We start from the raw sequence: 44,287 nt of genomic DNA, 5'->3' as shown, positions 1-44,287 counted from the left end.
ACGCCTGAGACGCCTGAGACGCCTGAGACGCCTGAGACGCCTGAGACGCCTGAGACGCCTGAGACGCCTGAGACGCCTGAGACGCCTGAGACGAGGATACCGGGCCGGGTTCGAGGTGCTGGGCGCTCACCGGCAATGCCGTGGCTGAGCGCACGATCGCACTTTTACTGCGGTAGCCCAGATTTCCCAGGAGCTATACCGCTTTTACTTCGGTAGCCGAGATTTCCCAGGACGAACGAGTCTCCGTGGAGCACCAGCTCGCCGACGGGGCCAAGTTTGCCCAAGCAACAGAGGTGGCCAAGGGGGATCCGAGCGGCCGAGCCGGTCCGGCGGTCATGTGGCGGTGCAGCGGCCGAGAACCAGGCCAAGGTCAGCGAGCGAGGCCCGCGAGAATGGTCACCAGGCCTGTCATCGACGAAAGTCTCCACGCCGAGGTCACCGGGCAAAAGTCCGCTAGGAAGGTCACCGGGCCAAGCCCGTCGAGTGGCCGCCCTCGATCTGCTTCAGGCAGATCTGCTGCAAGCGGATCTGCTGTAAGCAGATCCACCGTGGGCAGATCTGCTGCAAGCAGATCTACCCCAGCAACAAAAGCCGACCGGAATCCCACCGAACCCCACCAGGCCGGGAACAGGCCACGTGCCGGGCAGGCCACCGAACCTCACCAGGCAGGGAACAGGCCACGTGCCGGGCAGGCCACCGAACCCCACCAGGCAGGGAACAGGCCACGTGCCGGGCAGGCCGGTGAACCAGACCGGCCTGCCCGGCACGCCCCACCCCCTGTCCCCCAAGCCCAAACCCAAACCCCCGCCCAAACCCCGAGTCCAGCCCCAAACCCAAGCCCGGCTTCACCCACCTTCAAGAGGCGAGAAATCGATTACCAACCCGAACGTAAAACTGCCGATCCCGGGTGTCAAGCCGGACCCCGGCCTGGACAACACACCCGCTCCAGTGCAGACTGGGCCGAAATCGCCTACGCATCGTGTTGACTGATGTGCGATACGTGTCGATCTTTGGTGAATTCCCCCACAAATCGGTGAGAAAACGCACGAACCCGCACACACGCGCTAGTCTGGGCGCATGTCGATCGCGCTGGAGAACGTCCTCGCCAGAGCCGGCCTCAAGGCCGATGCTCACGAGTTCCTCAGTCTCGTGGAGGACGCGGCCCGCCGGTTGTCGCCGCCCAATCCGGATCCTTCGCATTACTTCTCGGCCGACCAGCGGGCCGCGCTCGCCGACGTGGGGCTCGACCTGAGTCCGCGCGACGAGGCCGAGCCGGACTTTCGCGCGCGGACCGTCGCGGCGCACGCCGTGCTTGCGGATTCCGCGTTGTCGGTCGGGCAGGCCGCCGAAATGCTCAACGTCGACGACAGCCGGATCCGGCATCGGCTGAAGGAAGGACGCCTCACCGGATGGAAGGACCAGGGCTGGCGGCTGCCCGCGTGGCAGTTCAACGGCTCCGGTGTGCTGCCCGGTCTCGAGGTCGTGCTGCGTGCGGTGCCCGAGGATCAGCCCGCGCTCGTCGTCGCCGCTTTCATGAACACCCCGCAGTCCGACCTGGTGATCAGCGACCGGCCCGCCACGCCGCGGCAGTGGCTGCTCGCCGGGGGTGACCCCGAGCAGGTCGCGCGGCTCGTCGCCACCCTCGGCGAGCCGTTCTGACCCGCTGACCCTCCCCGCCGACCGCAGGTCCGCCACCCTGCCCGTCCGGCGTGCCCCCTCCCCGACACAGGACGGACGACCTTCCCCGCATGGCCCGGCTCCCCTTGCCCCCGGCGCGGTCCGCACTGGTCAAAGGGCTGGACCGCACCCACGACGTGGTGCCGGTGCCGCCCGAGACCCGGCTGGTCCGCATCTTCACCGCACACGGCAACCACCCGCAGCAGTGGAACACGTTCCGCTACACCGGCCCGCTCCCGCACGGCCGCTTCGACCAGCAGCCGCCCGGCCGGGGCGGGCGTCCGGTCACCGATCCGGCGAACGGCGTGCTGTACTTCGGCCTCACCGTGCGCACGAGTGTCGCCGAGGTGTTCCAGACGACGTCCACAGTGGACCGCAGCACCCGCGGGCCGCGGCTCGTCGTGGTCCGTCCCACGCGCGTGCTGCGGCTGCTCGACCTCACCGGGCTGTGGCCCACCCGCGTCGGTGCCTCACAGGAGATCTCCAGCGGTCCCAAGAAAATCACCCAGGCCTGGGCGCGCGCGATCCGCGGCGCGATGCCCGACCTCGATGGGCTCTGGTACCGCTCGTCGATGGACGCCGGCGAGCCCGCCGTGTGCCTCTGGGACCCACCCGCGGGCGCGGCGCTGCCGATCGCCCCGGACGTCCTGCTTCCGCTGGACCATCCGGGGCTCGACGTGCCGCTCGGCCGCGTGTGCGAGGAGCTGAACTACACCCTGCTCAGCTGAGGTACCGCGACCACCACTCCAGCACCGCCTCGAACCGCTGCACCCGGTGCCGCGGCCGCCCCGAGCGCGTCAGCTCGTGCCCCTCGCCCGGGAACAGCAGGAACTCCGTGTCCACCCCGGCGTGCCGCAGCGCCACGAACATCCGCTGCGCCTGCTCCAGCGGGCACCGCCAGTCCTCCTCGGAATGCGCCACAGCGAACGGGATCTGCACCTGAGCGGCATACGTCAGCGGGCTGCGCAGACGTTGCTCGGCCGGGTCGGCGCCGACGTAAGCCTCCGCGAAGTAGTACCCGATGTCCGAGCTGCCCGCGAAGGAGTCCCACGCGTTCACCGCGCGCTCGCTCCACGCCGCGCGGAACCGGCCGGGATGCTTCGCGGCGACCCAGCTCGTCATGAATCCGCCGTACGACCCGCCCATGATGCCCGTGCGCGACGAGTCGAGGTCGGGCCGTTCCAGCGCTTTGTCCAGCAGCGCAAGGACATCGTCGACATCGACCGTACCCAGTGCGCCGACGACCGCGCGGCCGTGCGCCTGCCCGTACCCGGCCGACCCGCGCGGATTGCCGAGCACCACCGCGAACCCGGCCGACGCGTACACCTGCGCCTCGTCGAACACCGACCACGCCTGCTGGGTGAACGGCCCGCCGTGCACCACGCGCAGCACGGGATGCGGCCCGGCGCCCTCGGGGAGCACGAGCCAGCCGTGCACCGGGTAGCCGTCCGGTGCCGTCGTGGTGAGTTCGACGACCTCACAAAGACCCTTGTCCCGCAACGGTTTCGAGTAGTCCGTGAGCACTCGCGGACCATCGGGCCCGAGGACCACCAGCTCTCCCGCGGTCTCCGGACCCGCCACCACCGCGACCACCGTGTCGCCGTCCGCCGCAAACCCGAGAACCGCGACCTGCCCGCCGTGCAGGACCCGCAGGTCGTCGAGCGCCAAGTCCTTCGCGTCGGCCGGAACCGCGCGCAGCTCCACCGCACCCCGGTTCCGCACCGCGACCAGCACCTCGTCCCCCAGCGGCACCGCCGGACCAGCGCCGCTTTCGAGGTCGACCGTCTCGACGTCCGTCAGCCGCCGCGGCTCTCCGCCCGGCACCGCCGCATAAAGCCCGACGTTGCACGCGACCACCACACCGTCCACATGGGACGAGCCGAGGAAGTACAACGTGCCGTCCGCGCCGTACACCGGATACTCGACATACCCCGGACCGGTGACCAGCACCTCCGGCGTGCCACCCGCAGCCGGGAACGCGACAAGGTCGTCCTCCAGCGTCTCGACCCGATCGAAGTCCCGCGGCACGACGACGACCACGCGCGACCCGTCCGGCGTCCACACCGGCTGGCCGACGCTGTAGTCACCGGGCGAAACCGCTTGCGGCTCACCGGGTTCCAGCGCGTCCAGCACATACAGCCGACGGGGCCGGTCGCGCAGGAAGCCGACGTTGTCGATCCGGTAGTCCAAGCGCGTGATCCGCCGCGGCGCCTCGGCGGCAGGCTCCGGCGTGCGGTCCTCGGAGTCCGACGTGCCATAGCGGCCCGGCTCGGGATCCCGTGCGGTAAAAGCGATCCGGCGCGAATCCGGCGCCCACACCGGCGCGTCCGCCCCGAGCGGCAGCGACGTGACCTGCCGTGCCTCGCCGCCGTCCGACGGCATCACGTGCACCTGCGGGCTGCCGTCGGCACCCTTGCCCGCACCGGCCCGCAGGAACGCGACCCAGCGGCCGTCCGGCGAGATCGCGGGAGCGGAATCCCGCGGGCCGTGCGTCCAGGCCGTGTCGCCACCGGACAGCGGTACCCGGCGGAGGGTGCCACTGTTCCGGTCGGATTCCAGATCGGGACTGCTCACCGCGGTGAGCAGCAGGTCACCACGCAGTGCCGGGCGGCCGGGGACGGCGATGGCTTCGATGTCGGCAGGACGCATGCCGACGACGGTACTCGATCCTTAGCAAGACGAACGACCCTATTTCGCCTCGACCGCCTGCCGCTCGTCGCGCTTCGCCTTCATCAGGCTCGCCACCGTGGTGACGGTGAGCACGACGACGATGACGCCGAGGGACATCCAGTTGTTGATGTCGAGCCAGTCCGGCGCGAGGTGGTACTCGTGCAGTGCGTGGACCACGAGCTTCGCGCCGATGAAGGCGAGGATCACCGCGAGGCCGTAGCTCAGGTACACGAGCTTCGTGACGAGCCCGCCGAGCAGGAAGTACAGCTGCCGCAAGCCCATCAGCGCGAACGCGTTGGCGGTGAAGACCAGGAACGCCTCCTGCGTGATGCCGAAGATCGCCGGGATCGAGTCCACCGCGAAGAGCAGGTCGGCCGAGCCGATGGCGATGATCACCAGCAGCATCGGCGTGATCATCCGCTTGCCGCCTTGCTTCACCACGTACTTGTGGCCGTGGTACTCGTCGGTGACCGGGAACAGCTTGCGCACCCAGCGGGTGAGCGCGTTCTCGTGGTACTCCTCTTCCTCGCCCTTGCTCCGCAGCATGCTGATCGCGGTCCAGATCAGCACCGCGCCGAAGAGGAAGAACACCCACACGAACTGCGCGATCAGCGCCGCGCCGACCGCGATGAACACGCTGCGCATCGCCAGCGCGAGCAGGATGCCGACCAGCAGCACGCGGTGCTGGTGGATGGCAGGCACCTTGAACGACGCCATGATGATCATGAAGATGAACAGGTTGTCGACACTCAGGGAGTACTCGGTGATGTACCCGGTGAAGAACTCGACGCCAGGGTCGTGCCCGGCGAAGAACCACACGCCGGCCCCGAACAGGACGGCGCACGCGATGTAGAAGATCACCCACCGGGCGGCCTCACCGGTGGTCACCTCGTGCGGCTTGCGGTCGACGATCACCAGGTCGAGTGCGATCAGGGCGAGCAGGCCGCCGACTGTCGCGATCCACAGCCACAGGGGCACAGTCATTTGCAGGAACCTCCGGATAGTGCGCAGCAGCAACTAACCGGAGGTCTCTTCCGCCGGCGAAGAACCGGCCGGCGGTGCCGGGGACCCGCAGGTCACCGTGCTGACGACACCGCCGCGAAGGAATACTCCCCTCACAGCGTGTCCAGTCTGCCGGTTACGGGCTGCAAACGCCAGCGGAGGTTGCCCGCGTCACCGGACCGGCCGTGTTACCTCGGTCACGCTGCGCACCGGATGGGTGAAGAAGATGTCTGATCCGTGTGAAATCGGCTCACCGTTCTCAGCAAAGTAGCCATAACGTCGGTTCGTGCCCCGAATCCCGCTTCCCCGCACCCGCGGCTCCCGGCTGATCGCGCTCGCCGCGGTCGTCGCCGTCGCGGCTGCCGCAGTCGCCGTCTGGGCGACCCGCGACACCGGACCCGCACCGGTCCGGACCCAGGACGCCGTCGTCACGATGCCCGGCGACGTCCGCATCGACACCACCACTTACTACCCCGAGCGCACGCCCGCGCCCGCGGTGCTGCTCGCGCACGGCTTCGGCGGCGACAAGTCCGGTGTGGACCCGCAGGCCCGCGAGCTCGCCGGGCGCGGATTCGTGGTGCTCACCTGGTCTGCCCGCGGATTCGGGCGCAGCACCGGCAAGATCGGCCTGAACGATCCGGACGGCGAGGTCGCCGACGCGAGCCGGCTGATCGACCGGCTGGTGGCGAGCCACGACGTCGCGAACGGTCCCGGCGGCGCGCCGGAAATCGCGGTGACCGGGGCTTCGTACGGCGGTGCGCTGTCGCTGCTGCTCGCCGGAACGGACCATCGGGTACGCGCGCTCGCGCCGGTGATCACGTACAACGACCTCGCACAGGGCCTCGTGCCGAACACCGCGTCGGCCACGACCGCGGAGGCGAAAACCCCGGCCGCGGGCGCATTCGCCGCGGACGGCGTCTTCAAGAAGAGCTGGGCGGGCATCTTCTTCTCCGCGGGTTCGGGTGCACCGGCGGCCAGCGGCTCCTCGGCCGAGGCACCCGAAGCCGGGCAGCCGACCAGCGACACCGGCGGCACCGCGGGCAACGGCGGAGCCGCGCCGCAAGCCGTTGCCCCGCAAGCCCGGGCACAGCTGCCGTCGGCCGATCCGTGCGGCCGGTTCACCGCCGAAGTGTGCCGGGCGTACACGGAACTCGCGACCACCGGCAAGGCGAGCCCCGAGACTGTCGCGCTGTTGCACCGCATCTCCCCCGCTTCGGTCACCGGCAAGATCACCGCGCCGACGCTGCTCGTGCAGGGCGAGAGCGACACGCTGTTCGGGCTCGACCAGTCCGACGCCACCGCACGGCAGATCACCGCGGCGGGCGGGCCGGTCCGCACGATCTGGTACACCGGCGGCCACGACGGCGGCGTCCCCGGGCCGCAACTGCGCGCGAAAATCGGCGACTTCCTGTGGTCTTCGCTCACCGGGCAAGGCGATCCCGGCCACAGCTTCAGTTACGACGTCCAGGGCACGTTGCGGGCCAACGGCACCCCGTCCGTGCGCACCGTGGAGACGACCGCGTACCCCGGGCTCGCCGGCGCCGGAACCGAGCGCAAGCAGGTGCCGCTCACCGGTCCGGCCCAGCCCGCGGTGCGGCCCGCCGGGGCGAATCCCGCGGCGGTGAGCGGGATTCCGGGGCTCAATGCGCTCGCGGCCGGTTCGTCGCGGCTGGCTCCGCTGTTCAGCATGGACCCGCCCGGGCAGGCCGCGCAGTTCGGCACCGCGCCGTTCGACAGCCAGGTGTTGCTGGCCGGTTCGAGCACGGTACGGCTGCAGGTCGCGGCCGATCCGTCGCAGCCGGTGTCCGAGGCGGTGCTGTTCGCGAAGCTGTACGACGTCGGCCAGGACGGCACCCGCGTGCTGCCCGCGAATGCGGTCGCGCCGTTCCGGGTCACCGGGCTGCCCGCCGACGGCACCCCGGTGGACGTCACGGTGACGCTGCCGGGCGTCGTCCGGCCGATCGACTCCGGGCATTCGCTGCGGCTGGTCGTCGGTACCACCGATCAGGCGTATTCCGTTCCGGCACAGCCCGCCGTGTTCCGCGTCGGCCTCGCGCCCGGCACCTCGCTCGCGATCCCGGTGGTACCCGGCAATTCGGTCGGCGCGCCGCTGCCCATCGGCAAGATCATCGGCATCGGCGCGACGATCCTGGTGGGTATCGCCGTGGCCGTCGTCGCCGCGATCCGGCGGCGCCGGGCGCACGATGTCGACCCGGACCTGGCCGGGACCCCGCTGGTGATCAAGGACCTGCGCAAGCAGTACGCAGGCGGGTTCACCGCGGTCCGGGACCTGTCGTTCCGCGTCGAACCGGGTCAAGTGCTCGGCCTGCTCGGCCCGAACGGCGCGGGCAAGACGACCACCCTGCGCATGCTGATGGGCCTGATCACGCCGACCGCGGGCGAGATCCGCGTGTTCGGCCACCGGATCGCGCCGGGTGCGCCGGTGCTGTCGCGGATCGGGTCGTTCGTGGAGGGGTCCGGCTTCCTGCCGCATCTGTCCGGCAAGGCGAACCTGGAGCTGTACTGGGCCGCGACCGGACGGCCCGCGGAGAAGGCGCACTTCACCGAGGCGCTGGAGATCGCCGGGCTCGGCGACGCGGTGCACCGGCGGGTGAAGACGTACAGCCAGGGCATGCGGCAGCGGCTCGCGATCGCGCAGGCGATGCTCGGCCTGCCGGAGCTCATGGTGCTCGACGAACCGACCAACGGGCTCGACCCGCCCCAGATCCACCAGATGCGCGAGGTCCTGCAGCGCTACGCCGGCACCGGGCGCACCGTCGTCGTGTCGAGCCACTTGCTGGCCGAGGTCGAGCAGACGTGTTCGCACGTGGTCGTGATGCACCGCGGGACGCTCGTGGCCTCGGGCGAGGTCGGCGAGCTGGCCGCGGCGAGCGGCGAGGCCACCTTCCGGGTCGGCGACCCGCAGGCGGCCGCCGCGGCGCTCAAGGCGGCCGGCGGGGTCTCGGACATCGAGACCGACGGCGACCTCGTGCACGCGAACCTCGACGGGTTGCCGCGCGCCGAGGCGGTGGCGGTGCTCGTGCGGGCGGGCGTCGCCGTGGAACAGGCCGGGCCGCGGCGCCGGCTCGAAGACGCATTCCTGCAGCTGGTGGGAGACGATTCATGAGCGGCACCAACGATTCCGGCGGGGTGCACACCGACCCGGCCGCGTTGCAGGAACTGAGCGAGCTGGCCACCGCCGAGCCCGCCGAGGTGGGCCCGGACGGTGCGGTGGCCGGTTACCGCGCCGACCGCACGCTGCGGCTGGGCGTGGAGCTGAGGCGGCAGCTGCGGCGCCGCCGGACCCAGCTCGTGCTGGGGTTCGTGGCGCTGCTGCCGTTCATCCTGGTGGTGGCGTTCGAGATCGGGCAGGCCAACCCGAACCGCCGTTCGGGTGGCTTCGTGGACCTTGCGACGGCGAGCGCGCCGAACTTCGTCGTGCTCGCGTTCTTCGTGTCCGGCACGTTCCTGCTGCCGATGATCGTCGCGTTGTTCTTCGGCGACACCATCGCGAGCGAATCGTCGTGGTCGAGCCTGAAGTACCTGCTGGCGATCCCGGTGCCGCGGCACCGGCTGCTGCGGCAGAAGGCCATGGTGTCCGGGCTGCTGTCGATCGCGGCGCTCGTGCTGCTGCCGGTGGTGTCGCTGCTGGTCGGCGTGATCTGGTACGGCGCGGGCGACGCGATCAGTCCCACCGGCGACGCGGTGAGCTTCGGCGACAGCCTGCTCGCGCTGCTGATGTCCACTGTGTACATCGTGGTGCAGCTGGCCTGGGTGGCCGGGCTGGCGCTGCTGCTCAGCGTGTCGACCGATGCCCCGCTGGGCGCCGTCGGCGGCACCGTACTGGTGGCGATCCTGTCGCAGATCCTCGACCAGATCACCGCGCTGGAGGGCCTGCGCAACTACCTGCCCACGCACTACTCGTTCGCCTGGCTCGACCTGATCTCCACGGACATCGACTGGACGAACCTGGCGAGCGGCGTGCTGTCGTCGGTGCTGTACACCACGGTGTTCCTGCTGCTGGCCGGGCGCCGGTTCGCGCGGAAGGACATCACCAGCTGAAGCCGCGGTCGGGTACGGTCGGCGCGTGACGATCCACCTCGAACTCGACGCCGGCATCGCGCTGGTGACCCTCGACCACGGCCGCGGCAACACCCTCGACACCGCCACCTGCCGGGAGCTGGTGCTCAAGCTCGAAGAGGCCGACGCGGCGGGCGCACGCGCCGTCGTGCTCACCGGATCCGGCAACATGTTCTCCGCCGGAGTCGACCTGCTGAGCATCGACGAGGGCGGCGCGCGCTACCTCGGAGACTTCCTGCCCGCCCTGTCCGACGCGTTCCTGGCCGTCTTCGGCTACCCGCGCCCGGTGGTGGCCGCGGTCAACGGCCACGCGATCGCGGGCGGCATGGTGCTCGCCGCGGCCTGCGACCACCGCATCGCCGCCGAAGGTCCGGGCCGCATCGGCGTGACCGAACTGCTCGTCGGCGTGCCGTTCCCGTTGTCCGCGCTGGAAATCCTGCGTTGCACGTACGGCACCACGCCGCTGCCCGCGCTCATCTACAGCGGCGCCACGCTCACCATGGCCGACGCGCAGCCCCGCGGGATCGTCGACGAGGTCGTGCCCGCCGACGAGCTGGCCACCCGTGCCCGCGAGCTCGCCACCCGGCTCGGTGAACTTCCGGCCGACGCGTTCGCGCACACCAAGGCCCAGCTGCGTCAGCCCTACCACGAGCGGATCGCGGAGAACCGCATGTCCGACGACGTGCAGGTCGAGCGCATGTGGCGTTCCGAAGCAGCGCTGGCGGCGGTGAAGGCGTACGTGGAGAAGGTGCTGAAGCGCTGACCTTTTGCGCCATGATCTCTGCCCGAACATCTGTTGCCCGCACCCCCGGGTTCTGTGACTCTCCTCCCGAGGGTCCGGGAACCGGGGGTGCGTTGATGCGCAGGTTGTTCGCGGTGTGCACAGCGGTGCTGCTCACGCTGACCGGCTTGGCGGTACCGGCTTCTGCGCAGGCCGACATCAAGGAAGCGCTCCAACGCATCCCCGGGCTCACGGTGGTCTCGGAGGACCCCGCGCCGGACGGGTACCGGTTCTTCCAGCTCACCTTCACCCAGCCGGCCGACCACCGGCGCCCCGGGGCCGGGTCGTTCCAGCAGCGGTTCACCCTGCTGCACCGCACTTTCACCGCGCCGACCGTCGCCTACACCAGCGGGTACGACGTCGCCACCCGGCCCGGCCGGTCCGAGCCGACGCGGATCGTCGACGGCAACCAGCTGTCGATGGAGTACCGCTACTTCACGCCTTCGCGTCCTTCGCCCGCCGATTGGGCGAAGCAACTGACGATCTGGCAGGCGGCCGCCGACGAGCACCGTGCCGTGCAGGCGTTCAAGGCGATCTACCCGGGTAAGTGGCTCGCGACTGGCGAGAGCAAGGGCGGCATGACGGCGACGTACTACCGCCGGTTCTTCCCGGACGACGTCGACGCGACGATCCCGTACGTCGCGCCCAACGACGTACTCGACCAGGTCGACGCGTACAACCACTTCCTGGACAACGTGGGCGACGATCCGGCCTGCCGCGCGGCGCTGCGGGACCTGCAGCGAGACGCGTTGAAGCGGCGCGGTGAGCTCGGGGACCTCGCCGCCGCGCAGGCGAAGGAACAAGGTCTCACGTTCACGACGGTCGGCTCGGCGGACAAGTCCTTCGAGGTCGCAGTGATCGACGCGTACTTCGCCTTCTGGCAGTACCAGTCCCCGAACCGCTGCGAGTCGGTGCCGAAGCCGGGTGCGCCCGCCGCCGAGGTGTTCGAGTGGTTCGAACAGGTGGAGAGCTTCAACGAGTACGCCGACCAGCGGGTCGGCCGGTACACGCCGTACTACTACCAGGCCGCGGTCCAGCTCGGCTCGCCCGAGGCGTACGACGGGCATCTGCGGGACCTGCTCCGCTACCCCGGCGCCGACCGGCCCGAGTCGTTCGTGCCGCGGTCGATCCGCCTGCCGCGGTTCGACTTCCTGGCCATGCCGGACATCGACCGCTGGGTGAAATCCCGCGGGACGCGGCTGCTCTTCGTGTACGGCGCGAACGACCCGTGGAGCGCCGAGCCGTTCGAACTGGGCGCGGGCAGCCGGGATTCGTACCGGTACTTCCAGCCCGGCGGCAACCACATGGCGGACATCGGCGGCTTGCCGGAAGCCGATTCCGCCGCCGCCACCACGACGATCCGCCGCTGGGCCGGGCTGCCGCCTGCTCCGTCGGCTGCCCGGGCGCGGATGGCCCCGGCCGGGTTCCCGGACTTCGACTCCACCCGGACCCGGAACGGCCGACTCTAACCCCTGTCCTTGACGGTCGTCAGATCCACGATATACATTCGCGCGCCAGCTTCCGCACGGCGCAGGGAGAACTTTCCGTGGACGAGGCCGTCACCACCACGTCCGGTCCGGTCGCCGGGCGGCGCCGCGACGGGGTCCGGGAGTTCCTCGGCATCCCGTACGCCGCGGACCCGGTCGGGCCGCTGCGGTTCGCTCTGCCGCGCCCGCCGGAGCCGTGGGACACGCCGCTCCCCGCCGGGAGTCCCGGCCCGGCCGCTCCGCAGGCGCCGTCGCGGCTGGAATCGGTGATGGGCCGGCCGGGCGGGACGGTCGCCGAACGCGGCTGCCTCACCGTCAACGTGTGGGCGCCGGAAGACGGCACGGACCTGCCGGTGCTGTTCTGGATCCACGGCGGCGCGACGGTGAGCGGGTCCGGCGGCTGGGAGTGGTACCGCGGGGCGCGGCTGGCGGCGGAGAACGGGATCGTCGTCGTGACGATGAACTACCGGCTCGGCGCGCTGGGATTCCTGTACCCGGCGGAGCTCACCGACCGGCTCGGACCCGGCAACCTCGGCCTGCACGACGTCGCGCTCGCGCTGGAGTGGACCGCGGCGAACGTGGCCGCATTCGGCGGGGCTCCGGACGCGATCACCGTCGGCGGGCAGTCCGCCGGGGCGCAGCTCGCCGGTCTGCTGGCGGCGACCGAGCGCACCCGGCCGCTGGTCCGCCGGGTGCTCTTGCAGAGCTCGGCTCCCGAAACACAGATGCCGACCGCCGATGAGGCAACCGAGGCCGCTCGCCAGTACTTCGCTGCGCTGGGCGCCGACCCGGCCGACGCGGACGCGGTACGGGCGCTCGAGGCGACCGAGTTCGTCGACGCGTATCGCCGGATGCCTCCGTCCGGTGGATTGCTGATGCCGCTGGGTATCACGCGCACCTCCGAGGTGCCGTGGCCTGATTTGCGGACGGCGTTTGCCGAGGCGGTGTCTCCGGAGGTCGACCTGCTGATCGGCGTGACCAGCGACGAGGCGCACGCTTTTCGGTACCCGCGCCGGGCCGATGCAGCGCCCTGGACGCGGGCCGCCGATGACCTCACCGAGACACTGTTCCGTGCGCCGGCGCAGCGCCTGGCCGAGGACCGCGCGGCGATCGGGCATCCGGCGTACGGGTACGAATTCGCTTGGCGTGCTGGGGAAATCGGGGCCGCGCACGGGATCGACCTGCCGTTCCTGTTCGGCACCTTCGACGCGTGGGCCGACGCCCCGATGCTCGGCGACGCCGACCGGGCCGGGCTCCGTCCGCTCGCCGCGGCGTTCGGTGGCGCGGTGGCCGAGTTCGTGCGCAGCGGCCGTCCCTCGCATCCTGCCCTGCCACTGTGGCCGGCCGGAGGTTCCGTGCTGCGGGTGGACACGACGTCGGCCGTCCAGGACGGGTGGGCATGGAAACCGTCTATCTGAACGGGAAAGTCGTCACGGTCGACGGCCGGTTCACCATCGCCCAGGCCTTCGCGGTGCGCGACGGGGTGTTCACGGCGGTCGGGAGCAGCGCCGAGCTTTCCGGGCGGCCGGGTCCGGTCGTGGATCTCGGCGGGCAGACGGTGCTCCCGGGTTTCATCGACGCGCACGCCCATTCGGTGCTGCGCGGGATCCTCGACGCGGCGGAACCGTCGCTGGCCGGTGCGACGTCGGTGGCCGAGGTGGCCGCCCGGATCGGCGCGGCCGCGGCGAAGGCCGAGCCGGGCGCGTGGATCGTCCCGTCGCCGTTGGGTGAGCCACCGGATTTCTTCGGCCTGCCCGGGAAATGGGCCGAGGGACGTTGGCCCACGCGATCCGACCTGGACGCCGTCGCGCCCGAAAACCCGGTACACATCCCGACTTCGGTGTACTGGCCGCATCCCGCGGTGCTGAACAGCCGCGCCTTGGAGCTGCTCGAGCTCACGGACGAACCCGGGTTGCGGATCGTCCGCGACGCTTCCGGTGAACCGACCGGCCTCGTGCACGGGCTCACGCCGTATCGCGCGGAAAGCCCCGCGGTCCGCCGGATGATGGCGCTGCAGCCGCAGTTGCCGGTGCCTGCTCGGCGTGCCGCGATCGCCCGCGCGCTCGACGAAAACCTCGCGCTGGGTGTCACCAGCATTTACGAGGGACACGCCAACGCCTTCACCGCCGACCTGCAGGCCCTGCACGCCACGGGTCGGCTGGCGTGCCGGGTAGTCGCCACGCACGAGATGCCGGTCGCCCATCCGGACCCGGACGCGTGGCTCTCGTCGCTGCCCACCACCTCCGGCGACGACCTGCTGGAAATGGCGGGCGTGACGGTGTCCGTCGACGGCCCGACCCACTTCGGCCGGGCCCTGATGCACGAGCCGTACCTGGACCCGCTGGACGAACCGGGAAATGGCGTGGCGGCACTGTCCACAACGGACTTGACGGCGATTGCGCGGCTCTGCGTACAGCACGGAATCCGGCTCAACGTATTGGCCAGCGGCGACCGGGCAGCCGAGATCGCCGTGACGGCGCTGATGGCGGTGCACCGGGAGACGCCGTTGACCGGGCGGAACTGGGTGGCGCAGCACTTCCACCATGCGACGCGCGAGCAGATCGCATGCCTCGCGGAGATGGGTATGGTGGCGCAAACCTGCGCCGGAGTCGACTACGGCCGCGGCGAAGCGGCGTACGTGAACCGGCTGCCGGGAAAGCTGTGGGAGCAGGTCGCACCGATGCGCTGGTGGCTGGACGCGGGTGTGCCGGTCGCCACCGCAAGCGACGCAACCCACCACGATCCGCTCTTCCAGCTCTGGGCAGCCCTGACCCGCGTCGACGGCCGGACGGGCCGCAGCCGGCAAACCCCGGCGAAGACGATCACTTGTAAGGAGGCCGTGCGCGCGTTGACCATGGGTGGTGCCGCCGTATTGGGCCGGAGTGCGCGAGTGGGCTCGATCGAGCCGGGCAAGCTGGCGGATTTCGTGCTGCTGGACCGGGATGTCCTCACCTGCCCGGTGAAAGACCTGCCCACGGCGCGGGTTGCGGAGACTTTTCTGGGAGGGGAGCTGGTTTTTCGCCGGTGACCCTGCGGGCGGTGCGGAGGTCGGCTTGGCCATTGCGGTCCGGCGGTCATTTCAGGCATGGCGCCCGGTCACCTCGCACCAAGCCCAGCCGAGCACGGCTCCCCCTCCCCTGGGCTCGGCCGCCCGGGGGCCGGGACGGCCGCTTCGCCCCCGCACCGCCACTCCCCAAGCACAGCCGGTTGCAGCCCGACCGCAACCGCAGGCCAGCACTACGCCTCGCCCCGCATCACCACTCCCCAAGCTCAGCCGGTTGCAGCCCGACCTCAGCCACAGGCCAGCACTACCTCGCCCCGCACCGACTCCCCAAGCACAGCCAATTGCAGCCCGACCGCAACCAAAGGCCAGCACTACGCCTCGCCCCGCACCGCCACTCCCCAAGCACAGCCAATTGCAGCCCGACCGCAACCAAAGGCCAGCACTACGCCTCGCCCCGCACCGCCACTCCCCAAGCACAGCCAGTTGCAGCCCGACCTCAGCCGCGGAGCGGGCCGCCGCCTCGTCTTGTTCCGCCGCTCGTCAGCGGCCAGACCGGCCCAGCGTCGGCGGTGTCAGTTCTCCCCCAGTTTCACCAGCTCCAGGTCGGTGTGCGGGAAGTCGTCGCCGATGCACAGGAGGGGCTCGCCGACGATCGTTGCGGCTGCGTAAGTGAGGCAGTCGCCGAAGGTCAGTGCTGCTCGGTGCCTGCTCTTGCCGTAGCGCAGGAATGCGGATTGGGCGGTCCGCCAATGGGCTTCGCCGAAGGTGAGGACGTCGAATTGGCGCCGTTGCAGGAAGGAGGCCAGCAGGGCCGGGCCCCGCTCGCCTTCCTTGTTCACTAGCACGATCGAGGTCTCCACCAACGTCGGCGCACTGATCCGGCACGACTCCGCGCTGCCGATTGCGCGCGCGATCGGCAGCGCCAGCGGTCCTCCCATCAGTGTTGCGATGATGGCGGAGCTGTCGATGATCACCCGCCACCCGGCCCGTAGCCGAGGATGTCTTCACGCTCCGTCTTGCTGATCGGGCGGCCGCGGTTCTCCGGGGAGACCTGCGGCCAGATCTCGTCCTGCACGAAGCGCACGAAGTCGTCCGCGTTCCGCTCGGCGCGCTGTTGCGCGACAAGCTTGTCCCGCATGCTGCGCAGAGCCGTCCGGACCGCACCGGTTTTCGTGGTTCCGGTGAGTTCGGCTATTTCCGCGGCCAGGCGTTCGGACTCCGGGTCCTTGATGTTCATCGCCATGGTGTAATTCCACCCTAGATGGTGTAACTACTTGATCCCGGCTGCGTCCATTCCGCGGAGTTCCTTCTTCAGGTCCGCGACCTCGTCGCGGAGGCGGGCGGCCAGTTCGAACTGCAGGTCGCGGGCGGCTTGCATCATCTGGTCGGTCATCTGCTGGATCAGGTCGGCCAGTTCGGCGCGCGGCATGGCCGACACGTTCTTGTCGGTGAGCATGCCCGAGCTGCGGACGCGGTCGCCCTGTTCCGGTTTCTTGCCGCGCGAAACGTTGCGGCCCGAGCCTCCGACGGCGACCGACTCCTGGGAGTCTTCCGCTTCCGAGTACACGCGGTCGAGGATGTCGGCGATCTTCTTGCGCAGCGGCTGCGGGTCGAGGCCGCGTTCCTCGTTGTACGCCACCTGCTTGGCGCGGCGGCGGTCCGTTTCCTCGATCGCGAACCGCATCGAGTCGGTGATCTTGTCCGCGTACATGTGGACCTCGCCGGACACGTTGCGCGCCGCGCGGCCGATCGTCTGGATCAGCGACGTGCCGCTGCGCAGGAAGCCTTCCTTGTCCGCGTCGAGGATCGCCACCAGGGACACCTCGGGCAGGTCGAGACCCTCCCGCAGCAGGTTGATGCCCACCAGCACGTCGAAATCGCCCGCCCGCAGCTGCCGCAGCAGCTCGACCCGGCGCAGCGTGTCGACCTCCGAGTGCAGGTACCGGACCCGGATGCCCAGCTCCAGCAGGTAGTCGGTGAGGTCCTCGGACATCTTCTTGGTGAGCGTGGTGACCAGGACGCGCTCGTCCTTCTCCGCCCGCTCGCGGATCTCGTGCACCAGGTCGTCGATCTGCCCTTCGGTGGGCTTCACGACCACCTTCGGGTCGACCAGCCCGGTCGGCCGGATGACCTGCTCGACGAACTCGCCGCCGGTCTGCCCCATCTCGTACGGACCCGGCGTGGCCGACAGGTACACCGTCTGCCCAATCCGGTCGGAGAACTCCTCCCAGGTGAGCGGCCGGTTGTCGACCGCGCTCGGCAGCCGGAACCCGTAGTCGACCAGGTTGCGCTTGCGGCTCATGTCGCCCTCGTACATGCCGCCGATCTGCGGCACCGTCTGGTGCGACTCGTCGATGACCAGCAGGAAGTCGTCGGGGAAGTAGTCGATCAGCGTGGCCGGCGCGGTTCCCGGGCCGCGGCCGTCGATGTGCCGCGAGTAGTTCTCGATGCCGGAGCAGAACCCGACCTGGCGCATCATCTCGACGTCGTAGGCCGTGCGCATCCGCAGCCGCTGCGCTTCCAGCAGCTTGCCCTGCTTCTCCAGGTCGGCCAGCCGCTCCTCGAGCTCGGCCTCGATCCCGCGGATCGCCTTCTCCATCCGCTCCGGACCCGCGACGTAGTGCGTGGCCGGGAAGATCCGCACCTCGTCGACCTCGCGCACGATGTCCCCAGTAAGCGGATGCAGGTAGTACAGCTTGTCGACCTCGTCGCCGAAGAGCTCGACCCGGATGGCCAGCTCCTCGTACGCCGGGATGATCTCCACCGTGTCGCCGCGCACCCGGAACGTGCCGCGCGCGAACGCGATGTCGTTGCGCGTGTACTGCACGTCGACCAATGCCCGCAGCAGCACGTCGCGCTCCACCGTGCCGCCGACGGTGAGCTTGGTGGACCGGTCGAGGTACGACTGCGGCGTGCCGAGTCCGTAGATGCACGACACCGACGCGACCACGATGACGTCCCGGCGCGACAGCAGGTTCATCGTGGCGGAGTGGCGCAGCCGCTCGACGTCGTCGTTGATCGACGAGTCCTTCTCGATGTACGTGTCCGTCTGCGCGATGTACGCCTCGGGCTGGTAGTAGTCGTAGTAGCTGACGAAGTATTCGACCGCGTTGTGCGGGAACAGCTCGCGCAGCTCGTTGGCCAGCTGGGCGGCCAGCGTCTTGTTGGGCGCCATCACCAGCGTGGGCCGCTGGACGCGCTCGATCAGCCACGCGGTGGTGGCCGACTTGCCGGTGCCGGTGGCACCGAGCAGCACGACGTCCTTCTCGCCCGCCGTGATCCGGCGTTCGAGGTCGTCGATGGCCGCCGGCTGGTCACCGGCGGGCTGGTACTCGCTGACCACTTCGAACCGGCCGCCGGTGCGGGGTACATCGGAGACCGGCCGGAAGTCGGACTGGGCGAGGACGGGGTGTTCGGTTGCGAAAGCCACGGGAACCAGGGTAGGCGCCACCACCGACAATTTCCGCGACACCCCGCTGACCTGCATGAACCCACCCGGCGGAAGCGGGACGGCCCGCCACCACGGCAGGATGGGCGGATGAGCGACCTGCACCCCCCGAAGGTGGAGTACTTCGACCCGGCCGCCCGCGTCAACGTCGACAACAAAGGCATCCGCCGCGAGGTGGAGGAGTTCCGCGAGGAGCCGTTCGGCCTGTACCTGGCGCGTCCGGCACCCGGGCGGGCACAGTTCCACTACCTCGAGTCGTGGCTGCTCCCCGGCCTCGGCCTGCGGATCACCGACTTCTGGTTCAGCCCCGGCCACGAACGCGACCAGGACTTCTACCTCGACGTCGTCCGCGTACGCCGCGAAGGCGAAAAGTGGGTCGCCACCGATCTCTACCTCGACCTGGTCCTGAAGGACAAGGTCTCGGTCCGCGTGATCGACACCGACGAACTGCTGGCGGCCGTCGCCGAAGGCCTGCTCCCGCAAGCCGAGGCCGAGTACGCGCTCGAGGTCGCCTACACCACCGTCGAAGGGCTCGCCGCGCACGGTTACGACCTCGCCGCCTGGTTGTCCACAAAGGACGTGACCGCGACCTGGCGCCGGCATCCCTGACCCGGACCGGGGGATTTCCCCGCCCCGGATCCGGCGGCTGGCCGCATTACCCCCGGCGCCGGTCCCGGCCACGATCGGCAGCATGGAGAAAATCGGCAACCGGGTGACCCTCGACCTCGTGTGCTCGCTCTACCGGCAGCACGCCGAAGCGTTGCGGGCGGCGAAGGACGCGCAGCGCGCGCATCGCCGGAGCCATCCCGCGATGAAGACCCAGCTCGACGACCTCGAAGCCGAGATCACCTACCTGCTCCTGCGGCAGCAGCGCCCGGCGAAGGTCGTCGAGATCGGGTCGCTGCACGGCTGGTCCACGAGCTGGCTCCTGCGTGCGCTCGCCGACAACGGCACCGGCCACCTGGTCACCGCGGACCTCGTCGGGCACGCCGCGGCGACCGTGCCGTCCTCGCTGGCGAAGGGCCGCTGGGAGTTCCGCCAGGGCGACGCCCGCACGCTCACCGGCGATTGGCTGTCCGATGTGGACTATCTCTTCGTCGACGCCGACCACGGCGCCCGGTTCGCGCGCTGGTACCTCGCCGACGTCTTCCCGGGGCTGGACGCGGCGGTGAGCGTGCACGACGTGTTCCACCGCACCACCCCGCTGCCGTTCACCGAGGGCAAGGAAGTGTTGCGGTGGCTGGACACAACGCACACCCCGTACTTCACGGCCGCGCGCGCCCGCGCCCCGCACGCGTCCGCTCGGCTCGGGGAGCTCCGCCGCGAACTCGGCCTGTCCGAAGCCGTGCACACCGGACGCGCCAACCCGATGATCTACTTCCGCATCAACCGATCGGTGGATGCGGAAGCTCCGGCCGGTGGAGCGGATCCCGACCCGTTCCGTTGATCTTTCCGCGCGGCCGAACCGCGATTCTCGAACGCAGCAAGCACTGCGATTCCGAGAGGGGACAGCGGGGATGCCGGTCATCGAGGTACGCCACCTCCGCAAGCACTACCGCGGGAAACAGGCGGTCGACGACGTCTCGTTCACCGTCGAGCAGGGCGAGATCTTCGGGATCCTCGGCCCCAACGGCGCAGGCAAGACCACCACGGTCGAATGCATCGAGGGCCTGCGGGTGCCCGACGGCGGCACGGTTTCGGTGCTCGGGCTCGACCCGCAGCGCGACGTCCGTGAGCTGCGTCAGCGCCTCGGCGTGCAGCTGCAGGAAAGCCGCCTGCCCGAACGGCTGCGGGTCGGCGAGGTGCTCGGCCTGTTCGCCGCGATGTACCGCACCCCCGCCGATCCGGAGCGGCTCCTGGACCTGCTCGGGCTCACCGAGCAGCGGGACACCGCGTACCGCAGGCTGTCCGGCGGGCAGCAGCAGCGGGTGTCGATTGCGCTCGCGCTGATCGGCAGTCCCGAGGTGGTCGTGCTGGACGAGCTCACCACCGGCCTCGACCCGCAGGCCCGGCGTGACACGTGGGATCTCGTCGAAGCCGTGCGTGCGGAAGGCGTGACGGTCGTGCTGGTCACGCACTTCATGGAAGAGGCGGAACGGCTGTGCGACCGGATCGCCGTGATCGGCTCCGGGCGCGTCGTCGCGATCGACACGCCGGCCGGGGCTGGTCGGGCGGGCCGGCGGCGAGCACCGCATCCGGTTCCGGCCGTCGGCGCCGGTCGACCCGGCCTCGCTCAAGGACCTGCCCGACGTGCTCGAGGTCGAACGGCACGGCACGCACCTGGTGGTGACCGGGGGCCGCGGGGCGCTGCAGGCGGTGACGTCGTTCCTGGCCCGCGCTGACGTGGTGGCGGGCGACCTGCGGGTCGAACAGACCAGTCTCGACGACGCGTTCGTCGCGCTCACCGGCCGGAAACCGGACTGACGGGGGAACCATGCTGACCAAACTGACTGCCGCCGAGGCGAAAATGTTCCTGCGCGACCCCGGCGCACCGGCTGTGGTGGCCGGAATCCCGTTGGCGCTGCTGCTGATCTTCGGGCTGATGCCGGGTTCGCGCGAGCCGAGTGCGCAGTACGGCGGCCAGTCGTCGCTGGCCACGCTGATCGCGCCGATGGCCGTGGCGATCCTGCTGGGCGTCCTCGCGCTGAACCTGTACCCCGGCGCGATGGCGGCGCACCGCGAAAAGGGCGTGCTGAAGCGGCTCGCGGCGAGCCCGGTGCCGCCGTCCCGGCTGCTGGCCGCACAGCTGGTGGTGAATCTCGGCGCCGCTGTGGTCGCGATCCTGCTCGTCGTGGGGGTGGGCAGGATCGCGCTCGGGATGGCGCTGCCGCGGAATCCGGGCGGGTTCCTGGCGGTGACCGTGCTGGGTGCGGTGGCGTTGTTCTCCGTCGGCACTCTGCTCGCGGCAGTCGCACCGAGCACGCGCGCGGCGAACGGTCTCGGCGCGGCCGTGTTCCTGCCGATGCTGGCGCTGGGCGGGGTGTGGGTGCCCAAGGAGCTGCTACCCCCGTTGCTCCAGCACATCACCGAGGTGCTGCCGCTCGGCGCGACGCTGAGCAGCCTGCGCGACACCGCCGCCGGACACGCGCCGCACCTGCTGCCGCTGGTCTCGCTGGCCGTCGTCACGGTCGCGTGCTCGGTACTCGCCGCCCGATTCTTCCGCTGGGAGTGACCATGATCGCGACGTACGAAAAACCTGTCGAAACCCACGCGTTCGCCCGCACTCCGGTGCTGGCCGTCGCCGGTCTGCTGGCGATCCCGTTGGTACTCACCGCGAATCGCTACGGCTACTTCGGCGACGAGCTCTACTTCCTTGCCGCCGGACGGCATCTTTCCTGGGGTTACGTGGATCAGCCGCCGCTGCTTCCGCTCCTCGCCCGTGCCATGGACGCACTCGCGCCGGGTTCGCCGTTCGTGCTGCGGCTTCCGGCGATGCTGGCCATGGTCGCGGGCGTCGTGGTCGCCGCGCTCATCGCCCGTGAGCTCGGCGGACGGCGGCGGGCCCAGGTCGTCACCGCCGCGACGTTCGCCACCTGCACCCAGTTCCTCGCGGGCGGCCACTACCTCGCGACCTCGACGCTCGACCCGTTCCTCTGGACCGTGCTCATCTGGCTCCTGGTCCGCTGGATCCGCACCCGCCGCGACAGCCTGCTGCTGTGGGCGGGCGTGATCACCGCGGTGACGTTGTACGTGAAGTTCCTGATCGGCGGCTTCTGGCTGGTCGCGGTGGTGGCCCTGCTGATCTGCGGACCGCGTGACCTGCTGCGTCGTCCGATGCTGTGGGCCGGGGCCGCCATCGCGGCGCTGGCCTGCGTACCCACGCTGATCTGGCAAGCCACGCACGGCTGGCCGCAGCTGGGCATGGGGGCGGCGATCTCACGTGAAATCGGCGCGTCCGGACGGCTGCTCTGGCTGCCCGAGGTGGTGCTGATCGCCGGGGTCCCGATCGGGATCGTGCTGCTCGGCTACGGTTTGTGGCAGCTGCTGCGGCGCCCCGACTACCGTTTCCTGGCCTGGGTCACGCTCGGTCTAGCCGTCGTGTTCGTCGTGGTGAACGGCCGTTCCTACTACCTCGCCGGGATGTTCGCGCCGTGCTGGGCGGCCGCGGCGGTGGCGCTGGAGAGCCGTCCGGCGGCACGCTGGTGGCGCTGGCTCCCGACCTGGCCGGTCTACCTGATCTCGGCGCTGCTCATGCTGCCTGCCGCACTGCCGGTGTGGCCGCAGTCGTGGCTCGCGAAAAATCCGTCGCTGCCCACGCCGTTCTTCTCGTACGCGGAGATCGGCTGGCCGGAGGCTTCGAAGTCGGTCGCCGATGCGTATCACCAGGTCCCCGACCCGGCCCGCACCGCGATCCTGGGCGGTACCTACTGGACGGCGAGTGCACTCGACCGCTACGGCCCCGCGCTGGGGCTGCCCGAACCGGCGAGCCCCAACCGCGGGTACGCGACCCTGGTCGTGCCGCCCGATTCGGCACGGGACGTCCTCTTCGTCGGCGCCGATCCGCGGCTCCTGCTCGGGCACTTCGCCGATCTCCGCCCGGCCGGGACGGTGCGCACCGGCCACGCGAAGCCCAGCGTCCTCGACGGCACGCCGATGTGGCTGGCGAGCGGGAGAATGCAGTCGTGGCAGCACCTCTGGCCGGTGCTGGTGAACACCGCGGGCTGAGGGACCACCCGCAGTGCGGTGGCGCCGGACCCCGCCCGTAGGGTGCGGGCTGGCCAGCCCCCGACCGCCGACAGGGAGCAGGATGGATGCCGTGACGACGGCCGCACCGGAGCGGGTACGCACCGAGTTCGCGAGGCGCCCGGTCGCCTTGCTCGCGGCCGGGACCGCCGCGGTACTGCTCGCCACCGCCGGCCGCTACGGCTACTTCGGCGACGAGCTGTACTTCCTCGCCGCGGGCAAGCATCTGACCTGGGGTTACGCGGACCAGCCACCCGTACTCCCGTGGCTCGCCTGGCTGGCGAACGCGATCGCACCGGGGTCGCTCGTCGTGTTCCGCATCCCGGCGATCCTGGCGACCGCGGCGGGCGTGGTGTTCACCGGCCTGCTGACCCGCGAAATGGGCGGCGACCGCAAGGCGCAGACCCGGGCCGCGGCGGCGTTTGCGATCTGCGGCCAGTTCGTCGGCAGCGGGCACTACCTCGCAACGTCCACTGTGGACCCACTGCTGTGGGCGATCGTGCTGTGGCTGCTGGTCCGCTGGATCCGGACCCGCGACGACAACCTGCTGCTCTGGCTCGGCGTGGTCACGGCCGTTGCGCTGAACGTCAAGTTCCTGATCGGCGCGTTCTGGGCCGTCACCGCGGTCACCGCGCTCCTGTTCGGCCCGCGTGACCTGCTGCGCCGCCCGAAACTGTGGGCGGGCGCGGGAATCGCAGTGCTCGCCTGTGTGCCGACGCTGGTGTGGCAGTCCCTGAACGGCTGGCCGCAGCTGGGGATGGGCGACGCGGTGTCCCGTGAAGTCGACGAAGCGGGTGGCCGCGGGATCTTCGTACCGGCGCTGCTCGCCGGTGCCGGGCTCGTGATCGGTGCGCTGGGGGTGCTGTACGGGCTGGTCGTGCTGGTCGGCAGCGAACGGTTGCGGCCGTACCGCTTTCTCGGCTGGTCGGCGCTCGGTGTGTTCGCTGTATTCCTCGTCGCGAACGGCCGGTTCTATTACGCGGCAGGCACTTTCAGCGTGTTGTGGGCTGCTGCCGCAGTACATCTGCAGGACCGGCGGCCCGCGTGGTGGTGGCGCTGGGTGCCGACGTGGCCCGTCTTCGTCCTCTCCGCGGTATACAGCCTCCCGTACGCGCTCCCCGTTTGGCCGGTGCAGTGGCTGGTGGAGCATCCGAACGCACCACGCCCGGCGTACGCGATGGAAGAGGTCGGCTGGCCCGATCTGGCCGCGTCGGTCGCCGCGCAGTACCGCACGCTTCCGCCGGACCAGCGGAACCGCACCGCGCTGGTCACCGGCGGCTATTGGCAGGCCGGGGCGCTCGGCCGGTACGGGCCGGACGAGGGCCTGCCCGAGGCGTACAGCGCGAGCCGCGGGTTCTGGTACTTCGGCCGCCCTGCCGACGACGCGGACACCGTGCTGTTCATCGGCCGCGACCCGGCGAAGCTGCTGCCGCACTTCCGGTCCGCGCGGATCGCCGGCGAGGTCGACAACCGGCTGGGCGTCCCGAATTCCAGCCGGCACCTGCCGATCTGGCTGCTCAGCGGGCGGATCGGCAGCTGGGCGGAGATCTGGCCGCAGCTGAAAGACCTGAAGGCATGAGGCTCGACGAGCTGCGGAACGTGAAGCTCGACTGGCGCGGCTCCCTCGTGCCCCCGGCCGCGCCGCGGCCCGCGGACCCACCGGTGCGCTGGCACCGCTGGTTCACCCGCCTCGAAACCCTGCTCGCGTTCGCGCTGCTTCTCGTGTCGATGCTGCTCAGCGCCCTGCGCGGGGACCAGACGGACGCGTACCGGGGCACCACCTTGCTGATCGCCGCCGGTGCCGCGGGGTGGCTGGTGCTCACGACGCTGGTGGTCCGCCCGCGGCTGCGCGACCATCCGGTGACCGCGGCCGCGGTGTTCGCCGGGGTGGTCACGTTCGGCGCAATCCTCGAATATCGCGAAACGTACTTCGTGATCTTCATGGTCTACGGCTTCTTCGCGGCCATGCGGATGCGGCCGATGCCGGTTGCGCTCCTCGGCATCGCCATCACGTCACTCCTGATCAACACCATGACCAGCGGCGGGCCGATCCACGCGTTGTCGGTGGCGCCCGGGATCTGGGTGACGCTGGTGATCGTGCAGACCGCGGCGATCGGCGGCGGAGGCGCGCTCTTCGCCGCGGTGGGCAGGCAGAACGAGGAACGCCGCCGGATGATCGACCAGCTGGCCGCCGCCGAGGCGGAGAACCGCGGGCTGCACCGGCAGCTGCTGACCCAGGCCCGCGAGGCCGGGGTGCTCGACGAGCGGCAGCGGCTGAGCCAGGAAATCCACGACACGCTCGCGCAGGGGTTCACCGGGATCATCACCCAGCTCGAAGCCGCCGCACAGGTCCGCGAAAACCCGGCGGAATGGGAGCGGCACGTCGCCGCGGCCACCCTGCTCGCCCGCGAAAACCTCACCGCCGCCCGGCGTTCGGTGGACGCGCTGCACCCGGCACCGCTCGACTCCGCGACCCTGCCCGAGGCGCTCGCCGAGGTGACGCGGCTCTGGAGCGCGCGCACCGGTGTATCGGCGACCTTCTCGGTGACCGGCGCCGCCGTCCCGCTGCATCCGGAGCTGGAGGCCACCCTGCTGCGGATCACCCAGGAAGCACTGTCCAATGTGGCCAAACACGCGCAGGCGAACCGGGTGGGGATCACCCTGTCGTACATGGGCGACGAGGTGACCCTGGACGCGCGCGACGACGGCGCCGGGTTCGACCCGGCGGGCCCGCCCACCGGGTCGAACCCGGAGGGCGGCTTCGGCCTGCCCGGCATGCGGCGGCGCGCGGAGCGGCTGGCGGGCACACTGCACGTGGAGACGGAACCCGGTGGCGGCACGGCGATCTCGGTCCGCCTTCCGGCCGTCCCGGTGGCCGCGCCGGACCGAAACGAGGGGACCCGATGACCATCACCCTGCTCATCGCCGACGACCACCCGATCGTCCGAGACGGCCTGCGCGGCATCTTCACCGGCGAGAACGGCTTCGAGGTGCTGGGCGAGGCTGCGCACGGCGCCGAGGCTGTCACGCTCGCCGAGGCACTCAAGCCGGACGTCGTGCTGATGGACCTGCGGATGCCCGGCACCGACGGGGTCGCCGCGATCACCGAGCTCGCCCGCCTCGGCAACCCGGCCCGCGTGCTCGTGCTGACCACGTACGACACGGATTCGGACGTCCTCCCCGCCATCGAGGCCGGGGCGACCGGGTACCTGCTGAAGGACTCGCCGCGGGAGGAGCTGTTCCGCGCCGTCCGGGCCGCCGCGCGCGGTGAAGCGGTGCTCTCCCCCGCCGTTGCGAGCCGGATCATGGGCCAGATGCGCGCGCCCGCGCAGGAACCGTTGTCGCAGCGCGAAATCGAGGTGCTGAACCTCGTCGCGCGGGGGTCCACGAACAAGGAAGCGGCGAAGAAGCTGTTCATCAGCGAGGCCACGGTGAAGACGCATCTGCTGCACGCGTACGCGAAACTCGGCGTGAAGGACCGGGCTGCCGCGGTGGCGGTGGCTTTCGAACGTGGGTTGCTCGGCTCCTAGCTACTTTCGCGATGAACTCCTTCACGGGCAACGGATCGAGCTTGGTCCCGTCACGGAGCCGAGGTGCGACCAGGCCTGCGTCGGCTTCGCGGGCGCCGACCACGGCTTGATACGGCACCAACCGGTGATCCCGGATTCGCGCACCCAGACTCCCCTTTTCTGCCGGGACGATCTCGGCGCGTAACCCTGCATCCAGACACTGCTCGACGACGGCTGCGGCGGCCGGGAAATCCGCATCGCCGACCGGTAGAACCACTACCTGCACCGGGGCAAGCCAAGGCGGGAAAGCGCCGCCGTATTCCTCGACCAGCTGGGCCAGCACGCGTTCCAGGCTGCCGAGGAGGCTGCGGTGCACCAGGACCGGCCGGTGCGCGCGACCGTCCGCGCCGATGTACTCCAAGCCGAACTGCTCCGGCTGATAGTGATCGATCTGGACGGTGGACAGGGTCGACTCGCGTCCGGCGCTGTCCGCGATCTGCACGTCGATCTTGGGCCCGTAGAACGCCGCCTCGCCGGGGCCGCGCTCGTACTCGACGCCGTCGAGCGCGTCGGCGAGCACCTCGGCCGCACGGTCCCATTCGTCTGCCGCGCCAGCGTATTTGCCACGGTCATCCGGCAGGGATAGCCGGTAGCGCGCGGCTTTCAGGCCGAGATCGGCGTACCCGCGGCGGATCAGCTCGAGCGCAGCACGCACTTCGGCGCCGAGTTGGTCCGGGGTACAGAAGATGTGCGCGTCGTTGAGCTGGATCGCCCGGACGCGGCCGAGGCCGCCGAGCACCCCGGACAGCTCGGCCCGGTACATCCCGCCCAGCTCGGCCAGCCGCAGTGGCAGTTCACGGTGGCTCCGGGCGCGGCTGCGGTAGATCAGCGCGTGATGCGGGCACAGGCTCGGCCGCAGCACCACCTGCTCGCCGCCGACGTCCATCGGCGGGAACATGTCGTCGCGGTAATGCGCCCAGTGGCCGGAAAGCTCGTACAGCTCACGTTTTCCCAGCACCGGCGAATACACGTGCCGGTACCCGGCGCGGCGTTCGACCTCGCGGACGTACTCCTCCAGCACGTGCCGCACGGCCGCGCCGTCGGGCAGCAGATACGGCAGTCCGGCGCCGATCAGCGGGTCGCTGCCGAACAGGCCGAGTTCGCGGCCCAGCTTGCGGTGGTCGGGCATGGTGGTCTCCTCGGGTTTCGTCGAGGCGAGGCAAGCGACCACACAGCAGAGCCCGGGGCACTCGCCCCGGGCTCGAGATCAGCGTTCAGCGCGCCGGGACAGGATCCGGCGTCGTCGTGGACAGGGCGCAGTTCATGGCCTGACGATAACCCGTCCGGCCGCGCGCCCGCATCCGATTTACCGCGTCAGGGTTTCCACGAGCTCTGCTCGGCCCAGTTTTCCGCGCGCACAAAGGCTTCGTTGACCCAGCCCTGCTTCTCTTCGGCATATTCCTCGACGGTGCCATCGGCAGAATGCTTGCGCGCCAGCGCTTGTTTCAGCTCGGCGTAACGCTCGCGTTCCGCCGGATGCGCCCGGATCCAGTCGCGGAACAGCAGGGCGAGCCGCCACGCCGGGGTTTCGGTGGACCGGACGTGCAGGTTCACCGGCCGTTTCGGGTCGGCGCTCTGGTGGAACCGCTTGAGCCATTTCCCGCCGCCGTCCTGCGGATCGTCCCACCATTCGCCTTCCCGGCGCGGGAATCCGGCGTCGGCGAGTGTTTCGGCAAGTGCATCCGCATCGTCCAAAGTGGACACCGTGAGCTGCAGGTCGAGTACATCCTTGGCGGGCAGGCCGGGTACCGCGGTGGACCCGATGTGGTCCGCGCGGACCAGCCGCGACCCGGCGATCTGCCGCAGCCGCGCGAGCCGGCGTTCGGCCTGAAGCGGCCAGCTCGTGTCGTAGGGCGAGATCACCGGCGAGGCAGGCGGGCGCGGTTTGCGCAGCCGCAGGTTCGCCTCGAACGGGACCAGCCGGTCCGCCCACAGCGCATCCACCTCGGCGAGCACGATGTCCTGCGGACCACCGTTGTCGAGCCAGACGTCGGCGACCGCGCGGCGCTGCTCCTCCGCGGCCTGCGCCCGGATCCGCGCACGGGCGTCGTCCTCGGGCATGCCGCGGACCTCGACGAGCCGTCGTACGCGGACCTCCACCGGCGCGTCCACGATCACCACCAGGTGATACGCGGGCGCCAGGTCGTTCTCGACGAGCAACGGCACGTCGTGCACCACGATCGCGTCGTCCGCCACCCCGGCCATCAGCTCGGCGGTGCGCTGCCCGACCAGCGGATGCACGATCGCGTTGAGCCGCTTGCGGGACTCGTCGTCCGCGAACGCGCGCGCGGCGAGCGCGGGCCGGTCGAGGGACCCGTCCGGGGCAAGGATTTCCGCGCCGAACGCCGCTTCCAGTGCCGCCAGCCCCGGCGTGCCCGGCTCGACGACCTCGCGCGCGATCCGGTCCGAATCGATGACGACGGCCCCGTGTTCGGCGAGCCGGTTCGCCACCGTCGACTTCCCCGCGCCGATCCCGCCCGTCAGGCCCACTCGCAACATGGCCACACCCTAACCAGCGACCCCGTCACCCGCTCGGGCGACACCGAGACCCCTGCACGTGCACTCGCACGGGTACCCGCACACGCTGAGCGTAAAGGCAAGGACATTTTCCGGCGTTGCCGAACTGATGTGGGTGACACGCCGCGTGGTTACGCCGTTTTCGCGAACCGAGTGCGTACCGTGCGCGGCGGAAGCGTCGCCCACACGGAGGAACGATGGCGGAGAAGCACGTCGGGAAGCACCGGCTCGGCACCCCCGGCCTGGTGCACTGCGTCGCCTACCGCCAGGTCGCGGACGCACTGGACGAATACCGGCGCACGTGGTTCAGCGCGCTGCTGGTCCCCGCGAAGCACAGCCTGGCCGGCCTCCGCCGCCGGGCCCGCGCGGCTGCCCTGGAACGCGCCTGGGTGCCGGTGGTCTCGACCTCCTGACCCGAGCTCGAGCCAAGGCGTCCGGTGAGATCACCGCGTGCGTTGCCGGTCCACGGCTCAGACCTCGCGCGTTTCGATCGCGATTTCGTGCGTCAGCGTGCGGTGGACCGGGCATTTGTCGGCGATTTCGAGCAGCCGGGCGCGCTGCTCGTCGTCGAGAATGCCTTCCAGCGTGATCTCGCGCGTGATGCGGCTGATCAGGCCGACCTCGGTTTCGCAGCGTTCGCAGTCCCGCGCGTGGATGCGGTCGTGCCGCAGGCGGACGATGGTGCGGGTGAGCGGGATGCCCTTGCGGTCGGCGTACATCCGCAGCGTCATGGCGGTGCAGGTGCCCAGCGCGGAGAGCAGGAGGTCATACGGGTTGGGTCCGGCGTCGTCCCCGCCCACGATGACCGGTTCGTCGGCGAGGAATTCGTGCTCCCCGGCAGTGACGCGCTGGGTGTAGCGGCCGCTTCCGGCATCGGTGACGACGACGGTGCCGGACTGGGTCATCTGGTGGTTCCTCCCGCTCGCTGGACCACGACGCGCGGCGTCGCGTGTGGACTGTCCCGGGCCGGGCTGGTCCCGCGTCGTTCCCAAGAAGCCGGGAATATCGTATCTTCTGCTTGCGAGGCGCGGCCGCGGCTGCCGCGGGCATGGGCAAAGGGGGTGGAGGGCATGGCCACCCGCCATCTCTCGACGCGACCGGCCGAACAGCAGCACCGCGGCCGGTTTCTCGACGCAGCCCTCGCCGTCCTCGCCGAACGCGGCGTGGCAGGGTTGACCGTGCGAGCGGTGGCCGAGCAGGCCGGCGCGTCCACGATCACCGTGTACACGCGGTTCGGCGGCCGCACGGGTCTGCTGGACGCCTTGTACGAACGGGCTTTCGACCTGCTGCGCGAAGAACTGCGCGCGGTCCCCCCGGCTTCCGCCGACGGGATCGCCGATCTGGTGCACGTCGCGCTCGCGTACCGCCGCTTCGCCCTCGCCAGCCCGGCCCGGTACGGCCTGATGTTCGAACGCTCGGTACACGACTACGACCCGGACCCGGCACTGCGCTCGAACGTCGTGCGCACGAGTTTCGCGGAGTTCGTCGCGAAGATCGCCCGGGTCAGCCCGCCGGACGTCGTGGCGCAGGACTGCGGCTATCTGCTGTGGACGGCCATGCACGGGCTGGTGAGCGTCGAACTGACGATCCGCTCGCAAAGCCCCCTCGACGACTGGTTCATCGAACCCACCGAGACCGCGCAGGAAGCGATGTACCGCCGCGGGGTCGAAGGCATGATCACCGGGCTGGGACTGCACCGCTGACCTGCTCGCGTTCCTTGCTGCTCCTGACCGGGCAAGCCGGGCGCGGCCACTGAGCCGGTCGCCATTCGCGGCCGCCGCCCCGGACACACCTGCGGCCCCGGTCCGTTCGGGACCGGGGCCGCAGGGGGTGGAACTCAGCTACTCAGCGAACCCTCACGCGCCGCCCGAAAGCTTCTCGCGCAGGGCGGCCAGCTGCTCGTCGCTCGCGAGCGTGCCGCCGCTCTTCGCCTCGACCGGGGCCGAGGAGGTGTAGCTCTGGTCGCCGCCCTCGATGCCGGTGGCGGCGTCCGCCGCGGCTTCGGCGTCGGCCTCGGCGGCCTTCTTGACCTGGGCCATGTGGGCCTCGTAGCGCGTGTGGGCCTCGGCGTACTGCCGCTCCCACTCCTCGCGCTGCTTGTCGAAGCCGTCCTGCCACTCCTGGGTGTCCGGGTCGAAGCCCTCGGGGTAGATGTAGTTCCCCTCGGCGTCGTACTCGGCGGCCATGCCGTACTGGGTCGGGTCGAATTCGGTGTCCGGCGTGACGCCCTCGTTGGCCTGCTTCAGCGACAGCGAGATGCGCCGGCGCTCGAGGTCGATGTCGATGACCTTGACCATGACGTCGCCGTTGACCTGCACGACCTGCTCCGGGATCTCCACGTGGCGCTCGGCCAGCTCGGAGATGTGCACCAGACCCTCGATGCCCTCCTCGACGCGCACGAACGCACCGAACGGGACGAGCTTGGTGACCTTGCCCGGCACGATCTGGCCGATCGCGTGGGTGCGGGCGAACTGGCGCCACGGGTCTTCCTGGGTCGCCTTCAGCGACAGGGACACGCGCTCACGGTCCATGTCGACGTCCAGCACCTCGACGGTGACCTCCTGGCCCACCTCGACGACCTCGGACGGGTGGTCGATGTGCTTCCAGGACAGCTCGGACACGTGCACCAGGCCGTCGACGCCACCGAGGTCCACGAAGGCACCGAAGTTGACGATGGAGGACACGACGCCCTTGCGGACCTGGCCCTTGGCGAGCGCGTTGAGGAACTCGCTGCGCACCTCGGACTGGGTCTGCTCGAGGTAGGCGCGCCGCGACAGGACCACGTTGTTGCGGTTCTTGTCCAGCTCGATGATCTTCGCCTCGAGCTCGCGGCCGACGTACGGCTGCAGATCGCGCACGCGGCGCATCTCGACCAGCGACGCGGGCAGGAAGCCGCGCAGGCCGATGTCCAGGATGAGGCCGCCCTTGACGACCTCGATGACGGTGCCCTTGACGGGCTCGTCCTTCTCCTTGAGCTCCTCGATCGTGCCCCAGGCGCGCTCGTACTGTGCGCGCTTCTTGGACAGGATCAGGCGGCCTTCCTTGTCCTCCTTCTGGAGAACGAGAGCCTCGACCTCATCGCCTACGGTGACAACCTCGGCCGGGTCGACATCGTGCTTGATGGAGAGCTCACGCGAGGGGATGACGCCCTCGGTCTTGTAGCCGATGTCGAGCAGGACCTCGTCGCGATCGACCTTCACGATGGTGCCTTCGACGATGTCCCCATCGTTGAAGTACTTGATCGTCTTGTCGATAGCCGCGAGGAAGTCTTCCTCCGACCCGATGTCGTTGATGGCGACCTGCGGGGCCCCGGTGTGGCTCTGCGGGGCGGTCGGGGCGGTGGCGGTGTCGGTGGTCATTAGGCGGGTTGCTCCGGTGGGATGGGTGTCGTAGGTGTGCGGTCGGCTACCGGTGGTGCACGCGGCGGGGCCCACGGCGAAGACATGCGACGACCCTGCTCAAACGTCCGGCGACCAAACGTTCCACCAGTGAACGACCGCGGCATGACCCGCTGACGGTGCGCGGCCCCGGCGGGTAGTCACCCAGGCAGCGCGAACCCACTGCGCTGAGGAGTATCGTACGCGGGCCCCTGCGGGCGGCACAATCAGGGTCGCCCTCGGCTCCCGGTACCGTCTCTGCAACGTTTTCGCCGGTCCGCGCATTCCCGCCGGGCCCGTCCGCCGTCCCCCGGAGAGGACCCGCCGTGCCCGAGCCCGCCCCGCCGCACGCGAGCGCCGAAGAGCGGCTCGGCACCATCGGCGTCGCGCATCGCGCCGTCGGCGGCGCGGAGGCCGAATCGGCGAATCTGGCCTGGTGGGACGCGGATGCCGACGACTATCAGGCCACCCACGGCGGATTCCTCGGTGACGCCGATTTCGTCTGGTGCCCCGAGGGCGTGCGCGAGGAGGACGCGCACCTGCTCGGCGACGTCCGCGGCCGGCGCGTGCTCGAGGTCGGCTGCGGGCAGGCGGCGTGCTCGCGCTGGCTCGCCGCCGCCGGGGCGGATCCGGTCGCCTTCGATCTGTCCGGCGGGATGCTCCGGCATGCCCGTGCGGGCAACGACCGCACCGGCGTGAAAGTCCCCCTCGTGCAAGCCAACGCGGAGCGGCTGCCGTTCGCCACCGCGGCTTTCGACGTCGCCTGCTCGGCGTTCGGCGCGCTGCCGTTCGTCCCCACGCTGGAGACGGTGTTCGCCGAAGTGCGGCGGGTACTGCGTCCGGGTGCGCCGTGGGTGTTCTCCGTGACGCACCCGATGCGGTGGATCTTCCCGGACGACCCCGGCCCGCAAGGCCTCACCGCGACCCAGCCGTACTTCGACCGCACGCCGTACCTCGAGGTCGACGACGACGGCGTGGCCACGTACGTCGAATACCACCGCACGCTCGGCGATTACGTGCGCGCGCTCGCCGCCACCGGGTTCGCGCTGGAGGATCTCGTGGAACCGGAGTGGCCGCCGGGGCACTCGCGCACCTGGGGCCAGTGGAGCCCGTTGCGCGGCAGGCTGTTCCCCGGCACCGCGATCTTCCGCACGCGCCGCGACTGAGCGGCTACGCTGCGCCGGTGAGCTTCACCGGCCGTTTCACCGCACTCGACCCGCTGCTGCCGCCGCCCGTGCCGCTGCTGCCGTCCGCGGGCGGCGAGCGGGTCGAGGCCGTAACCGCTTCCGGCACAAGGGTTTCCGCGGTGCTGCAGCGCTACCGGCACGGCCCTGGTGACGCTCCCCTGCTGTGGTCGGCAGCCGAGGTCTGGCAGCTCTTCCCCGGTCCGGACACGGCAGGCACCGAAGCATTCGACGCGTTGCTCGGCGCCCTGCGGTCCCAAGTGGACATCGAGGCCCCGGGTCCCGATTCGGCGTGCGTGGTCAACTGGCCGAGCCGGGACGCCGAAGCCATCCGCGCCTTCCTCGACCACGGCTTGGTCCCGCTGTCCGCCTTGGCCATCCGTCCGGCTGCAGCGCCCGAGCCCGCTGTCTCGGCCGCCGCGATCCGCCTTGCCGGGCCTGCCGATTTCGACGCCGCCCTCGCCTTGTGCGCGGCGACCTTCGACTACACCGGCCTGGTCGCGCACCGGAAACGGGACCAGACCGCCGAGCTGCTGCGTCCCGCGCTTCGCCGCGCACTCGGCGGGTCGACCACCTGGCTCGCGGAATCCCGCGGCGAGGTGGTGGCGCTCGCGCAGTGCGACTGGGTGGAGGCCGCGCCGGGCAGCGAGGCCGCCGAACTGCTGCCGCCGGGACGCTGGGGGTACGTGAACAACGTCGTCACCGCGCCCGCCAGCCGTGGCCACGGGATCGGCCGGGCGCTGATGGCCCGCGCCCACCGCGAGCTGCTCGGCCAGGGCGCCACCGGCACGTACCTCTACTACAACCCGACCAATCCGCTCTCCACGGTGTTCTGGCACCGGCAGGGCTACCGGCCGCTGTGGACCTCCTGGGAAGCCCACCCGGCGGGGGCCCTGCGATGAGCCGCTTCCCGGGTCGTGTGACATGCGGCAGACCGTCTTGCCCCCGCCGCACCGCCGGGGTTAGCTTTTGAACTGACCAGTCAGTTCAAATCCGGGGAGAGTGACTCTGTGCAGGTCCGTGCCGATCGGGTGTCCTTGAAGGGCCCCCACGGCCCCTTGTTGCCGCCGACCTCGGTGACCGTCGAAGAGGCCTGCCTCACCGTGGTGCACGGCGAGCCGGGCGTCGGGATCACCGCGCTGGCGCTGGCGCTCGCCGGGCGGCTGCGGCCGACCACCGGCACCGTGACCGCCGACCCTTCCGGTGACCTGCGGCGGCTGGTCGCTGTCGTGGACGCGCCGGGGGTCAGCGAGCCGGACGAGGCGCTGTCGCTGCGAGTGGTCGCGGGTGAGGAACTCGCGCTCGCGCATCGTCCGTCGGGCAAGGAAGCCGTCACGGCTTGGCTTACCGCGCAGGACGCGGCGCCGTACGCGGACAGCCGGTTCGAAAGCCTCGAACCGGCGTTGCGGACCCGGCTGCTCACCGCGCTGGCCGCGGAACGCGACGGCGTCCGAGTACTCGTCCTCGACGCTCCCGACCGGCACACCAGCGACGTCACGAGCTGGACCAAGGTGGCTGAGGAGCACGCTGCGCGTGGGTTTGCGGTGGCCGTGCTGGCCACGACGACACCGGAATCGGCGCTCCCCTACCCGCCTGCCCGGATCGGCTCGGCCGAGCAACCGGATCCGGTGCGGCTGGTGCGGCTGCCGGAACCCGAGACCGCTGAGCTCGCCGAAGGAGACCCGGCATGACCACCCCCGACAAGCGGTCCGGCGGGCTCAACGCGTTCCGGATCGCGCTCAACGAACTGCGCCGGCTGTCCACCGGCACGCTGCCGAAGCTCGCGATGGCCGCGCTCGTGCTGGTGCCGCTGCTGTACGCGTCGTTCTACCTGTACGCGAACTACGACCCGTACGGCCGGCTCGACAAGCTGCCCGCCGCGGTGTTCACCGAGGACGCCGGTGCGAAGGATTCGTCCGGCGCGGAACGGAATGTGGGGCACGAGGTCACCGACGAGCTCGTGAAGTCGGGTACCTTCCAGTGGCATCAAGTGTCCGAAAAGGACGCTCGCGACGGGGTGCGGGACGACAAGTATTCGTTCGCCATCGGCATTCCGCACGATTTCTCGAAGGCGCTGCTGTCGTCCGGCAACTTCACGCCGCAGCAGGCGACCATCACGCTCACCACCAACGACGCCAACAACTATCTCTCCGGCACGATCGCGAAACAGGTCGCCGACCAGGTCCGCAAGACCATTGCGGAGAAGGTGGGCAGCGAGGCCGCGGACCGGTTCCTCGTCGGGTTCTCCACGATTTACGGCAAGATCTCCGAAGCCACCGGTGGCGCCACGCAGCTCGCCGACGGCGCCGGGAAACTCCGGACCGGACAACATCAGCTCGCCGACGGTGCGCACCAGCTCGCGACCGGGTCGGGCAGTCTCGCCACCGGACTGGGCACGCTCAAGTCGAGTACCACGCAACTGCCCAGCCAGACGCAGAAGCTCGCGGACGGCGCGGGTCAGGTCGCCGACGGCAACCAGAAAGTCGCCGACGCTGCGTCGCTCGCGGCGGGTGCGTCGTCAGATCTGCAGAGCCGCCTCGACGGCTACCGTGCTCAGCTGAACACCCAGCTGCGGGACGCCGGGCTGTCCGAGAGCCAGGTCAACGACATCCTGGCGCGGCTCGATCAGCTGCGCTCCCCTGTCGATCAGGCGAACGGGAAAATCCAGTCCGCCAACGGGGATCTGCAGAAATTGGCGGGCGGCGCACGGCAGGTGTCCGACGGGGCGCATCAGCTCGCGTCGGCTGCGCCGCAACTGGCGGGCGGGATCGCGCAGGCGTCCGACGGCGCGAACCAGCTCCGCGACGGCGCCGCGAAACTCGACGACGGCGAGAAGACCGCGGTCACCGGCACCGACCAGCTCGCCGACGGGTCCGCGAAACTGCGCGACGGCCTGTCCGCCGGGCTTTCGCAAATCCCGAACCCGGACGACCCCACCCGCACCGCCACGGCCAACACGATCGCCGACCCGGTGGCTGTCACGTCGAATGGTGTTGCTTCGGCCGGTACTTATGGCGCCGGGCTCGCCCCGTTCTTCATCGCGCTGGCCACCTGGATCGGCGCGTTCGTACTGTTCCTGCTGATCCGGCCACTGTCGACGCGGGCACTCACCGCGGGCGCGTCACCGCTGCGGGTCGCACTCGGCGGCTGGCTGTCGTCGGCGGTGCTGGGGCTCGCGCAGGTGACCGTGCTGTTCGCCGCGGTGACCTGGCTGGTCGGCATCCACATCGCGCATCCGGTGGGGGCGATCGGGTTCGCGTTCCTGGTGTCGCTGGCGTTCACGTCGGTGGTGCATGCGCTGAACGCGTTCTTCGGCGCGGTCGGGAAGTTCCTCGGGCTGGTGCTTCTGGTGCTGCAACTGGTGAGCGCGGGCGGGACATTCCCGTGGCAGACGATCCCGGACGCGCTCTACCCGCTGCACGTGGTGCTGCCCATGGGATACGCAATCGACGGGTTCCGGCACCTGCTGTACTCCGGCGCGTCCCTGCAGATCCTGGGTGACGTGGCGGTGCTGGGGGCGTACCTCGTCGGAGGGATTTTGCTGTCCACGATCGCGGCGCGCAAACACCGGGTGTGGTCGGTGTCGGCGCTGAAGCCGGAACTCAGCTTGTGAGAGAGACGACCAAGCGCAAGCTCTTCGAGGCAACCCTGCGGCTTTCGGCAAGCCGCGGCCTCGTGGGCCTGACGGTGGACGACATCGCGGCCGAGGCAGGCGTCGCAAAGGGCACGGTGTACTACAACTTCGGCTCGAAGGACGGCCTGGTAGACGCCCTGCTGCGGTTCGGCGTGGACCTGCTCGCTGGCCGCCTGCGCGCAGCCGGCCCAGATGCGGATCCGGTGGCGATGATCGAGGCGCAGGTGGACACGACGCTGCAGTTCATCGCCGAGTACCCGGGATTTTCGCAGATCGTGGTGAGCGAGCTGTGGCGCACGCCGGGCCGCTGGCACGACACGCTGGCGCTGCTGCGGTCGGAACTGACCGAGGTGGTGGCAGCCCAGCTGGAACGCCTGCACGAGGCCGAGCGGCTCCCCGCAGGAGTCGACATCGCCACCGCCGCGGCCGGCTTGTTCGGCACGATGCTGGTAGTGGCCCTCGACTGGCAGGTCTTCCAGCCGACCCGCACGCGCGCGGAGGTACTGGACTCGGTGATGATGCTGGTGAGGGGCCTGGGTGGGGGGTCGTGAGCGGCTGAGCTGGCTCGGACCGCGGCGTGGGCGGGCGCTCGTTCGCTCGTTGAGCCGCCTGACCGGTACCCACGGAGAGCCATGACCAGCCCTCGGAGCTGGCAGGCATTCGTGAGGCGCCGAACCGGTACCCGGGAGAGGCTTGGCAGGGTCGCCGCCTGGGCAGGCTCTCGTGAGCAGCCGGGTCGGCACTCACGAGAGCCGCGAGCAGGGCCCGGGTGGCCCGGGTCCCGTGGCTGGGCTCAGCCGCAGTTGGCGCAGCAGCCGCAGCCCTTGCCGGTGCAAGCGGAGCAGCATCCGTGCCGCAGGATGGTCTGGAACAGCCGCTTGATCATGTCTCGGTCCTCCCGGAATCGATCGACACCTGCGCATGTGACGCTAAGTGAACCGGCGGTGACGCGGGTACCGCTGACCGGGCGGGCGACCGGGTGATTCCGTCCGGGGAGGTACGTCACGGGGCTGGGATTCCCGCACCGTTTCCGCCTGATCCCGGCTTGCCCGGGCCCGGACTCACCCGGGCCGGAGCCAATCCGAGCCGGACCCAGGCCGGATCTCAACGCCCGACCCACGCCGGGCCCCACCCGAGCCGAACCCACCCCAGGCCCAGCCAACCCCGGGCTGAGCCGAGGCCCGGGCCGAACCCAACCCGGGCCGCATCCAATCCAGGCCCGAACCGATCCGCCCCGGCCTCACTAGGCCGGATCCAACCCGGACTCGCCTATGCCGGATCCCAGGCTGGGCCAACCCCGGGCTGAGCCGGACCCACGCCAGGCCCAGCCCACCCCGGGCCGAGCCGGACCCACCCCAGGCCCAGCCCACCACGGGCCAAGCCAGACCCACCCCAGGCCCAGCCCACCACGGGCCAAGCCAGACCCACCCCAGGCCCAGCCACCACGGGCGGAACCCAATCCGAACCCGTGCATCAGCTGTCAGTGGGCGGCTTCGTTCCACGAACCTCCGTACCCCACCGAAACCTCCAACGGCACCGCCAGCTCCGCTGCCGAGCCCATGCCCTCCCGGACCAGTTTCTCGACCTCGGCGCGTTCTCCGTCGGCGATTTCCAGGACCAGTTCGTCGTGGACCTGGAGCAGGACGCGGCTGCGGAGCTTCGCCTCGGACAAAGCGCGGTGCACGTTCAGCATCGCGACCTTGATGATGTCCGCGGCACTCCCCTGGATCGGGGCGTTGAGGGCCATCCGTTCGGCCATTTCGCGGCGCTGGCGGTTGTCGCTGTTCAAGTCCGGCAGGTAGCGGCGGCGGCCGAAGATCGTCTCCGTGTAGCCGCGCTTCGCGGCTTCGCCGACCACTGACTGCAAATAGTCGCGTACGCCGCCGAAGCGGGCGAAGTACGCCTCCATCTGTTCTTTTGCGTCTTCGGTGGAGATGCGCAGCTGCTGCGACAGGCCGTACGCCGACAACCCGTACGCCAAGCCGTACGACATCGCCTTGACCCGGTAGCGTTGTTCCGGCGTGATTTCCCCTGCCGGAACGGAAAACGCGCGCGAGGCGACGAACGTGTGCAAGTCCTCGCCGCTGTTGAACGCCTCGATCAGGCCCTCGTCCTTCGACAGGTGCGCCATGATCCGCATTTCGATCTGGCTGTAGTCCGCGGTCATCAGCTCCGTGTACCCGTCGCCGACCACGAACGCGTCACGGATCCGGCGGCCTTCCTCCGTGCGCACCGGGATGTTCTGCAGGTTCGGCTCGATCGACGACAGCCGTCCGGTGGCCGCGATCGTCTGCTGGAGCGTGGTGTGGATGCGCCCGTCGTCGGCGACCGACTTGATGAGACCCTCGACCGTGGTGCGCAGCCGCGTGGCGTCGCGGTGTTCCAGCATGTACTGCAGGAACGGGTGCTCCGTCTTCTCGAACAGCGTCTGCAGTGCCTCGGCGTCGGTGGTGTACCCGGTCTTGGTGCGCTTGGTCTTCGGCATCCCCAGCTCGTCGAACAGCACGACCTGCAGCTGCTTCGGCGACCCGAGGTTGATCTGCTTGCCGATCACCTCGTACGCCGAGTCCGCGGCCTGGGTGACCCGGCTGAGGTAGTGCGCCTCCAGCTCGGTGAGCTGGTCGACGTCGACCGCGATGCCCGCCGCCTCCAGCTCGGTGATCACCTCGAGCAGCGGCAGCTCCAGCTCGGCCAGCAGCTTCGCCCCGCCCAGGTCCTCCAGTTCCGTACCGAGCGCGCCGGACAGCTCGAAGATCGCCCGCGCCTTGACCAGCTCGTCGGAGATCTCCTTCTGCTCCAGCCCATCGGCCCCGCCGTCGAGCAGCGACAGCTGACCGTCACCGTCGCCCGCTTCCGAGCGGAGCTCGCGGTGCAGGTAGCGCAGCGCCAGATCGTCGAGCTCGAACGTGCGCTGCCCCGGCCGCGCGAGGTACGCGGCGAGCGCCGTGTCCATGGTGAGCCCGGCGAACGTCCAGCCGCGGGCCCGCACCGCGTGCAGCGGCACCTTCAGGTCGTGCCCGATCTTGCGGACCTCCGGGTCGGCCAGCCACGCCGACAGCGCCCGGTCGTCTGCCTCGTCCATCGCCGTGACGTCGACGTACGCGCCCTCGCCGTCGGCCGCCGCAAAAGCGACCGCCTTCAGGTCCGACCGCACGGAACTTCCGGTGGTACGGAACGACAACGCCACCGGCTGACCTGCCCCGGCATGCGCCTGCAGCCACGCGCCGAGGGCACCCGGCGCGACCGCCGCACCGGACACCTCGAAGCCCTCGTCGGCCTCCGGTTCGGCACTGCTCAGCGTGGCGAACAGCCGGTCACGCAAGACGCGGAACTCCAGCTCGTCGAACAGCCGGTGCACCGCCTCGCGGTCCCACGGGCGCAGCTCCAGCTCGTCGGGCACCGCGTCCAGCGGCACATCCCGGACGAGCTCGGTGAGCTGCCGGTTGAGCGTGACCGCCGACAGGTGCTCGCGCAGCGCGTCGCCGACCTTGCCCTTGACCTCGTCGACCCGGTCGATGAGGTCGGCCAGCGTGCCGAACTGCCGGATCCACTTGGCCGCGGTTTTCTCACCGACGCCGGGGATGCCGGGCAGGTTGTCGGAAGGGTCGCCGCGCAGCGCTGCGAAATCCGGATACTGGCTCGGCGTGAGGCCGTACTTCTCCTCGACCGCCTCCGGCGTGAACCGGACCAGGTCGGACACCCCGCGCTTCGGGTAGAGCACCGTGACCCGGTCGTTGACCAGCTGCAGTGCGTCGCGGTCGCCGGTACAGATGAGCACGTCGTACCCGTCGCTCGCCTGCGTGGTGAGTGTGGCGATGATGTCGTCGGCCTCGAAGTTCTCCTTCGTGAGCGACGGGATGCCGAGCACCGTGAGCACCTCTCTGACCAGGTCGACCTGGCCGCGGAACTCGTCGGGCGTGGTGCTGCGGTTGGCCTTGTAGTCGGCGTACGTCTCCGACCGGAACGTTTTGCGCGACAGGTCGAAGGCCACCGCGAGGTGCGTGGGCTCCTCGTCGCGCAGGAGGTTGATGAGCATCGACGTGAAGCCGAACACCGCATTCGTGACCTGCCCGGTTTTCGTGCGGAAATTCTCCGCGGGCAGGGCGAAGAAGGCACGGTAGGCCATGGAATGGCCGTCGATCAGCAGCAGCCGCGGCCGCTCCTGCGTGGTGGCGGCGCCTGTGGTATTGGCAACGGTTCGGTTCTCACTCGGGCTCACGGGGCCGAGTCTAGGGTGAGGGTCCGACACTCTTGCGTGTCGCATAGGTTGAGGAGCAGAGAGTGACCGAGCAGACGGCCGAAATCCGGCCAGGGCAGTTCGGGGCCATCGACCCCGCGGCCGCCGACCAGCAGCTGAACGACAAGATCGGGCTGAAGATCCTCGAGCTGACGCCCGAACGGGTGGTCGGCACGATCCCGGTCGAGGGCAACCTCCAGCCGTACGGGCTGCTGCACGGCGGAGCGAATGCCACGGTTGCGGAGGCGCTCGGGTCGACGCTGGCTGCGCTCAATGCCGGACCGGAGCGGGCGGCGATGGGGTTGGAGCTGTCGTGCACGCACCATCGGGCGGTCCGGTCCGGGGTGGTGACGGCGGTGGCTACGCCGTTGCATGTGGGGCGGGGGACGATCACGGCGGAGATCGTGATCACGGATGATGAGGGGCGGCGGACTTGTACGGCGCGGTTGACTTGCGTGATCCGGGATCGGCCGCCGGGGGCGTGAAGTCCTTGGGGGTGAGCTGTCCGGGGGTGAGCTTTTACGGGTCGAGTGTCCGGCGGGGTGAGCCTTTACGGGTGAAATGTCCGGTGGGTAGGTGCCCTGGCTTGGAGCGTTGCGGTGGGGCACCCCGAAGCTTGATTGTGACGACGGTCTGAGGGGGCTTGTCAAGGCGGGAAAGATGCCTTGACAAGCCCCCTCAGACCGTGTTTTGGCTTCGGATCGGGGTGCAGGGCCGGGTCTGGGTGCGTGGTCCTGGTGAGTGCGTCGGCTGCGGTGAGTGGGGTGGGGGTTGGGGGTTTTGAAGGCGGTGAAGGGAACCATGAGGGAATCTGATTCCGTGATGGTTCCCTTCACGGCTTGTGCCTGCCGCTCAGCCGACGCCTAGGTAGGCTTCCTTGATGCTGGTGTCGGCGAGGAGTTCCTTGCCGGTGCCGGTTTTCGTGATCTGGCCGGTTTCCAGCACGTAGGCGCGGTGGGCTCGCGAGAGTGCTTGCTGGGCGTTCTGTTCCACCAGCAGTACCGTGGTGCCCTGGCGGTTGATCTCCGTGATGATGCGGAAGATCTGCTGGATGAACTGCGGCGCCAGACCCATCGACGGCTCGTCCAGCAGCAGCAGGCGCGGGTTGGCCATCAGGGCGCGCCCGATGGCCAGCATCTGCTGTTCACCGCCGGACATCGTGCCGCCTACCTGGGTTTTGCGTTCGGACAGGCGGGGGAACAGTTCGAAGACGCGGTCGAAGTCCGGTTGCAGGTTCTTCCGGTCCTTGCGGGCATACGCGCCCATGTCCAGGTTCTCCAGCACCGTCATGCCCGGGAAGATGCCCCGGCCTTCCGGTGCCTGCGAGATACCCCGGACCACCCGCAGGTCACCGCGCAGGCGGGAGATGTCCTCCCCGTCGAAGCGGATGCTGCCTGCCGAGAGCGGGCGGATACCCGAGATCGCCCGCATCGTGGTGGACTTCCCGGCTCCGTTCGCGCCGATCAGGGTGACGATCTCGCCCTCGTTCACCGTGATGGACAGGTCCGACACGGCCTTGATCCGTCCATAGTGGACGGACACGTCGGTGAGCTCAAGCAACGTCATCGTCGGGAACCCCCAGGTAGGCCGCGATCACCGCGGGGTTCTGCCGGATCTCGGCAGGCAGCCCGTCGGCGATCTTCTTGCCGAACTCCAGCACCACGATCCGGTCGGTGACGCCCATGACCAGCTTCATGTCGTGTTCGATCAGCAGGACGGTGTAGCCGTCGTCGCGGATCGTCCGGATCAGCCCCATGAGCTCTTCCTTCTCCGCCGGGTTGAACCCCGCGGCCGGCTCATCCAGGCACAACAGCTTCGGCTCGGTGGCGAGCGCCCGCGCGATCTCCAGCCTGCGCTGGTAGCCGTACGGCAGGTTCTTCGCCCGGTCCGCCGCCCGGTCCGCGATACCGACGAACTCCAGCAGCGCCATCGCCTTCTCGATCGCCTGCTTCTCCTCGCGATGATGACGAGGAGTCCGCAGCAGGGCACCCACCATGCTCGTGCGATGCCGCGCGTCGGTGCCGACGACCACGTTCTCCAGCGCGGTCATCTCGCCGAAGAGCCGGATGTTCTGGAACGTCCGCGCGATACCCAGCTGCGTGATCGCGTGCCGGGACGCCTTGCCGAGCGGACGGTCCTCCAACAGCACCTGTCCCGACGTCGGCCGGTACACCCCGGTCATCGCGTTGAAACACGTCGTCTTACCCGCGCCGTTCGGCCCGATCAAGCCCAGGATCTCGCCACGCCGGATGTCGAACGACACCGAGTCCAGCGCGACCAGCCCACCGAAACGGACCGTGACGTCGTCGACCTTGAGCAGAGTCTGCCCGACCGACACGTCGATGTCCCGGTCCGGCGCGACTACCTCGAACACCTCGGTCCGGTGCTCCGCATACTCCGCATCGGACATCTGCGCAATCTCGGCGACGAGACCACCCTCAGCCGGGACCTCGGGCCCGGTTCCGTTCTCTGGGACCGTCATCGCCTCTCCCCCGCGGTCTCGGTGGCCAGTGACCCGTCACTGCTGACCTGTTCGCCCTTGCCGAGCAGCCGCTGGTACGCCTGCCTGCCGTAGGTGAGCAGCCGCTGCCGCGCACCGAGCAGGCCCTGCGGCCGGAAGATCATCAGGATGATCAGCGCCAGGCCGAAGATCAGGTACTTGTACTCCGCGATCTGCTGGAACCGCAACGGCACGTACGCCACCACGATAGCGCCCAGCAGCACGCCGACCTTGTTCCCGGCCCCGCCGAGGATGACCGCGGCCAGGAACAGCATCGACGTGACCACGTCGAACTTCTGGTTGTTCACGAAGCCGAGCTGACCCGCGTACAGCGCGCCGGAGAGGCCGCCGACCGCGGCGCCGCCCACGAACGCCCAGATCTTGAACTTGAACGTGGGCACGCCCATGATCTCGGCCGCGTCCTCGTCGTCGCGGAT

36 protein-coding genes and 1 pseudogene (1 of these 37 only partly in view) are annotated in these 44,287 nt (G+C 70.0%); 24 read left to right on the top strand and 13 right to left on the bottom strand.

What is annotated here, in order from left to right; translation table 11 throughout:
* Positions 1-1,077 precede the first annotated feature (1,077 nt).
* Positions 1,078-1,659, top strand: a complete 582-nt coding sequence (locus OO71_RS10010; protein WP_033289376.1) for a hypothetical protein — start codon at positions 1,078-1,080, stop codon at positions 1,657-1,659.
* 89 nt (positions 1,660-1,748) lie between these two features.
* On the top strand, positions 1,749-2,405 hold the full coding sequence (locus OO71_RS10005) for an RES family NAD+ phosphorylase (protein WP_033289375.1): 657 nt from the start codon (positions 1,749-1,751) through the stop codon (positions 2,403-2,405).
* On the opposite strand, the gene OO71_RS10000 is transcribed toward OO71_RS10005, so the two are convergent.
* Positions 2,398-4,326, bottom strand: coding sequence for a S9 family peptidase (locus tag OO71_RS10000; RefSeq protein ID WP_033289374.1), 1,929 nt, complete (start codon positions 4,324-4,326; stop codon positions 2,398-2,400). The two genes, OO71_RS10005 and OO71_RS10000, sit on opposite strands and share 8 nt — an antisense overlap.
* A gap of 39 nt (positions 4,327-4,365) precedes the next feature.
* Positions 4,366-5,331, bottom strand: a complete 966-nt coding sequence (locus tag OO71_RS09995) for a TerC family protein (RefSeq protein WP_033289373.1) — start codon at positions 5,329-5,331, stop codon at positions 4,366-4,368.
* A gap of 304 nt (positions 5,332-5,635) precedes the next feature.
* Here OO71_RS09995 and OO71_RS09990 point away from each other — a divergent pair, with 304 nt between their 5' ends.
* The 6 genes from OO71_RS09990 to OO71_RS09965 all read left to right on the top strand — a co-directional run bounded on the left by OO71_RS09990 (position 5,636) and on the right by OO71_RS09965 (position 14,725).
* On the top strand, positions 5,636-8,476 hold the full coding sequence (locus tag OO71_RS09990; RefSeq protein ID WP_033289372.1) for an alpha/beta fold hydrolase: 2,841 nt from the start codon (positions 5,636-5,638) through the stop codon (positions 8,474-8,476).
* Positions 8,473-9,411, top strand: a complete 939-nt coding sequence (locus tag OO71_RS09985; protein ID WP_033289371.1) for an ABC transporter permease — start codon at positions 8,473-8,475, stop codon at positions 9,409-9,411. The genes OO71_RS09990 and OO71_RS09985 overlap by 4 nt, the downstream gene beginning before the upstream one ends.
* Positions 9,412-9,436: 25 nt before the next feature.
* The gene (locus OO71_RS09980; protein WP_033289370.1) at positions 9,437-10,192 is read left to right on the top strand and encodes an enoyl-CoA hydratase/isomerase family protein; all 756 of its coding nucleotides are present in this window, start codon (positions 9,437-9,439) and stop codon (positions 10,190-10,192) included.
* 95 nt (positions 10,193-10,287) lie between these two features.
* A complete protein-coding gene (locus tag OO71_RS09975; RefSeq protein WP_033289369.1) occupies positions 10,288-11,679 on the top strand; it encodes a S28 family serine protease in 1,392 nt (463 codons plus the stop codon).
* Between the two features lie 77 nt (positions 11,680-11,756).
* Positions 11,757-13,115, top strand: a complete 1,359-nt coding sequence (locus OO71_RS09970) for a carboxylesterase/lipase family protein (RefSeq protein ID WP_051791395.1) — start codon at positions 11,757-11,759, stop codon at positions 13,113-13,115.
* Complete coding sequence (locus tag OO71_RS09965) at positions 13,097-14,725, top strand: amidohydrolase (protein WP_033289368.1); 1,629 nt, start codon at positions 13,097-13,099, stop codon at positions 14,723-14,725. The genes OO71_RS09970 and OO71_RS09965 overlap by 19 nt, the downstream gene beginning before the upstream one ends.
* Positions 14,726-15,273: 548 nt before the next feature.
* On the opposite strand, the gene OO71_RS09960 is transcribed toward OO71_RS09965, so the two are convergent.
* The 3 genes from OO71_RS09960 to uvrB are packed head-to-tail and all read right to left on the bottom strand — an operon-like array spanning position 15,274 to position 18,131.
* Positions 15,274-15,639, bottom strand: coding sequence for a type II toxin-antitoxin system VapC family toxin (locus tag OO71_RS09960; protein WP_245633616.1), 366 nt, complete (start codon positions 15,637-15,639; stop codon positions 15,274-15,276).
* A 32-nt stretch (positions 15,640-15,671) separates the two neighbouring features.
* Positions 15,672-15,938, bottom strand: a complete 267-nt coding sequence (locus OO71_RS09955; protein WP_245633615.1) for a type II toxin-antitoxin system VapB family antitoxin — start codon at positions 15,936-15,938, stop codon at positions 15,672-15,674.
* Positions 15,939-15,971: 33 nt separating this feature from the next.
* Positions 15,972-18,131 (bottom strand): excinuclease ABC subunit UvrB, encoded by a 2,160-nt coding sequence (gene uvrB / locus OO71_RS09950; protein ID WP_033289440.1) that lies wholly within the window; start codon positions 18,129-18,131, stop codon positions 15,972-15,974.
* A 108-nt stretch (positions 18,132-18,239) separates the two neighbouring features.
* Between uvrB and OO71_RS09945 the strand changes: the two genes are divergently transcribed.
* From OO71_RS09945 to OO71_RS09910, 8 genes and pseudogenes are all read left to right on the top strand, one after another.
* The gene (locus OO71_RS09945; RefSeq protein ID WP_033289365.1) at positions 18,240-18,758 is read left to right on the top strand and encodes a ribonuclease FAU-1 family protein; all 519 of its coding nucleotides are present in this window, start codon (positions 18,240-18,242) and stop codon (positions 18,756-18,758) included.
* Positions 18,759-18,840: 82 nt separating this feature from the next.
* Positions 18,841-19,596, top strand: coding sequence for a class I SAM-dependent methyltransferase (locus OO71_RS09940; RefSeq protein WP_033289364.1), 756 nt, complete (start codon positions 18,841-18,843; stop codon positions 19,594-19,596).
* Between the two features lie 70 nt (positions 19,597-19,666).
* A pseudogene (locus OO71_RS46260) lies at positions 19,667-20,573 on the top strand (ABC transporter ATP-binding protein).
* Between the two features lie 10 nt (positions 20,574-20,583).
* Complete coding sequence (locus OO71_RS09930) at positions 20,584-21,321, top strand: ABC transporter permease (RefSeq protein ID WP_033289363.1); 738 nt, start codon at positions 20,584-20,586, stop codon at positions 21,319-21,321.
* Positions 21,322-21,323: 2 nt separating this feature from the next.
* Entirely contained in the window at positions 21,324-22,814 is a 1,491-nt protein-coding gene (locus tag OO71_RS09925) for a glycosyltransferase family 39 protein (protein WP_051791394.1), read from the top strand.
* Positions 22,815-22,896: 82 nt separating this feature from the next.
* The gene (locus OO71_RS09920) at positions 22,897-24,411 is read left to right on the top strand and encodes an ArnT family glycosyltransferase (RefSeq protein ID WP_033289361.1); all 1,515 of its coding nucleotides are present in this window, start codon (positions 22,897-22,899) and stop codon (positions 24,409-24,411) included.
* The gene (locus OO71_RS09915; protein ID WP_169776514.1) at positions 24,408-25,739 is read left to right on the top strand and encodes a sensor histidine kinase; all 1,332 of its coding nucleotides are present in this window, start codon (positions 24,408-24,410) and stop codon (positions 25,737-25,739) included. Before OO71_RS09920 ends, OO71_RS09915 begins: the two co-directional genes overlap by 4 nt.
* Positions 25,736-26,362 (top strand): response regulator, encoded by a 627-nt coding sequence (locus OO71_RS09910; protein ID WP_033289360.1) that lies wholly within the window; start codon positions 25,736-25,738, stop codon positions 26,360-26,362. Before OO71_RS09915 ends, OO71_RS09910 begins: the two co-directional genes overlap by 4 nt.
* Here OO71_RS09910 and thrS read toward each other — a convergent pair.
* Together thrS and coaE are read right to left on the bottom strand one after the other, a co-directional pair.
* Complete coding sequence (gene thrS, locus OO71_RS09905) at positions 26,250-27,530, bottom strand: threonine--tRNA ligase (protein WP_051791393.1); 1,281 nt, start codon at positions 27,528-27,530, stop codon at positions 26,250-26,252. The two genes, OO71_RS09910 and thrS, sit on opposite strands and share 113 nt — an antisense overlap.
* 185 nt (positions 27,531-27,715) lie before the next feature.
* Positions 27,716-28,900 (bottom strand): dephospho-CoA kinase, encoded by a 1,185-nt coding sequence (gene coaE, locus OO71_RS09895; RefSeq protein WP_033289357.1) that lies wholly within the window; start codon positions 28,898-28,900, stop codon positions 27,716-27,718.
* Between the two features lie 215 nt (positions 28,901-29,115).
* On the opposite strand from coaE, the gene OO71_RS09890 reads away from it, so the two are divergent.
* Positions 29,116-29,331, top strand: coding sequence for a hypothetical protein (locus tag OO71_RS09890; RefSeq protein WP_033289356.1), 216 nt, complete (start codon positions 29,116-29,118; stop codon positions 29,329-29,331).
* Positions 29,332-29,388: 57 nt separating this feature from the next.
* Here the strand turns inward: OO71_RS09890 and OO71_RS09885 are convergent, their stop codons facing one another.
* Positions 29,389-29,823, bottom strand: coding sequence for an OsmC family protein (locus OO71_RS09885; RefSeq protein ID WP_033289355.1), 435 nt, complete (start codon positions 29,821-29,823; stop codon positions 29,389-29,391).
* A 165-nt stretch (positions 29,824-29,988) separates the two neighbouring features.
* On the opposite strand from OO71_RS09885, the gene OO71_RS09880 reads away from it, so the two are divergent.
* Positions 29,989-30,621, top strand: coding sequence for a TetR/AcrR family transcriptional regulator (locus tag OO71_RS09880; RefSeq protein WP_033289354.1), 633 nt, complete (start codon positions 29,989-29,991; stop codon positions 30,619-30,621).
* 153 nt (positions 30,622-30,774) lie between these two features.
* On the opposite strand, the gene rpsA is transcribed toward OO71_RS09880, so the two are convergent.
* Positions 30,775-32,277, bottom strand: a complete 1,503-nt coding sequence (gene rpsA / locus OO71_RS09875) for a 30S ribosomal protein S1 (protein WP_033289353.1) — start codon at positions 32,275-32,277, stop codon at positions 30,775-30,777.
* A gap of 344 nt (positions 32,278-32,621) precedes the next feature.
* Here rpsA and OO71_RS09870 point away from each other — a divergent pair, with 344 nt between their 5' ends.
* The 5 genes from OO71_RS09870 to OO71_RS09850 all read left to right on the top strand — a co-directional run bounded on the left by OO71_RS09870 (position 32,622) and on the right by OO71_RS09850 (position 37,664).
* Positions 32,622-33,461, top strand: a complete 840-nt coding sequence (locus OO71_RS09870; RefSeq protein ID WP_033289352.1) for a class I SAM-dependent methyltransferase — start codon at positions 32,622-32,624, stop codon at positions 33,459-33,461.
* A gap of 17 nt (positions 33,462-33,478) precedes the next feature.
* Positions 33,479-34,381 carry a GNAT family N-acetyltransferase gene (locus OO71_RS09865; RefSeq protein WP_033289438.1) on the top strand — a complete coding sequence of 301 codons (903 nt, stop codon included), beginning with the start codon at positions 33,479-33,481 and terminating at the stop codon, positions 34,379-34,381.
* A gap of 108 nt (positions 34,382-34,489) precedes the next feature.
* Positions 34,490-35,170, top strand: a complete 681-nt coding sequence (locus tag OO71_RS09860) for a hypothetical protein (RefSeq protein ID WP_033289351.1) — start codon at positions 34,490-34,492, stop codon at positions 35,168-35,170.
* Positions 35,167-37,092 carry a YhgE/Pip family protein gene (locus tag OO71_RS09855; protein ID WP_033289350.1) on the top strand — a complete coding sequence of 642 codons (1,926 nt, stop codon included), beginning with the start codon at positions 35,167-35,169 and terminating at the stop codon, positions 37,090-37,092. Before OO71_RS09860 ends, OO71_RS09855 begins: the two co-directional genes overlap by 4 nt.
* Complete coding sequence (locus OO71_RS09850) at positions 37,089-37,664, top strand: TetR/AcrR family transcriptional regulator (protein ID WP_033289349.1); 576 nt, start codon at positions 37,089-37,091, stop codon at positions 37,662-37,664. The genes OO71_RS09855 and OO71_RS09850 overlap by 4 nt, the downstream gene beginning before the upstream one ends.
* 929 nt (positions 37,665-38,593) lie before the next feature.
* Here the strand turns inward: OO71_RS09850 and polA are convergent.
* Complete coding sequence (polA, locus tag OO71_RS09845) at positions 38,594-41,332, bottom strand: DNA polymerase I (protein ID WP_033289348.1); 2,739 nt, start codon at positions 41,330-41,332, stop codon at positions 38,594-38,596.
* Positions 41,333-41,394: 62 nt separating this feature from the next.
* On the opposite strand from polA, the gene OO71_RS09840 reads away from it, so the two are divergent.
* Positions 41,395-41,835 carry a PaaI family thioesterase gene (locus OO71_RS09840; RefSeq protein ID WP_033289347.1) on the top strand — a complete coding sequence of 147 codons (441 nt, stop codon included), beginning with the start codon at positions 41,395-41,397 and terminating at the stop codon, positions 41,833-41,835.
* A gap of 367 nt (positions 41,836-42,202) precedes the next feature.
* Here OO71_RS09840 and OO71_RS09835 read toward each other — a convergent pair whose 3' ends face one another.
* The 3 genes in view from OO71_RS09835 to OO71_RS09825 are tightly spaced (each overlapping or abutting the next) and all read right to left on the bottom strand, a layout consistent with a single transcriptional unit that may run on beyond the window.
* Positions 42,203-42,916, bottom strand: a complete 714-nt coding sequence (locus OO71_RS09835) for an ABC transporter ATP-binding protein (RefSeq protein ID WP_033289346.1) — start codon at positions 42,914-42,916, stop codon at positions 42,203-42,205.
* Entirely contained in the window at positions 42,903-43,832 is a 930-nt protein-coding gene (locus OO71_RS09830; RefSeq protein ID WP_033289345.1) for an ABC transporter ATP-binding protein, read from the bottom strand. Before OO71_RS09830 ends, OO71_RS09835 begins: the two co-directional genes overlap by 14 nt.
* Positions 43,829-44,287: the end of a branched-chain amino acid ABC transporter permease gene (locus tag OO71_RS09825; protein ID WP_033289344.1), read on the bottom strand. The gene runs 690 nt beyond the window's last position; only the last 459 of its 1,149 coding nucleotides appear in the window; its start codon lies beyond the right edge, outside the window — the gene reads right to left on this strand; the stop codon is at positions 43,829-43,831. Before OO71_RS09825 ends, OO71_RS09830 begins: the two co-directional genes overlap by 4 nt.

The organism is Amycolatopsis jejuensis (genome assembly GCF_000717335.1).
Classification (GTDB): domain Bacteria; phylum Actinomycetota; class Actinomycetes; order Mycobacteriales; family Pseudonocardiaceae; genus Amycolatopsis; species Amycolatopsis jejuensis.
This window is presented reverse-complemented; position numbering and strand designations above follow the sequence as displayed.

Coding starts and splice junctions, on each gene's coding strand:
- OO71_RS10010 (WP_033289376.1), top strand. CDS start 1,078: ATGTCGATCGCGCTGGAGAACGTCCTCGCCAGAGCCGGCCTCAAGGCC.
- OO71_RS10005 (WP_033289375.1), top strand. CDS start 1,749: ATGGCCCGGCTCCCCTTGCCCCCGGCGCGGTCCGCACTGGTCAAAGGG.
- OO71_RS10000 (WP_033289374.1), bottom strand. CDS start 4,326: ATGCGTCCTGCCGACATCGAAGCCATCGCCGTCCCCGGCCGCCCGGCA.
- OO71_RS09995 (WP_033289373.1), bottom strand. CDS start 5,331: ATGACTGTGCCCCTGTGGCTGTGGATCGCGACAGTCGGCGGCCTGCTC.
- OO71_RS09985 (WP_033289371.1), top strand. CDS start 8,473: ATGAGCGGCACCAACGATTCCGGCGGGGTGCACACCGACCCGGCCGCG.
- OO71_RS09975 (WP_033289369.1), top strand. CDS start 10,288: ATGCGCAGGTTGTTCGCGGTGTGCACAGCGGTGCTGCTCACGCTGACC.
- OO71_RS09965 (WP_033289368.1), top strand. CDS start 13,097: ATGGAAACCGTCTATCTGAACGGGAAAGTCGTCACGGTCGACGGCCGG.
- OO71_RS09960 (WP_245633616.1), bottom strand. CDS start 15,639: ATGGGAGGACCGCTGGCGCTGCCGATCGCGCGCGCAATCGGCAGCGCG.
- OO71_RS09955 (WP_245633615.1), bottom strand. CDS start 15,938: ATGAACATCAAGGACCCGGAGTCCGAACGCCTGGCCGCGGAAATAGCC.
- OO71_RS09945 (WP_033289365.1), top strand. CDS start 18,240: ATGAGCGACCTGCACCCCCCGAAGGTGGAGTACTTCGACCCGGCCGCC.
- OO71_RS09940 (WP_033289364.1), top strand. CDS start 18,841: ATGGAGAAAATCGGCAACCGGGTGACCCTCGACCTCGTGTGCTCGCTC.
- OO71_RS09930 (WP_033289363.1), top strand. CDS start 20,584: ATGCTGACCAAACTGACTGCCGCCGAGGCGAAAATGTTCCTGCGCGAC.
- OO71_RS09925 (WP_051791394.1), top strand. CDS start 21,324: ATGATCGCGACGTACGAAAAACCTGTCGAAACCCACGCGTTCGCCCGC.
- OO71_RS09920 (WP_033289361.1), top strand. CDS start 22,897: ATGGATGCCGTGACGACGGCCGCACCGGAGCGGGTACGCACCGAGTTC.
- OO71_RS09915 (WP_169776514.1), top strand. CDS start 24,408: ATGAGGCTCGACGAGCTGCGGAACGTGAAGCTCGACTGGCGCGGCTCC.
- OO71_RS09910 (WP_033289360.1), top strand. CDS start 25,736: ATGACCATCACCCTGCTCATCGCCGACGACCACCCGATCGTCCGAGAC.
- thrS (WP_051791393.1), bottom strand. CDS start 27,530: ATGCCCGACCACCGCAAGCTGGGCCGCGAACTCGGCCTGTTCGGCAGC.
- coaE (WP_033289357.1), bottom strand. CDS start 28,900: ATGTTGCGAGTGGGCCTGACGGGCGGGATCGGCGCGGGGAAGTCGACG.
- OO71_RS09890 (WP_033289356.1), top strand. CDS start 29,116: ATGGCGGAGAAGCACGTCGGGAAGCACCGGCTCGGCACCCCCGGCCTG.
- OO71_RS09885 (WP_033289355.1), bottom strand. CDS start 29,823: ATGACCCAGTCCGGCACCGTCGTCGTCACCGATGCCGGAAGCGGCCGC.
- OO71_RS09880 (WP_033289354.1), top strand. CDS start 29,989: ATGGCCACCCGCCATCTCTCGACGCGACCGGCCGAACAGCAGCACCGC.
- rpsA (WP_033289353.1), bottom strand. CDS start 32,277: ATGACCACCGACACCGCCACCGCCCCGACCGCCCCGCAGAGCCACACC.
- OO71_RS09855 (WP_033289350.1), top strand. CDS start 35,167: ATGACCACCCCCGACAAGCGGTCCGGCGGGCTCAACGCGTTCCGGATC.
- OO71_RS09835 (WP_033289346.1), bottom strand. CDS start 42,916: ATGACGTTGCTTGAGCTCACCGACGTGTCCGTCCACTATGGACGGATC.
- OO71_RS09830 (WP_033289345.1), bottom strand. CDS start 43,832: ATGACGGTCCCAGAGAACGGAACCGGGCCCGAGGTCCCGGCTGAGGGT.